The 57,671-nt window shown below is 66.4% G+C and carries 54 protein-coding genes (2 of these 54 cut by a window edge); 27 read left to right on the forward strand and 27 right to left on the reverse strand.

The features are described 5' to 3' along the window. The 3 genes from BVC93_RS06375 to mscL all read left to right on the forward strand — a co-directional run. Nucleotides 1-243 carry the 3' portion of an FmdB family zinc ribbon protein gene (locus tag BVC93_RS06375; RefSeq protein ID WP_083736427.1) on the forward strand. Its footprint begins 78 nt before the window's first position, so only the last 243 of its 321 coding nucleotides appear in the window; the start codon falls outside the window, past its left edge; the stop codon is at nt 241-243. A gap of 73 nt (nt 244-316) precedes the next feature. After that, nucleotides 317-976, forward strand: a complete 660-nt coding sequence (locus BVC93_RS06380) for an SAF domain-containing protein (protein ID WP_083736428.1) — start codon at nt 317-319, stop codon at nt 974-976. A 73-nt stretch (nt 977-1,049) separates the two neighbouring features. Further along, nucleotides 1,050-1,520 (forward strand): large-conductance mechanosensitive channel protein MscL, encoded by a 471-nt coding sequence (gene mscL, locus BVC93_RS06385; RefSeq protein ID WP_083740852.1) that lies wholly within the window; start codon nt 1,050-1,052, stop codon nt 1,518-1,520. A gap of 66 nt (nt 1,521-1,586) precedes the next feature. Here the strand turns inward: mscL and BVC93_RS06390 are convergent, their stop codons facing one another. From BVC93_RS06390 to rpmF, 7 genes are all read right to left on the reverse strand, one after another. Beyond that, complete coding sequence (locus BVC93_RS06390) at nt 1,587-1,955, reverse strand: hypothetical protein (protein ID WP_083736429.1); 369 nt, start codon at nt 1,953-1,955, stop codon at nt 1,587-1,589. Between the two features lie 383 nt (nt 1,956-2,338). After that, nucleotides 2,339-2,995 carry an MspA family porin gene (locus tag BVC93_RS06395; RefSeq protein WP_083736430.1) on the reverse strand — a complete coding sequence of 219 codons (657 nt, stop codon included), beginning with the start codon at nt 2,993-2,995 and terminating at the stop codon, nt 2,339-2,341. A gap of 722 nt (nt 2,996-3,717) precedes the next feature. Continuing rightward, on the reverse strand, nt 3,718-4,245 hold the full coding sequence (locus BVC93_RS06400) for a MogA/MoaB family molybdenum cofactor biosynthesis protein (RefSeq protein WP_157516795.1): 528 nt from the start codon (nt 4,243-4,245) through the stop codon (nt 3,718-3,720). 38 nt (nt 4,246-4,283) lie between these two features. Then, on the reverse strand, nt 4,284-5,678 hold the full coding sequence (locus BVC93_RS06405; protein WP_083736432.1) for a S1C family serine protease: 1,395 nt from the start codon (nt 5,676-5,678) through the stop codon (nt 4,284-4,286). A 77-nt stretch (nt 5,679-5,755) separates the two neighbouring features. Then, nucleotides 5,756-7,291, reverse strand: a complete 1,536-nt coding sequence (locus BVC93_RS06410) for a HAMP domain-containing sensor histidine kinase (protein WP_083736433.1) — start codon at nt 7,289-7,291, stop codon at nt 5,756-5,758. A gap of 16 nt (nt 7,292-7,307) precedes the next feature. After that, nucleotides 7,308-7,994, reverse strand: coding sequence for a response regulator transcription factor (locus tag BVC93_RS06415; protein WP_083740853.1), 687 nt, complete (start codon nt 7,992-7,994; stop codon nt 7,308-7,310). Nucleotides 7,995-8,096: 102 nt separating this feature from the next. Then, nucleotides 8,097-8,270, reverse strand: a complete 174-nt coding sequence (gene rpmF / locus BVC93_RS06420) for a 50S ribosomal protein L32 (RefSeq protein ID WP_083740854.1) — start codon at nt 8,268-8,270, stop codon at nt 8,097-8,099. Nucleotides 8,271-8,551: 281 nt separating this feature from the next. On the opposite strand from rpmF, the gene BVC93_RS06425 reads away from it, so the two are divergent. From BVC93_RS06425 to BVC93_RS06455, 7 genes are read left to right on the forward strand one after another with little or no spacing between them, the layout of a single operon-like run. Next, complete coding sequence (locus BVC93_RS06425; RefSeq protein ID WP_236950411.1) at nt 8,552-10,189, forward strand: acyclic terpene utilization AtuA family protein; 1,638 nt, start codon at nt 8,552-8,554, stop codon at nt 10,187-10,189. 4 nt (nt 10,190-10,193) lie between these two features. Next, a complete protein-coding gene (locus tag BVC93_RS06430; protein WP_236950412.1) occupies nt 10,194-11,333 on the forward strand; it encodes an acyl-CoA dehydrogenase family protein in 1,140 nt (379 codons plus the stop codon). 55 nt (nt 11,334-11,388) lie between these two features. After that, nucleotides 11,389-12,984, forward strand: a complete 1,596-nt coding sequence (locus BVC93_RS06435; protein ID WP_083736435.1) for an acyl-CoA carboxylase subunit beta — start codon at nt 11,389-11,391, stop codon at nt 12,982-12,984. Between the two features lie 5 nt (nt 12,985-12,989). After that, on the forward strand, nt 12,990-14,912 hold the full coding sequence (locus BVC93_RS06440; RefSeq protein ID WP_083740855.1) for an ATP-binding protein: 1,923 nt from the start codon (nt 12,990-12,992) through the stop codon (nt 14,910-14,912). After that, nucleotides 14,909-16,066, forward strand: a complete 1,158-nt coding sequence (locus BVC93_RS06445; RefSeq protein ID WP_083736436.1) for an acyl-CoA dehydrogenase family protein — start codon at nt 14,909-14,911, stop codon at nt 16,064-16,066. Before BVC93_RS06440 ends, BVC93_RS06445 begins: the two co-directional genes overlap by 4 nt. After that, entirely contained in the window at nt 16,066-16,839 is a 774-nt protein-coding gene (locus BVC93_RS06450; RefSeq protein WP_083736437.1) for an enoyl-CoA hydratase family protein, read from the forward strand. The genes BVC93_RS06445 and BVC93_RS06450 overlap by 1 nt, the downstream gene beginning before the upstream one ends. Nucleotides 16,840-16,890: 51 nt before the next feature. Further along, a complete protein-coding gene (locus tag BVC93_RS06455; protein ID WP_083736438.1) occupies nt 16,891-17,499 on the forward strand; it encodes a DUF1707 SHOCT-like domain-containing protein in 609 nt (202 codons plus the stop codon). A gap of 29 nt (nt 17,500-17,528) precedes the next feature. On the opposite strand, the gene BVC93_RS06460 is transcribed toward BVC93_RS06455, so the two are convergent. The 5 genes from BVC93_RS06460 to BVC93_RS06480 all read right to left on the reverse strand — a co-directional run bounded on the left by BVC93_RS06460 (nt 17,529) and on the right by BVC93_RS06480 (nt 22,337). Then, nucleotides 17,529-17,828, reverse strand: coding sequence for a DUF4193 domain-containing protein (locus BVC93_RS06460; protein WP_083736439.1), 300 nt, complete (start codon nt 17,826-17,828; stop codon nt 17,529-17,531). 294 nt (nt 17,829-18,122) lie between these two features. Next, a complete protein-coding gene (locus BVC93_RS06465) occupies nt 18,123-18,374 on the reverse strand; it encodes a hypothetical protein (protein ID WP_083736440.1) in 252 nt (83 codons plus the stop codon). A 2-nt stretch (nt 18,375-18,376) separates the two neighbouring features. Continuing rightward, entirely contained in the window at nt 18,377-18,784 is a 408-nt protein-coding gene (locus BVC93_RS06470) for an STAS domain-containing protein (RefSeq protein WP_157516796.1), read from the reverse strand. A gap of 135 nt (nt 18,785-18,919) precedes the next feature. After that, nucleotides 18,920-20,905: a vWA domain-containing protein gene (locus BVC93_RS06475; protein ID WP_083736442.1), complete on the reverse strand. Its 1,986-nt coding sequence runs from the start codon at nt 20,903-20,905 to the stop codon at nt 18,920-18,922. Further along, nucleotides 20,898-22,337: a sigma 54-interacting transcriptional regulator gene (locus BVC93_RS06480; RefSeq protein ID WP_157516797.1), complete on the reverse strand. Its 1,440-nt coding sequence runs from the start codon at nt 22,335-22,337 to the stop codon at nt 20,898-20,900. Before BVC93_RS06480 ends, BVC93_RS06475 begins: the two co-directional genes overlap by 8 nt. A gap of 118 nt (nt 22,338-22,455) precedes the next feature. On the opposite strand from BVC93_RS06480, the gene BVC93_RS06485 reads away from it, so the two are divergent. From BVC93_RS06485 to BVC93_RS06495, 3 genes are read left to right on the forward strand one after another with little or no spacing between them, the layout of a single operon-like run. Next, complete coding sequence (locus BVC93_RS06485) at nt 22,456-22,776, forward strand: WXG100 family type VII secretion target (RefSeq protein ID WP_157516798.1); 321 nt, start codon at nt 22,456-22,458, stop codon at nt 22,774-22,776. Then, entirely contained in the window at nt 22,773-24,476 is a 1,704-nt protein-coding gene (locus BVC93_RS06490; RefSeq protein WP_083736444.1) for an alpha/beta hydrolase, read from the forward strand. The genes BVC93_RS06485 and BVC93_RS06490 overlap by 4 nt, the downstream gene beginning before the upstream one ends. A 5-nt stretch (nt 24,477-24,481) precedes the next feature. After that, a complete protein-coding gene (locus BVC93_RS06495) occupies nt 24,482-25,168 on the forward strand; it encodes an LppA family lipoprotein (protein ID WP_083736445.1) in 687 nt (228 codons plus the stop codon). 8 nt (nt 25,169-25,176) lie between these two features. On the opposite strand, the gene BVC93_RS06500 is transcribed toward BVC93_RS06495, so the two are convergent. Continuing rightward, nucleotides 25,177-25,818 carry an LpqN/LpqT family lipoprotein gene (locus BVC93_RS06500; RefSeq protein ID WP_236950270.1) on the reverse strand — a complete coding sequence of 214 codons (642 nt, stop codon included), beginning with the start codon at nt 25,816-25,818 and terminating at the stop codon, nt 25,177-25,179. 421 nt (nt 25,819-26,239) lie between these two features. Between BVC93_RS06500 and BVC93_RS06505 the strand changes: the two genes are divergently transcribed. Beyond that, entirely contained in the window at nt 26,240-26,902 is a 663-nt protein-coding gene (locus tag BVC93_RS06505) for a FadR/GntR family transcriptional regulator (protein ID WP_083736447.1), read from the forward strand. Continuing rightward, nucleotides 26,902-27,570 carry a FadR/GntR family transcriptional regulator gene (locus BVC93_RS06510; RefSeq protein WP_083736448.1) on the forward strand — a complete coding sequence of 223 codons (669 nt, stop codon included), beginning with the start codon at nt 26,902-26,904 and terminating at the stop codon, nt 27,568-27,570. The genes BVC93_RS06505 and BVC93_RS06510 overlap by 1 nt, the downstream gene beginning before the upstream one ends. Here BVC93_RS06510 and purH read toward each other — a convergent pair. The 5 genes from purH to sfnG form a co-directional block, all read right to left on the reverse strand. Further along, the gene (gene purH / locus BVC93_RS06515) at nt 27,567-29,138 is read right to left on the reverse strand and encodes a bifunctional phosphoribosylaminoimidazolecarboxamide formyltransferase/IMP cyclohydrolase (protein WP_083736449.1); all 1,572 of its coding nucleotides are present in this window, start codon (nt 29,136-29,138) and stop codon (nt 27,567-27,569) included. The two genes, BVC93_RS06510 and purH, sit on opposite strands and share 4 nt — an antisense overlap. Further along, nucleotides 29,135-29,767, reverse strand: a complete 633-nt coding sequence (purN, locus tag BVC93_RS06520) for a phosphoribosylglycinamide formyltransferase (protein WP_083736450.1) — start codon at nt 29,765-29,767, stop codon at nt 29,135-29,137. The genes purH and purN overlap by 4 nt, the downstream gene beginning before the upstream one ends. Before the next feature lie 10 nt (nt 29,768-29,777). Continuing rightward, a complete protein-coding gene (locus tag BVC93_RS06525) occupies nt 29,778-31,223 on the reverse strand; it encodes a cell division protein PerM (protein WP_083736451.1) in 1,446 nt (481 codons plus the stop codon). Nucleotides 31,224-31,273: 50 nt separating this feature from the next. Next, nucleotides 31,274-32,113: a DUF5336 domain-containing protein gene (locus BVC93_RS06530; protein ID WP_083740857.1), complete on the reverse strand. Its 840-nt coding sequence runs from the start codon at nt 32,111-32,113 to the stop codon at nt 31,274-31,276. A gap of 150 nt (nt 32,114-32,263) precedes the next feature. Beyond that, on the reverse strand, nt 32,264-33,367 hold the full coding sequence (sfnG, locus tag BVC93_RS06535) for a dimethylsulfone monooxygenase SfnG (RefSeq protein ID WP_083736452.1): 1,104 nt from the start codon (nt 33,365-33,367) through the stop codon (nt 32,264-32,266). 112 nt (nt 33,368-33,479) lie between these two features. Between sfnG and BVC93_RS06540 the strand changes: the two genes are divergently transcribed. Both BVC93_RS06540 and BVC93_RS06545 read left to right on the forward strand, forming a co-directional pair. Then, complete coding sequence (locus BVC93_RS06540; RefSeq protein WP_083736453.1) at nt 33,480-34,328, forward strand: LLM class F420-dependent oxidoreductase; 849 nt, start codon at nt 33,480-33,482, stop codon at nt 34,326-34,328. Between the two features lie 336 nt (nt 34,329-34,664). Further along, nucleotides 34,665-35,546: a hypothetical protein gene (locus BVC93_RS06545; protein ID WP_083736454.1), complete on the forward strand. Its 882-nt coding sequence runs from the start codon at nt 34,665-34,667 to the stop codon at nt 35,544-35,546. Here the strand turns inward: BVC93_RS06545 and BVC93_RS06550 are convergent. Further along, nucleotides 35,543-37,072, reverse strand: a complete 1,530-nt coding sequence (locus tag BVC93_RS06550) for an acetyl-CoA acetyltransferase (RefSeq protein ID WP_083736455.1) — start codon at nt 37,070-37,072, stop codon at nt 35,543-35,545. The two genes, BVC93_RS06545 and BVC93_RS06550, sit on opposite strands and share 4 nt — an antisense overlap. 137 nt (nt 37,073-37,209) lie before the next feature. On the opposite strand from BVC93_RS06550, the gene BVC93_RS06555 reads away from it, so the two are divergent. From BVC93_RS06555 to BVC93_RS06565, 3 genes are all read left to right on the forward strand, one after another. Beyond that, nucleotides 37,210-38,361: an AAA family ATPase gene (locus BVC93_RS06555; RefSeq protein WP_335583121.1), complete on the forward strand. Its 1,152-nt coding sequence runs from the start codon at nt 37,210-37,212 to the stop codon at nt 38,359-38,361. After that, complete coding sequence (locus tag BVC93_RS06560) at nt 38,358-39,440, forward strand: MarR family transcriptional regulator (protein ID WP_083736456.1); 1,083 nt, start codon at nt 38,358-38,360, stop codon at nt 39,438-39,440. The genes BVC93_RS06555 and BVC93_RS06560 overlap by 4 nt, the downstream gene beginning before the upstream one ends. A 93-nt stretch (nt 39,441-39,533) precedes the next feature. Then, nucleotides 39,534-41,390 carry a S9 family peptidase gene (locus BVC93_RS06565; RefSeq protein WP_083736457.1) on the forward strand — a complete coding sequence of 619 codons (1,857 nt, stop codon included), beginning with the start codon at nt 39,534-39,536 and terminating at the stop codon, nt 41,388-41,390. Between the two features lie 52 nt (nt 41,391-41,442). Here the strand turns inward: BVC93_RS06565 and sucD are convergent, their stop codons facing one another. Further along, the gene (sucD, locus tag BVC93_RS06570; RefSeq protein ID WP_083736458.1) at nt 41,443-42,345 is read right to left on the reverse strand and encodes a succinate--CoA ligase subunit alpha; all 903 of its coding nucleotides are present in this window, start codon (nt 42,343-42,345) and stop codon (nt 41,443-41,445) included. 15 nt (nt 42,346-42,360) lie between these two features. Next, the gene (sucC, locus tag BVC93_RS06575; protein ID WP_083736459.1) at nt 42,361-43,524 is read right to left on the reverse strand and encodes an ADP-forming succinate--CoA ligase subunit beta; all 1,164 of its coding nucleotides are present in this window, start codon (nt 43,522-43,524) and stop codon (nt 42,361-42,363) included. 272 nt (nt 43,525-43,796) lie between these two features. Here sucC and BVC93_RS06580 point away from each other — a divergent pair, with 272 nt between their 5' ends. Continuing rightward, nucleotides 43,797-44,813, forward strand: a complete 1,017-nt coding sequence (locus BVC93_RS06580) for a M23 family metallopeptidase (protein ID WP_083736460.1) — start codon at nt 43,797-43,799, stop codon at nt 44,811-44,813. 4 nt (nt 44,814-44,817) lie between these two features. Beyond that, complete coding sequence (locus BVC93_RS06585; protein WP_192860215.1) at nt 44,818-45,387, forward strand: hypothetical protein; 570 nt, start codon at nt 44,818-44,820, stop codon at nt 45,385-45,387. On the opposite strand, the gene BVC93_RS06590 is transcribed toward BVC93_RS06585, so the two are convergent. Both BVC93_RS06590 and pcrA read right to left on the reverse strand, forming a co-directional pair. Continuing rightward, nucleotides 45,384-45,926, reverse strand: a complete 543-nt coding sequence (locus tag BVC93_RS06590) for a cysteine hydrolase family protein (RefSeq protein ID WP_236950273.1) — start codon at nt 45,924-45,926, stop codon at nt 45,384-45,386. The two genes, BVC93_RS06585 and BVC93_RS06590, sit on opposite strands and share 4 nt — an antisense overlap. A 3-nt stretch (nt 45,927-45,929) precedes the next feature. Continuing rightward, on the reverse strand, nt 45,930-48,239 hold the full coding sequence (gene pcrA, locus BVC93_RS06595) for a DNA helicase PcrA (RefSeq protein ID WP_083740860.1): 2,310 nt from the start codon (nt 48,237-48,239) through the stop codon (nt 45,930-45,932). Nucleotides 48,240-48,438: 199 nt separating this feature from the next. On the opposite strand from pcrA, the gene BVC93_RS06600 reads away from it, so the two are divergent. Continuing rightward, nucleotides 48,439-48,768, forward strand: coding sequence for a chorismate mutase (locus BVC93_RS06600; protein ID WP_083736462.1), 330 nt, complete (start codon nt 48,439-48,441; stop codon nt 48,766-48,768). An 83-nt stretch (nt 48,769-48,851) separates the two neighbouring features. Here the strand turns inward: BVC93_RS06600 and BVC93_RS06605 are convergent, their stop codons facing one another. The 3 genes from BVC93_RS06605 to BVC93_RS06615 all read right to left on the reverse strand — a co-directional run bounded on the left by BVC93_RS06605 (nt 48,852) and on the right by BVC93_RS06615 (nt 52,900). Continuing rightward, on the reverse strand, nt 48,852-49,388 hold the full coding sequence (locus tag BVC93_RS06605; protein WP_236950274.1) for an NUDIX hydrolase: 537 nt from the start codon (nt 49,386-49,388) through the stop codon (nt 48,852-48,854). Next, on the reverse strand, nt 49,316-51,388 hold the full coding sequence (locus BVC93_RS06610) for an acyltransferase family protein (RefSeq protein WP_157516801.1): 2,073 nt from the start codon (nt 51,386-51,388) through the stop codon (nt 49,316-49,318). The genes BVC93_RS06605 and BVC93_RS06610 overlap by 73 nt, the downstream gene beginning before the upstream one ends. A 63-nt stretch (nt 51,389-51,451) precedes the next feature. Next, a complete protein-coding gene (locus BVC93_RS06615; RefSeq protein ID WP_083736464.1) occupies nt 51,452-52,900 on the reverse strand; it encodes an NAD-dependent succinate-semialdehyde dehydrogenase in 1,449 nt (482 codons plus the stop codon). Between the two features lie 49 nt (nt 52,901-52,949). Here BVC93_RS06615 and pgi point away from each other — a divergent pair, with 49 nt between their 5' ends. After that, nucleotides 52,950-54,605 (forward strand): glucose-6-phosphate isomerase, encoded by a 1,656-nt coding sequence (gene pgi, locus BVC93_RS06620; RefSeq protein ID WP_083736465.1) that lies wholly within the window; start codon nt 52,950-52,952, stop codon nt 54,603-54,605. 78 nt (nt 54,606-54,683) lie between these two features. On the opposite strand, the gene BVC93_RS06625 is transcribed toward pgi, so the two are convergent. Then, nucleotides 54,684-55,079 carry a hypothetical protein gene (locus tag BVC93_RS06625; RefSeq protein ID WP_083740862.1) on the reverse strand — a complete coding sequence of 132 codons (396 nt, stop codon included), beginning with the start codon at nt 55,077-55,079 and terminating at the stop codon, nt 54,684-54,686. A 217-nt stretch (nt 55,080-55,296) separates the two neighbouring features. Between BVC93_RS06625 and BVC93_RS06630 the strand changes: the two genes are divergently transcribed. The 3 genes in view from BVC93_RS06630 to BVC93_RS06640 are tightly spaced (each overlapping or abutting the next) and all read left to right on the forward strand, a layout consistent with a single transcriptional unit that may run on beyond the window. Continuing rightward, a complete protein-coding gene (locus BVC93_RS06630; RefSeq protein ID WP_197687531.1) occupies nt 55,297-55,923 on the forward strand; it encodes a flavin reductase family protein in 627 nt (208 codons plus the stop codon). Continuing rightward, nucleotides 55,916-56,752 carry a carbon-nitrogen hydrolase family protein gene (locus BVC93_RS06635; RefSeq protein ID WP_083736466.1) on the forward strand — a complete coding sequence of 279 codons (837 nt, stop codon included), beginning with the start codon at nt 55,916-55,918 and terminating at the stop codon, nt 56,750-56,752. The genes BVC93_RS06630 and BVC93_RS06635 overlap by 8 nt, the downstream gene beginning before the upstream one ends. Further along, nucleotides 56,731-57,671 carry the 5' portion of an FAD-dependent monooxygenase gene (locus BVC93_RS06640; protein ID WP_083736467.1) on the forward strand. It continues 301 nt past the right edge of the window, so 941 of the gene's 1,242 nt are visible here — the first part of the coding sequence; the start codon lies at nt 56,731-56,733; the stop codon falls past the right edge of the window. Before BVC93_RS06635 ends, BVC93_RS06640 begins: the two co-directional genes overlap by 22 nt.

Genomic DNA, 57,671 nt, shown 5'->3' on the forward strand with positions numbered 1-57,671 from the left:
ACCACGTGCACCAAGTGTGAGGGCCGGTTGCGCAAACTGTTCAACTCGGTGGGCGTGGTCTTCAAGGGCAGCGGTTTCTACCGCACCGACAGCCGTGAAGGCGGCAAGAGTTCGTCGACGTCGTCGAGCTCCAGTTCCGAGTCGAGCTCGAGTTCCAGCGACAAATCGTCCAGCTCGAGCGAGAAGAGCTCCAGCAGCGACAAGTCCTCGTCGTCACCGGCCCCTGCCGCCGCATCCAGCTAGCGCTCCCCCGGTTATCCACAGACAGCCCGCCGCGTGAACGCGGGCTGTCTGTTCTGGTTTCTAGGGTGCGTGGATGCCCCACAGTCTCGACCCCACCGCGTTCAACCGCCTTCGCCAAGCGTTGCAGCCTGATTGGGTGCATTCGGTGCGCGCCCGCCGGGGCGCCGCGGCCGCACTCGTCATCCTGGCAGGCGTCGCGGCGCTACGTTCCGAACCCGGTGGAGCCCACCGGGACGCGGTGATAGCCGGACGTGATCTGAGCCCCGGAGTCACGATGACCGCAGAGGATCTCGTGGTGGTGAGCCGCCCGGTCGACACCCTCCCCGAGGGTGCACTCAGCGACGCCGGCACCGCGGTCGGAGCGACGCCCGCCGGCCCGGTGCGATCAGGAGAGGTACTCACCGACGTCCGGGTGCTGGGGCCTCGCCTCACCGAATCGGCCGCGGGCCCGGGTGCCCGGGTGGTGCCAGTGCAGTTGGCGCAGAGCGCGATCCTCGATGTGGTCCGCGAAGGCGACGTGGTGGACATCGTCGCCGCACCGCAGGACGGACCGCTTACTGACGTCACGCCGCGGGTCATCGCCGTCGATGCCGTGGTGGTGCTCATCTCACCCGACGCCGAAGGTCTGGGCGCTCGAGCCGACCGGGTGATTCTCGTGGCGCTGCCCGCCGCCGCGGCCGTCGCGGTGGCAGCAGCCACCCTCGGCGAAGTCGTGACACTGACGCTGCATTGACATTCCCGCCATGCCCACCGCACCGACTACCCTTCAAATCCTGCACACTGTCCGACAGCAGGAGGGTTCGAAGATGTTGAAGGGGTTCAAAGAGTTCATCGCGCGAGGCAACATCGTCGACCTGTCGGTCGCGGTGGTCATCGGTACCGCGTTCACCGGTCTGGTCACCGCGTTCACTCAGAACGTGGTGCAACCACTGATCGACCGGATCGGCGCGGGCCCCGACAGGGAGTACGGAATCCTGCGGATACCCCTCGGAGGTGACCAGTTTGTCGACCTCAACGCCGTGCTGTCAGCGGGGATCAACTTCGTCCTGGTGGCGGCGGTCGTGTACTTCCTCATCGTGCTGCCGTACAAGAAGCTCCGCGAGCGTGGTGAGGTGGAGCAGGCCCAGGACACCGAGTTGAGCATCCTCACCGAGATCCGCGACCTCCTGCATGCCCAGAGCCCTACTGCAGGTACCGCCTCCCATGAGCATGTGACCGGCCCCGGGACCGGCCCGAGCCCTGACACCGCCAAACACACCAGCGCCGACAAGGAGTGAAACCCACCGAACAGAAATCGCCCCCGACCTGAGGTCGGGGGCGATTTCTGTTTCAGGGCCTTCAGATCACCAGTCACCCATGGGGGCGCCGAAGGAGAAGGAGCCGTTCTGCTCCAGGTTGAACGGAGCGGCGGTGGTCCCGGGGACGGCCATGATGCTGTCCTTGACCTCGCCGACGGCATGCACGATGCCGGAATCAGCGGAGCGGGTGCTCAGGAAGCCACGAGCCTCACCGATGGCGGTGGAGCGCAGTGCGTTGTCGTCGATGATGAGGGCCTGGCGGCTGGTCACCTGCGGGGAGGGTGCCACCTCCTCGACGGCGCTGGCGGTTCCGCTGCCGAGGCTCATGAACGCTGCGGCTACGGCGAACGAACCGAGACCAAGAGCACCCAGCTTCTTGGAACTGCGGATGAGGCCACTGGCGTTGTCGGCCATCGGCGCTTCCCTTCATTAGAGAGGGCCCAGAGCGGCCCTATTGCTGTAAGTCGTAAAGCTTCCTGAACAATACCAGTGAATGTCCCTGTGCGGGAGCTGAGCCCGGAATTTTTGAGGACGTCGAGCGAGAAATTGTTCAAGCGCCGCCAGAGGTTCTTCATCGAAGCATTCGATCGACGAAAACTGCTGTACATCAAGGGATTTCACCCACACTCCGGACGTGGCAGGCGATTCTCCGAGCACCTCCGAAGTCATCGAATGGCGGCAGCCGTGCACGCCAATTCAGCGGGTTCCCAGAAATGACAGCTCGGGGCATACAAAACGACCCCCGGCCGTAGCCGGGGGTCGTTTTGTTTACGAACTGTTTGGTACTGAGCCGAAACTCAGTTCATGTTCCAAGGCTCGCCGTAGGTGGTCACGCTGTCACCGGCCGAGGAGATCAGCCGAGCGTAGGGGCGCAGCAGCACGCCACCGGCAGCACCGGTCACGGTGCCGTGAGCGTTGGAGACCGCAACTGCACCGTTGGCGCCGGCGACGTCCACGGAGAAGGTGGCGACTTCCTGGATGCCGGGGCCGTTGCCCAGGTCAGCGGAGATCGACACGCCGGGGAACAGCGGCGGGGTGACGATGGCGGGGATCAGGTCGATACCGGTGTCGACACCCGGGCCGAACGAGCCGTAGTCCTGGCCGTCGAACGCGATGTTCGGGGTGGTGTAGCTGAAGTTGATGCCAACGCCCAGCGACCACGGGAAGCCGACCTGGTAGCCGAGCTCCAGGACGCCCTCGAAGTCGTCAGCGCCTTCGCCGGTCACGGCGTAGACAGCCTTGCCGGAGTGGAACCACTCACGGGTGAGGCGGTTGCGGTCCAGCGGGAAGACACCGTTGAGGAACGTGTCCCACTGCTGGATGGTCAGGGTGCGACCCTGGCCGTCCACAAGGCTCAGCTCATTGTCCAAGCCCGCGTGCGAAGTGCCCGTGCTCGCGAACAGCGCCGCGATGGAGGCGATCAACGCCACCAGCACCCGACTGATTACCTTCATGTTCTCCCCAGCTGTGTTGGCGGTGATCCCGGGGCGGTTTCACCGATTTGGTGGTTTTCGTGAGTGGCATGTTCACACCGCTCCCGAAGTAAGACTTCGCAAATGAGAGGTCTCACATGCTGTTCTTACGTTTCGCTCATCGTTGATGACGGGAGAAACATAACGGGGCGACATACAGGCGGCAACGCGGGGGGTTTCCGTGTCTTATCTGTGGCTCAGCTGGCAGAAGTTTGCTGAGGTTCAGTGATCAAGAAGTTGGCCAGAACCACGGCCTGATCACCGTGACGGCACGCCGGCCGCAACAACGGTAGGCACAAAAATCACGCCGGGTCGAAATAAATGCAGATCACGGACGTTTCCGGCGTCTTCCCAGCTCAGCCGTGATGCGGCGGAACGTTGTCCCGGAGCCAGCGATCACGGTCCGGGTCGTCGCGTCCAGACCCGGGATCACGCTCATCGGAGGATTCCTGGGGAATTTCCTTACCGAAGACTTTGTTAACTGCATCTCGGTCTCGCGGCGATAACGGCGTCACAATTCCACCTTTGTGTGACTAAGATCACATCTTGCACGTTTGTTCTGTTCACCTTCGCGAAACATTGCGGCAGGATTAGAGAACGGTTGGAGACCGGTGTTGAGGGACATGGCGCAAAAATTAAAAAAGGCCGCCTGGGTGCCATCCGGGGTCGGATGAGCACTCAGGCGGCACATGTTCGGTCTCAGGTCAGATTTCCAGGCTGGAGAGCTGGCCGATGATCTGGGTCGCCAGCGGACTCAGCGTGGCCATCCCGTCGCGCACCGCCGGACGTGAACCGGACAGGTTCACCACCAGGGTGCTGCCGGATATCCCCGCCAGACCACGGGACATCCCTGCGTCGATGATGCCCGCGGACAGCCCGGACGCCCGAAGCGCCTCGGATATCCCCAGCAATTCCCGGTCCAGGATGTCGACCGTGGCTTCCGGAGTGACGTCACGGGGGGTCACCCCGGTGCCACCCACCGATACCACCAGGTCGACGCCGCCGATCACCGCTGTATTGAGCGCGTTGCGGATCTCCACCTCGTCGGACGCCACCACCACTACTCCGTCGACGACGAAGCCTGCCTCGTTCAGCAGCTCGGTGACCAGCGGACCGCTGTGGTCTTCTTCGTCTCCGTGCGCGGTCCGATCATCGACAACGACGACGAGAGCTCTACCCACCAGCTCATGCGGCTGTTCCATGGAAGCAACCGTATATGTGGGGATGGACATCGTGCTCACCGCCTGTGGGGGTGCAGTCCTGATGATCGTCACTGCGCAGCCTTACCCAGCGTCACCTGCAGTGTCTGCGGATTACTGTCCTCGGACTCGACGAAGGTCAACGTCACCTTCTCTCCTGGCGCCTTGGAGCGCACCGCAGCCACCAAGGCCCCGGCTCCCGAGATGGGCCGGTCGTCGACCTTCGTGACCACCACGCCGTTGGGCAACCCCGCGGTGGCAGCGGCTCCACCTCGGGTGATCTCGACGATCTTCGCGCCGTTGATGGCGGTGTCGTTACTCACCTGGACCCCGAGTGAGGCGTGTGATGCCGAGCCGGTGCTGATCAGTTCGTCGGCAATCCGCTTGGCCTGGTCGACGGGGATGGCAAAACCGAGTCCGATCGAACCCGACTGCGGCGCGTCCTGCCCTCCACCCATGGTCGCGATGGCGGAGTTGACCCCCACCAGCTCGCCATTCATGTTCACCAGCGCCCCACCGGAGTTACCGGGGTTGATCGCGGCGTCGGTCTGGATGGCATCCAGCACGGTGTTCTGGTTCTTGGCGTCGCCCGCGGTGGACACCGGCCGGTTCAACGCGCTGACGATTCCGGTGGTGACGGTGCTCTCCAGGCCCAACGGCGAACCAATGGCCACCACATCCTGACCCACCCGCAGATCCGCCGAGGATCCCAGAGTGATCGGCGTCAGCCCGGACACCCCCTTGGCCTGGACCACGGCGACATCGCTGGCGGGGTCGGCGCCCACCACCGTGAACGGTGCGGTGGTGCCGTCGGAGAAGCTGACCGTGGTTTCGGGATTGGCGTCGCGCAGCTCGGGACCAGACGGGATGCCGGGCAGCGCGTCGGGCGCCGCCGACGCTGCGCCCGCGGCAGAGACCACGTGCGCATTGGTCAGGATGAGACCGGTGGGCGACAAAATGATGCCCGAGCCCTCTTCGTGGGCACGACCGAGTTTGATCTCCAGCTTGACCACGCTGGGTACCACCTTGGCGGCCACCTGTTCCACCGAGCCGGCGGGAACGTTGGCCGCGGGCATTCCGGGGGCTGGGTCGCTGGCCGTGGTGAAGGTGTTGACCGGACGCTCATCGGGGTGCGCCATCACCGCGACGCCACCACCGATTCCGGCCGATACCACGGCAATCGCCATGGCACCCGCGAAAAGCTTGGTACGCGAGCGCGTCTGGTTCGGCAACGGCGCGGTGTGCGGTGACCGATACGCCGGATAAGCGGCGGACTGCCGGGGATCGGTCTGCTGGGTGGCGTACCGCCAGTCGTACGGCTGCTGCTGCCCCTGCTGCGGCCCTCGCGCATAGTGTCCGTGCTGCGCCGGATGCGAATAGTGGTGTTGTCCCGACTGTTGCGGCGCGGGCGGGTACCTGCCAGGTGTGGGCCCAGGGTTGTTGTTCGGCCCTGGATAGCTCGTCATGTGCTCGAGTCACCGATCCTTCGACAGTCAACCGTGACCGGGGCGGGTCACGACGGGAGAACGTTGCCAATCAGCAACTACCTTGCCCCCGTCGACTGAGAATCGACTGAGATAACGCCCGGTTGTGATCGTGTCGTTGCCTGATTTGTATCCATGGGCGCCGAATCACCGTCGTTGACGGTGCCGTCAGCGTTGTCGGCGGTCGGGAAGGGTGCCGGCGCTGCGGGCCGCCCCGGCAGCAGAACAAAGATGGAGGTGCCCGGCGGCTGTCCTCCCGGCACTGTCTCCTCGACCCGCAGCGCTCCGCCGTGCTTGAGCACCACCTGTTTGACGATCGCCAGTCCCAGACCGGATCCGGGCATGGACCGGCTCGCGGTGGCACGGTAGAAGCGCTCGAACACCAGTCGCCGCTCCTGCAGCGGGATACCGGGACCAAGATCGGAGACCACGAGCTCGGCGTGCGACGGGTCCACCTGTTTGAGGGTCAACCGCACCCGCCCCTCCGACGGGCTCCACTTGGCGGCGTTGTCCAGCAGATTGAGCACGGCCCGCGACAATCCGGCGGCGTCCCCGTAGACCTGCCAGGGCGTGACGTCGACGTCGAACTCGATGTCGTTGCGGCGCCGCCGAACTCGTTCGAGGCTGCGATCGACGACCTCGGTCATGTCGACGGGCTCGTGGATCACCCCGCCGGCCTCGTCCCGAGTGAGATCCACCAGATCGCCCACCAGCGTGGACAATTCCTCGATCTGCCCGATGACGTCGGCACGCAGGTCGTCCATCTCCGCTTCGGGGATGTCGGCCGCGCCCGGTCGACTGGATGCCATCAGCAGCTCCACGTTGGTCCGCAGCGATGTCAGAGGAGTGCGCAGTTCGTGCCCGGCGTCGGTCACCAGGCGCGCCTGGCGCTCCCGGGATTCCGCCAGTGCCCGCAGCATCATGTTGAACGCCTCGGTCAGACGGGCCAGCTCATCGCTACCGAACACCGGGATGGGCCGAAGGTCATCGGTGCGCGCCACCCGTTCGGCGGCTTCGGTCAACTTGGCGACCGGGCGCAAGCCGGTTCTGGTGACGGCGGCACCCGCGATGGCAGCAACGGCCACCCCGACCCCGCCGACGATCAACAGCACCCAGCGCAGTTTCATCATCACCGCGTCGGTGGGCGCCAGGCTCTTCGAGATCAGCAGTGTGCTGCCATTGGGCAGGTGCACCGCCAGCACCCGCTGATCAGCGGCGGTGCGGCGGGACATGAACAGCTCACCGGCGATGACGGACTTCTCGGTGGCGCCGATCGGCAGTGTCTGCCCCTCCTGGTTGGCGGTGTAGATGGACCGCCCGGGGTTGATCAGCATGGCGTTGACATCGGAGTAGGCGGTGCCCTCGATGGCCTTGCCCGGATCAGAGGCCAGCGATCCGCTGGCGATCAGCAGCTGCGCCCGGCTCTGCAACTGGTTGTCGATGTCGTCGTACAGCGCGGCCGAAACCACGGCGTAGACCGCGAACGAGATCAGCACCACCACCATGGCCACCATCGACATGGCAAGCAACATGACCCGCCACCGCAGTGACAACGATGTGGTTGTTCGAGATTCGCGCCGGTTGGGCCGTGCCATCGTTACGCCCGGCACCTCACGGTGGCGTCTCCCGCAGCACGTAACCCACTCCGCGAACGGTGTGGATCAGCCGCGGCTCGCCCTCCGCTTCCGTCTTGCGACGCAGATATCCGACATACACCTCGAGTGCGTTGCCCGAGGTGGGGAAATCGAAACCCCATACCTCTTCGAGAATGCGGCTGCGCGTCAGGACGCGCCTCGGGTTGGCGATCAGCATCTCCAACAGCGCGAATTCAGTGCGAGTGAGACTGATCTGACGCTGGCCGCGGGTGACCTCGCGGGTCACCGGGTCCAGGGTGAGGTCGCCGAAGCTCAGCGCGACGGCCTCCACCTTGTCCTCCGGGCCGGTGCGGCGGAGCAGTGCGCGCATCCGGGCCAGCAGCTCCTCCAGGGCGAACGGCTTCGGCAGGTAATCGTCGGCGCCGGCGTCCAGGCCCGCCACCCGCTCGGACACCGAGTCGCGGGCGGTTAGCACCAGGATCGGCAGATCGTCGCCGGTGCTGCGGAGCTGGCGACACACCTCCAGACCGTCCAGTCGCGGCATCATCACATCGAGGACCACGGCGTCCGGCCGGTCGCTGGAGATCGCGTTGAGCGCCTCGACACCGTCCTCGGCCAGGGATACCGAGTAGCCGTTGAAGGAAAGGGAACGACGCAGCGATTCGCGCACCGCGCGATCGTCATCAACGACAAGAATGCGCACGGCCACCAGTGTTATCCCAATGTCTGAGAGCGGCCTGAGAGGCGCGCGGAAGAAAATGCACGGAAGTTCCGTGCATCGTCATCTGTGATCGAACGAACGAGTTCAGCGCTTGTCGAGGTCGACCAAGCCGAGGCGGGCAGCCTTGAGCAGGCGCCGCGGCACCTTGTGCTGGGTGCCGGCAACGGTGACGTTCACCAGCCCGGTGGCTTCGGTCTTCCACTGCGCGCGACGGCTACGGGTGTTCGCACGCGACATCCTGCGCTTGGGCACAGCCATGACGAGCATCTCCTTGCTTGTGGTGTCCGCCGCACGAGGAAAACGCCACTACGGGCGGCGACGATTGCCACTCAGGATAGCCGGTGAGCGGCGTCGGCTCCAAAACGGCGCCTGAACTGCCTTTCCGCCCACCGAACGCGCTCACACACCGGCGGCAGCAAGTCGCACTTGACGCGGTACCGCGAGTTCTAGGTAACCTACCGGTTGGTTGAGTGACGGGAGTGCAGGTGTCGGTCCGCATCGGGAACTGTTCGGGCTTCTACGGCGATCGGCTCGCTGCCATGCACGAGATGCTGACCGGCGGCGAACTGGATTACCTCACCGGCGACTACCTGGCCGAGCTGACCATGCTGATCCTCGGCCGCGATCGAATGAAAAACCCCGAGCGCGGTTATGCCAAGACGTTCCTCACCCAGCTCGAGACCTGCCTCGGGCTGGCCGTCGACAACGGTGTCCGCATCGTCACCAACGCCGGCGGGCTCAATCCGGCAGGTCTGGCCGATGCGGTGCGTGCGCTGGCGACGCGGTTGGGGCTCGCGGTGAGCGTCGCTCACGTCGAGGGTGACGATCTGCTCGCCCGGGCCGACGAACTGGGCCTGGGGACGCCGTTGACCGCCAATGCCTACCTGGGCGCCTGGGGCATCGTCGAATGCCTGAACGGCGGAGCCGATGTCGTGGTCACCGGCCGAGTCACCGACGCCTCCGTGGTGGTGGGACCCGCCGCCGCGCACTTCGGCTGGACCCGCACCGACTACGACCGCCTGGCAGGCGCCATGGTGGCCGGTCACGTCATCGAGTGCGGCACGCAGGCCACCGGAGGCAACTACGCGTTCTTCGGCGAGGTACCCGATCTCGCCCATCCGGGGTTTCCGGTGGCCGAGATCCACTCCGACGGCTCGTCGGTGATCACCAAACACCCCGGCACCGGCGGACTGGTCAGCACCGGCACCGTCACTGCACAACTGCTCTACGAGGTAGCCGGCGCCCGGTACGCCAATCCGGACGTCACCGCCCGGCTTGACACCGCCCGGCTCATCGACGACGGGCCGGACCGCGTCCGCATCGAAGGGGTGGTCGGTGAAGCCCCTCCCCCGACGCTGAAGGTCTCGCTCAACAGCATCGGCGGATTCCGCAATGCCATGACCTTCGTGCTCACCGGCCTGGACATCGCGGCCAAGGCACAACTGGTACAGCGGCAACTCGAGTCGGCTCTGACAGCCAAGCCGGCCGAGCTGGAGTGGACTCTGGCCCGCACGGACCGTCCCGACGCCGACACCGAGGAAACCGCCAGCGCGCTGCTGCACTGTGTGGCACGAGACCCCGATGCCACCGTGGTGGGACGCCGATTCTCCGGCGCGGCAGTCGAACTCGCGTTGGCCAGCTACCCCGGCTTCCATGCGCTGACGCCGCCGGGCGACGGGCAGGTGTACGGCGTGTTCACCCCGGGCTACGTCGATGCCGCCGAGGTGCCACACACCGCGGTGCACGCCGACGGCACGCGGGTGGCCATCACCTGCGCGCCCGAGGCCCAGGTACTGGCGGACGTCGCCCAGCCCGAACTCCCGGCTCCCCTGCCGGACAGTCCGACGCGACGGGTTGCGTTGGGAGTCGTCGCCGGCGCCCGCAGCGGCGACAAGGGAGGAGCAGCCAACGTCGGGGTATGGGTGCGCAGCGACGAGCAGTGGCGCTGGCTGGCTCACTTCCTGACCATCGACGTCCTGCGCCAATTGCTGCCCGAGGCTGCCGATCTGCCGATCCACCGGCACCTGCTGCCCAACCTGCGTGCCGTCAACTTCGTGATCGACAACCTGTTGGGGCAGGGCGTGGCCTACCAGGCCCGCTTCGACCCACAGGCCAAAGGCCTCGGCGAGTGGCTGCGAGGCCGCGTCGTCGACATCCCGGAAAGGTTGCTGGCGTGACGATCTGGAATTCCCCGAGCGTGATCAACTCCGCAAGACAGTGCGCAGTTTCGTCGACCGCGAGATCATGCCGAACATCGACGAGTGGGAGCGGGCCGGCGAACTGCCTCGGGATCTGCACCACAAAGCAGCTGCGGCGGGCCTGTTGGGCGCATCCTTCCCGGTGGAGGTCGGTGGTGGTGGCGGTGACGCCGCGGACTCTTTGGTGATCTGTGAGGAGATGCACCAATCCGGCTGCCCCGGAGGCGTCTTCGCCTCACTGTTCACATGCGGAATCGCCGTGCCGCACATGGCCGCCAGCGGTGACCGCAGGCTGATCGACGAGTTCGTGGCACCCACCCTGGCCGGCACCAAGATCGGGGCGCTCGCCATCACCGAACCCGGCGGCGGCTCCGACGTCGGACACCTGACCACCCGCGCCACCCGCGATGGCGACACCTACATCGTCAACGGCGCCAAGACCTACATCACCTCCGGGGTGCGTGCCGACTATGTGGTCACCGCGGTGCGCACGGGCGGCCCCGGCGCAGCGGGTGTCTCACTGTTGGTGGTCGAGAAGGGCACACCGGGTTTCGAGGTCAGCCGCAAGTTGGACAAGATGGGCTGGCGCTCGTCGGACACCGCCGAGCTGTCCTACACCGACGCCCGCGTCCCCGCGCACAATCTGGTGGGACCAGAGAATTCCGGCTTCCTGCAGATTGCCGGTGCATTCGTATCCGAGCGTATCGGCCTTGCCGCCCAGGCATATTCGAGCGCTGCCCGCTGCCTGGAGCTGACCGCGCAGTGGTGCCGTGACCGCGAGACCTTCGGCCGTCCGTTGATCTCCCGCCAATCCGTGCAGAACACACTGACCGAGATGGCCCGCCGCATCGATGTGGCGCGGGTGTACTCCCGCCACGTGGTGGAGCAGCAGCTGGCCGGGGAAACCAACCTGATCGCCGAGGTCTGCTTCGCCAAGAACACCGCCGTCGAGGCCGGCGAATGGGTGGCCCACCAGGCCGTGCAACTGTTCGGCGGCATGGGCTACATGGCCGAATCGGAGGTCGAACGGCAGTACCGCGACATGCGGATTCTGGGGATCGGCGGCGGAACCTCCGAAATCCTCACCGGGCTGGCCGCAAAAACACTTGGATACCAGTCATGATCGCACCGTCTTCTCCTCATCGCTCGTGCCTCGCTCTGCATCGGCGACGGTGGTCATGACAGCACTCACTTCAGTTCTCGACCCCACCTCGGCCGCGTACACCGAGGCCGCCGAGGCCATGGCAGCCAAGCTGGCCGAGGTGGACACCGAACTGGCCAAGGCACTGGCAGGCGGCGGCGAGAAGTACGTGCAGCGCCATCACGGCCGCGGCAAGCTGACCCCGCGCGAACGCATCGAGCTGCTGGTCGACGAGGACTCGCCGTTCCTGGAGTTGTGCCCGTTGGCCGGGTACGGCAGTCAGTACCAGGTGGGAGCTAGCCTGGTCACCGGCATCGGCGTGGTCGAGGGTGTCGAGACCATGATCGTGGCCAACGACCCCACCGTGAAGGGCGGCACCAGCAATCCGTGGACCATCCGGAAGTCGTTCCGGGCCAACCAGATCGCGTTGGAGAACCGACTGCCGCTGATCTCGCTGGTGGAGTCCGGCGGCGCCGACCTCACCACCCAGAAGGACATCTTCATCCCCGGCGGGCGGCAGTTCCGCGACCTGACCCGACTGTCCGCCGCCGGCATTCCCACCATCGCGCTGGTGTTCGGCAACTCCACCGCCGGCGGGGCCTACATCCCCGGCATGTCCGATCACGTGGTGATGATCGCCGACCGTTCCAAGGTGTTCCTGGCCGGGCCTCCGCTGGTGAAGATGGCCACCGGCGAGGAGTCCGATGACGAAGCCCTTGGCGGAGCCCAGATGCACGCCCGCACATCGGGTCTGGCCGACTACTTCGCCGTCGACGAGGCCGATGCCCTGCGCATCGGACGACGCATCGTGGCACGGTTGAACTGGCGCAAGCGCGGGCCTGCGCCGGGCCCGGTGACCGAGCCGCATTTCGACGCCGAGGAACTGGTCGGCATCGTGCCCGCTGATCTGCGCATCCCCTTCGACCCCCGCGAGATCATCGCCCGCATCGTGGACGGTTCGGACTTCGACGAGTTCAAGCCGATGTACGGGGGCTCACTGGTCACCGGCTGGGCCACGGTGCACGGCTACCCGCTGGGGATCCTGGCCAATGCCCGCGGTGTGCTGTTCAGCGAGGAATCCCAGAAGGCCACCCAGTTCATCCAGCTGGCCAACCGCAGTTCCACTCCACTGTTGTTCCTGCACAACACCACCGGATACATGGTCGGCAAGGCCTATGAGGAAGGCGGAATGATCAAACACGGGTCGATGATGATCAACGCCGTCTCCAATTCGACGGTCCCGCACATCTCGCTGCTGATCGGCGCCTCCTACGGCGCCGGACACTATGGCATGTGCGGCCGTGCCTATGATCCGCGCTTCCTGTTCGCCTGGCCGAGTGCCAAATCCGCGGTGATGGGCGGTCCCCAGTTGGCGGGGGTGCTGTCGATCGTCAACCGGGCCGCCACCGAGGCCCGCGGCCAGCAGTTCGACGAGGCCGCCGACGCTGCCATGCGGGCGGCGGTCGAGGGGCAGATCGAGGCCGAGTCATTGCCGCTGGTGCTGTCCGGGATGCTCTACGACGACGGTGTGATCGATCCGCGGGATACCCGCACCGTGCTGGGAATGTCGTTGTCCGCCATCGCCAGCGGCCCGGTCGAGGGGACGTCGAACTTCGGCGTCTTCAGGATGTGAGCACCATGGTGGACAGAGTCCTGGTGGCCAACCGCGGTGAGATCGCACGTCGGGTGTTCACCACCTGCCGCCGTCTGGGCATCGACACCGTAGCCGTCTACACCGACCCCGACGAGGACTCACCCCATGTGGCCGAGGCCGATGTCCGGGTACACATCAACAGCTATCTCGACGGTGCGGCGATCATCGCCGCTGCCGTCGCGGCGGGAGCCGACGCCATCCATCCCGGTTACGGCTTCCTCTCCGAGAACGCCGATTTCGCGGACGCGGTGATCACGGCGGGGCTGACGTGGATCGGCCCGCCGCCGGCCGCGGTACGCGCGATGGGATCCAAGATCGAGTCGAAGAAGATCATGGCCGCCGCAGGCGTCCCGGTGCTCGACGAGCTGGACCCGCAGACCATCACCGAGGCGCAGCTGCCGGTACTGGTGAAGGCCTCGGCCGGCGGCGGCGGCCGCGGCATGAGGGTGGTGACCACACTGGCCGAGCTGCCCGAGCAGGTGGAAGCGGCCGGCCGGGAAGCAACATCGGCGTTCGGCGACGGCACGGTCTTCTGTGAACGCTATCTCGCCAGCGGCCACCACATCGAGGTTCAGGTGATGGCCGATGCGCACGGCACCGTGTGGTCGGTGGGCGAACGCGAGTGTTCCATTCAGCGCCGCCACCAGAAGATCATCGAGGAAGCGCCGTCACCGTTGGTGCAGCGCGTACCGGGGATGCGACAGAAGCTCTTCGACGCGGCCCGCACCGCTGCGGAGGCCATCGGCTACAACGGGGCCGGCACCGTGGAATTCATGGCCGACGACAGCGGCGACTTCTTCTTCCTGGAGATGAACACCCGCCTCCAGGTGGAGCATCCCGTCACCGAGGAGACCACCGGACTGGACCTGGTGGCGCTGCAACTGGATGTCGCGTCCGGGGCGCGGCTCGATCCCGAACCACCACCGGCTCAGGGTCATTCGATCGAGGCCCGGCTGTACGCCGAGGACCCGGCCAGGGACTGGTTGCCGCAGTCGGGTGTCGTCCACCGGTTCGACGTCCCCGACGGCGTGCGGGTGGATTCCGGAATCGTGGACGGCTCGGTGGTGTCCATCCACTACGACCCGATGCTGGCGAAGGTCATCTCCCACGCCCCCACCCGCGGCCAAGCCGCCCGGGTGCTGGCCACCGCGTTGGCGCGCACCCGCCTGCACGGCATCCGGACCAACCGGGATCTGCTGGTGAATGTGCTGCGACACCCGGCCTTTCGCGACGGAGCCACCGACACCGCGTTCTTCGACACCCACGACCTCGCGGTACTGGCCACCCCGCTACCCGATCGGAGTGCGCGGCGACTGTCCGCGGTGGCCGCCGCACTGGCCGCCGCCGCACACAATCGCGCGACCGCCACCACGTGCGCGACCGTGCCCGGCGGCTGGCGCAACCTGCCCTCTGCGAATCAGCTGAAAACCTACGACATCGACGGCGAGGAGTACCGGGTCGCCTACCGGGCCACCCGCACGGGCATCCGACTGCCTGACGACGCCGACGTGACGGTGCGCAGCACGTCCCCACAGTCGGTGGTGCTGGTCGACGGCCGCGCAGTGGAGATCGAGTTCGACGTGCACACCTACGGCGCCGACGTTTTCGTCGACTCGGCACTGGGTGCGGTGCATCTGGTGGCGGTGCCGCGCTTTGTCGAGCCGGGGACGACGAACACATCCGGCTCACTGCTGGCCCCGATGCCCGGAGTGGTGGTCCGGGTGGGCGCCGAACCGGGCGCGCACGTCAGCGAAGGCCAGCCACTGCTGTGGCTGGAGGCCATGAAGATGGAGCACACCGTCAACGCCCCCGCCGACGGTGTGCTCACCGAACTGCGCGTCGGTCCCGGCGTCCAGGTGGAGGTCGGCCAAGTGCTCGCAATCGTCAACAGCGAAGGGAAGTCATGAGTTTCGTCGAGAGCCCGGAACGCCAGGCGCTGCGCAAGTCGGTGGCAGCGTTCGCATCCGACTACGGCCAGGACTACTACCTGCAGAAGGCCAGGGCCGGTCAGCACACAGACGAATTATGGAGTGAAGCAGGCAAACTCGGCTTCATCGGCGTCAACCTCCCAGAGCAGTACGGCGGCGGGGGCGCCGGCATGTACGAGCTCTCACTGGTGATGGAGGAGATGTCCGCCGCGGGTTCGGCACTGCTGATGATGGTCGTCTCGCCTGCCATCAACGGCACCATCATCTCCAAGTTCGGCACCGAGGAGCAGAAGCAGCGGTGGCTGCCCGGCATCGCCGACGGCACCCTGACCATGGCCTTCGCGATCACCGAACCCGACGCGGGTTCCAACTCGCACAAGATCACCACCACGGCCCGCCGTGACGGCGGCGACTGGATCCTCAGCGGACAGAAGGTGTACATCTCCGGCGTCGACCAGGCGCAGGCGGTGCTCGTCGTCGGCCGTACCGAAGATCACAAGACCGGCAACCTGAAGCCGGCGCTGTTCGTCGTCCCCACCGACGTCCCGGGGCTGACCTACACGAAGATCCCGATGGAGATCGTCAGCCCCGAATTCCAGTTCCAGGTGTTCCTCGACGAGGTACGACTGCCCGCCGACGCACTCGTCGGTTCCGAGGATGCCGCCATCGCGCAACTGTTCGCCGGGCTGAACCCCGAACGCATCATGGGAGCGGCCAGCGCGGTCGGGATGGGCCGCTTCGCCATCGGCAAGGCCACGGAGTACGTCAAGACCCGCCAGGTCTGGAAGACCCCGATCGGCGCGCACCAAGGCATCGCACATCCATTGGCGGCCAACCACATCGAGATCGAACTGGCCAAGCTGATGATGCAGAAGGCGGCGTCGCTGTACGACGACGGTGACGACTTCGGCGCCGCGGAGGCGGCCAACATGGCCAAGTACGCCGCCGGTGAGGCGTCGGTGCGCGCAGTCGACCAGGCGGTGCAGTCCCTCGGCGGGAACGGTCTGACCAAGGAGTACGGCATCGCGTCGGTACTCACCGCCTCCCGGCTGGCGCGCATCGCCCCGGTGAGCCGCGAGATGATCCTGAACTTCGTGGCGCAGACGTCACTCGGCCTGCCCCGCTCCTACTGATGGCGCAACTCGTCGACTACCGCGTCGAAGGCGGCGCTGCGCACCTGACACTGAATTCGCCGCACAACCGCAACGCGCTGTCCACGGCGCTGGTATCCCAACTACACCACGGACTGACCGAGGCCACCGCCGATCCCGCTGTGCGGGTGGTGGTCCTCGGCCACACCGGCGGCACGTTCTGCGCGGGTGCCGATCTGAGCGAGGGCGCCGCCGGTGACCCCTACGAGATGGCGCTGGCCCGAGCTGTCGAGATGGCCACCCTGCTGCGTGCTCTGGTGTCCTGCCCGATGCCGGTGGTGGGCGCGGTCAACGGCCACGTCCGTGCCGGTGGTCTCGGGCTGGTGGGCGCCTGTGACATCGTGGCGGCGGGGCCCGCGAGCACCTTCGCACTGACCGAAGCCCGCATCGGCGTGGCCCCGGCCATCATCTCTATGACGCTGCTCCCTAAGCTGGCCCCGCGCGCCGCGGGTCGCTACTACCTCACCGGTGAGACGTTCACCGCAACAGAGGCCGCCGGGATAGGCCTGGTCACCACCGCCACCGACGACGTCGACGCGACCGTTTCCGCGGTGGTGGCGGACTTGACCAAGGCCTCACCACAGGGCCTGGCCGCGTCAAAAGCGCTGACCACCGCCGCAGTACTGGCCGGATTCGACGCCGATGCCGACCGCCTGGCCCGCGAGTCCGCGGCGCTGTTCGTCTCCGAGGAAGCCCACGAAGGAATGCACGCTTTCCTGGAGAAGCGCCGGCCGCGATGGGCACAGCCCGGCTGATTTGTTCGCCGACCTTTGCGGTTGACAACGTTCGTCGTAGGCTCGGTGCTGATGAGCAATTCAGCGCCGCGGGACTCATCGTTGCGAGCCGCAGACACGGGTCCGATCCAGGATGACCGAATTCAGGTTGCGCAACTGCTTTCCGAGGCCGCTGCACAGGGCAGGCTGGATCTTGCCGAGTACGAGAGCCGGTTGGCCAAGGCCTACGCTGCCAGAAACTACGCCGAACTCGATCAGCTCTCGGCCGATCTGCCCGGTGTCACCGCCGCCCGCCGCGGCGCCAGCAAGCCCGCGCCGTCGACGGTGCTGCTGGCGATCATGAGCGGATTCGAACGACGGGGCCGCTGGAACATCCCCAGGAAGCTGACCACGTTCACACTGTGGGGCAGCGGCGTGGTCGATCTGCGTTATGCCGACTTCACCTCGGCGGAGGTGAACATCCACGCGTACTCGATCATGGGGGGCCAGACCATCCTGCTGCCGCCCGAGGTCAACGTCGCCGTGCACGGCACCGGGGTGATGGGCGCCTTCGCCCACGACGTCACCGGAGCAGGCGCCCCCGGCGCGCCGCAGGTCACCATCACCGGGTTCTCACTGTGGGGCAGCGTCGGTATCAAGCGCAAGAAACGGCGCGACCAGAACAAGCAGTCGCCCGCCTGAGTCAGCTGAATCTACTGTGCGACAGAGCTTTATGCGCAGTCGGCACACATCTGCGAAGTCACCGATGCCATCCGGCTGCGGTGGTACACCAGAAAGCAACTGGTGCAGGTGAACTCGTCAGCGCGCTTCGGGATGATCTTGACCACCAACTCTTCACCGGAGAGATCCGCTCCCGGCAGCTCGAACAGCTCGGCGAGATCGCTCGGGTCCTCGTCCACCATGGCATCGCCGTGCAGGGTGAGACCGGACGCCACCTCGCGAATCGGATCTGCCGGAGTGTCCTCGATATCGCGGCGTCGTGGTGCGTCGTAGTCGGTAACGGTGGCCATGGTGCTCCTTTTCAGTCGTGAGCGGGTCGTTGACGCACCGCAGCAGTGTCAACGTGGATCGGTGTTACCCGTCCTGAGGCAAATCCACACCTGGAATTCGAGGAAAGTTCCCCCCGGGCAGAACCGCCACGTGACCGCATGCCCACCAACGCTTTCCGCGGCATGTTCGTGAGCGTGGCGGAGATGATCTGTGCCGCCGCGGACACGTCACGCAGCGGCACAGTCACCGTCTGCGTACCCGCGCCTGCGTCTCGGCCAACACCGGGAACCGACGTTTAACCGGGCCGAAACAGCTCAGTTGAACAGGGCGCTGAATTCGTTGTGCAGGGAGTAGAACCCGACCCACGCTTCGACCTTGCCGGCGTGTTCCGCCGACAGCGATTGCCGCTCGCGCAGCACCGCGCCCAGGACATCGCGGATGACGATGGTGTATTCGCCGACCCCGAGGTTGACGAAGGCCATGTCCCGTTCAGCCTGGGTGAGGGCGTCTCGGTGATCGTCTACCAGGTCCCATGCGAGATCAGCTTCGTTCGGTCGCTTCTTCATCGTCAGTCTGCGAGCTCAATTCCCAAATTCTGCACGGCCGCATCCAGGGTGGGCCACATGTTCAGCGCCTCGCCGAGCCCGATCAGGGTCATGGGTCTGCTGGTTGCCGGTCCGTCGGCAATCACAGCGAACTTGACGTCAGCATCGAGTTCGCGGCGCACCAGTGCCAGTACGTTCATCCCGTGCGAGGCCAGGAAGTCCACGGCCAGCAGGTCGATGATGAGTGCGGACGGTTCCTTCTTGACCACCTCGGCCAGCCGCTGCTCCACGTGCGGGGCGCTCACCATGTCGATGACACCCGCGCACGACACGATCACCGTTGATTCCCGCCACTGCTCGGTCACCACGCATTCCGGCAGGTCTGCGCGGCCATCGAAACCACCGACAGGCGGGCCACCAAAACTGTTCACACGGTCCCTCGCGGTTCATCCTCGTTACTCTGTCACCGCGTCGACTCGCGGGCGCGGGGCTGAGCCAGGCAAGTAATGCGCGATCGGCCCCCACAGCCTAGCCGTCCGCCGAACTTCCCGATAGCCAGCGTCCCCTCAGCGGCGTTTGCGCGCTTTCAGGTAGTCCCCCACCACCGCAGCGCCCAGGCCGTCCAGATCGGGAACCACCACCCGGCCCTGCACGCGGCGTGCCACCTGATCGATGAACCGCGCCAACCCGGGGTCGTTGCCCAGCCGGAAGATGGTCACCTGAGCACCCAGCCGGGCCACCTCGTCGAGTCCCTTCACGGTGTGGGCGATGGTCCGCGGATGCGGCGGGTAGTCGAAGAACACCGCGGAAGCCCCTGCTCCCCCACCTTCGGAGGCCGGGTAGCTCTCCAGGTGCGCCGTGGGTTCACCGTCGGTGACGATCAGCACCACCGGCTGCGCATTCGGGTGGCGACGCAGGTGCCGGGTGGCCAGGGCCAGCGCGTGGTGCAGGTTGGTGCCCTGTTCGTAGACGCCCTCGAGCCCGGTGAGTTCGGCGGCCGTGACCGTGCGCGCGTAACGGCCGAACGCGATGATCTGCAGGGCATCGGAGCGAAACCGGGTGCTCACCAGATGGTTGAGCGCCAGTGCGGTGCGCTTCATGGGTAGCCACCGGTTCTCCATCACCATGGAGAACGAGGTGTCCACCAGCAATGCCACCGCCGCCTGGGTGCGGGTCTCGGTTTCGGAGATCTCGACGTCGTCGACGGTGATGTCGATCTGTCCCTGTGCACCGGTGCCCGCTCGGCGCAACACCGCGTTGGTCAACGTCCTGGTGACGTTCCACGGTTCGGTGTCACCGAACGCCCACGGCCTGGTGGCTCCGGTGAGTTCACCGGCCGCCCCGGCCCGCCGGGTCTCCCGCTCCCCGTGGCGACCCGAAAGTTGTTGGGCCACGTCGCGGAGGGCCGCCTGACCCAGTTGTCGCATCGCCTTGGGCGACAGCCGCCAGCTGCCGTCCGAACTGCGGTCCAGAAAGCCCTGGCTCATCAGGGCCTTCTCCAACTCGGCGAGGGTGCGCGCGTCCACGGCGGCGTCCTCGCCCAGCTGACGTGCCAGCATGTCGAGATCCACGTCGTCCATGGTGGCCCCGGCGTAGCTCTGCGACAGCTGCTCGGCCAGCTGCTCCAGCTCGGCGATGTCGGCCAGTGCCTGCGCACCGTCAGCCATGCCAAGGGGTTGGTCACCGGAGAAGTTCTCCGAGCCGTTCCAGTCCTCACCGGGCCGCGCCGCCTGCAGATGCGAATCCAGCCGGTTCAGCGCGTTCGTCAGCGACGGAGAGCCGAATGCCTGCTGCGCCAAGGCATCCAGTTCGGCGCGCTGGTCGGCGGACAAGCTGTTGCGGAAGCGCTGGGCGGCGGCCGACCGCTTGGCCAGCGAGTCCAGCAGTTCGTCGATGTTGCGCGGGTTCTCCGGGAAGAATTCGCCGTGCTTGTCCATGAACTGGTCGAAATCCGCACTCGTGGCCTCACCCCTGGCGTTTTTGTCCAGCAGGTCGTTGAGGTCGTCGAGCATGTCGTTGACACGCTGACGGTCCTCGTCGGTGGCGTTCTCCAACGCCTGTTTCATACCGGCGAAGCGCTGGTCCAGCATCTCGCGACCCATCAGATCGCGGATCTGCTCGTACTTCTGGCGCCCTTCCGGCGAGCGCCATTGATAGTCCGCCAGCTCTTCGACGGCCTTTGCGGGCGAGGGTGACAGCGCTTGGAGTTGCAGTTCGCCGAACCGGGCGTCGTCGTCGAGTGCGCGGGCCAGCTCCTTGCGTTCTGCCAGCACCGCCTCGTCGAGCAGCTTCTTGATCTCCTGCAGCGTGCCGTCGAGGTTGTTGCGCTGCAACAGTTGTCGCCGTTTGCGGTTCGCTTCGGCGGCCAATTTGTCGGCTCCGGTCATGTTCGGCGTGCCACGACGCAGCAGCTCCGAGAGCGCCCGCCGGGGCGACGTGCCGTCCATCACGTCCTCGCCCAACTGCTCCAAGGCCTCCCGCAGGTCGACGGGCGGCGCCAGCGGGTCAGGCCCGCCGGTGTATCGCGAGTAGCGCGAAAGCCGTTTAGCCATAAATTGTTTCGCCTTCGCCCGATACCTTGTCGATGCGCTTGGCCAGATACAGCGCCTCCAGTGCCAACTCCACCGCCGCGGCGCGCTCACCGTCTGATTCAGCACCAAGGCGACCTGCGATCTCGTCGATCACCGGCAGGTCCGGCAGAGCCGCCAGTACGTCCTTGGCCGACACCCGTTCCCCGGTGGTCACGGGCTGGTCGGCCTCCACCGCGGCCACCAGCGGGCCGACGTCGAGACCGCCGAGCACCCGCTGGGCAGTGTCGGCGGTGGCGCGGCGCAGCAGGTGTTCCAGCACCGCCTGCTCACGGCCCTCCTCACCGGACTCGAATTCGAGCTTGCCGCGCAGCACGTCGACGATGGTGGACAGGTCCACCACCCGAGCCACCGGATCCTGCTCACCGAGGATGGCGCTGCGGTGCCGCGCCGAGGCCGCCACCGTCTCGGCGGCGGCGATGGCGAAGCGCGCCGACACACCCGAACGCTGATCCACCGACGTCGACTCACGCAGCAACCGGGCGAAGCGGCCGATGACCTGCAACAGGTGGTCGGGCACCTGCGCAGACAGGTGCGCTTCCTGGGCGATGACGCCCACCTCGGCGTCCAGCTCGATGGGGTAGTGCGTGCGGATCTCGGCGCCGAACCGGTCCTTGAGCGGGGTGATGATCCGGCCGCGGTTGGTGTAGTCCTCGGGGTTGGCGCTGGCCACCACCAGGACGTCGAGGGGTAGGCGCAGCGTGTAGCCGCGGACCTGGATATCCCGCTCCTCCATCACGTTGAGCATCGACACCTGGATCCGTTCGGCCAGGTCGGGTAGTTCGTTGATGGCCACCACACCGCGATGCGCCCGCGGGATCAGCCCGTAGGCGATGGTCTCGGGGTCACCCAGAGAACGTCCTTCGGCCACCTTGATCGGGTCGATGTCACCCACCAAGTCGGCGACGCTGGTGTCAGGAGTGGCCAGCTTCTCCGTGTAGCGCTCGCTGCGATGCTTCCAGGTGATCGGGGTGTCCGCACCGGATTCGGCGACCCGCCGGATCGATTCCGGGGTGATGGGTGAGTACGGATGTTCACCCAGTTCGGAGCCCGCGATCACGGGCGTCCACTCGTCGAGCAACCCGATCAGCGATCGCAGCAGGCGGGTCTTGCCCTGCCCGCGTTCGCCCAGCAACACGAAGTCGTGACCGGCGATCAGGGCTCGTTCCACCTGCGGCAACACCGTGTCCTCGAAACCCACGATGCCCGGCCACACCGTCTCGGCGGTATCACCGTCGGCCAACCGTGTCAGCAGGTTCTCCCGGATCTCCTCCTTGACGCCGCGCTCGGTGTGGCCGGAGGCACGCAGCTCGCCGAGGGTGCGGGGAAGGTCGTCAGGCAGATTGTTGGGTGACGTCACAACCTCCACGCTACGACTGACCACTGCAACAGGCATGGCCTCCGCCGACTTTTCGGGCGCCGATACGCGTCGGGCTGAACCGGGAAGAAACCGGGATGTGAGGTGGACGGGCTGCACTAGACTGCGGCTGAGAGTTTGCTGCGAGGGGGTGGTGATGCCGAAGAACCTGCGGGTGGACATCTCAGGTCTACAGACCGCCAGCAACGGGGTCAGCGACGAACAGTCCGCCTTGTCCGCTCATCACAGCCAGGCCGTCAGCGGCGTCACCTCCGCGGCATCCGGATGGATCGGTTCCTCCGCCGCCGCCCTGGGTGAGCTGACCAGCAGCTGGGAACGCACCACCACCAGACAGTCCACCAGCATCGAGGGCCACGCCGGTGACATGGGCACCGCGGCGCAGCTGTTCGCCTACCTGGAGGACCGCAACGCCGCGAGACTGCGGGCGGTGCACCAGGGCTCGCCGCCCAGCCCGTGAGCGGACTGAGCCTCGACGACATCGACCGCTGGGATGCCGGGGCTGTTGATCAGGTCTTCGGCGAGGCGCTGCGACGTGCCAGGCAGACCCGACAGGCCGGCGTCCACATCGGCCAGTTGACCACGTTCGTCGACTGGGACGGTGACGCCGCAGACGCCGCCCATGACTCCGCCCGGCGCATCGTGCTGGACCTGTCGGCCCACGCCGAGGCCTGTGAGGCGGTGGCCGCCGCCGCCGAATCCGCAGTGGGAAAGGTCGAGGCGGTGAAGGCCAGACTGGCACAGATCAGAGCCGAGGTGCAGTTCGGCATCACCATCGACAATGCCACCAACGACGTGTCACCACCGCCGGATGTGGCGTCGCGACCGAACGCCCGGGTGATCCAACTGCTGGTTGACGATCTGCAGCGAATGGTCAACCAGTTGGTGGCCGACGCCGACGCCGCCGATGACGATCTGGCTGCGGCGATCCGCGCCGCCGACGGCTCCCTGTCGCCGGAGCAGGTCACCGATCAGCTCGACGGCGGTCAGGTGTCGGTACCGTTCCCGCCCGCCTCCGGAGATCCCCGGGACGTCAACAAGTGGTGGGATTCGATGACTCCGCAGCAACAGGGGGTGGCAGTGCAGAGGTTCGGCTCGCTGCTGGGCAATGTCGACGGCATACCCGCCGCGGTCCGCTCCGACATCAACATCGGCAGGCTGGATAGTGAGATCGCCAGACAGGAAGCCTTGGCAGCGGCCCGCAAGTTCGCCCCCAGCGGCCTGCCCGACGCCCAGACTGCGCTGCAGGTGCAGCGTGCCCGCGGCAAGCTCGAAGATCTCAAGGCCATCAGGCAGACACTCGACGACTACCCGGAGGCCGGGCTGTTGCTGCTGGACACCACCTCGAATGACGAACGGGTGCTGGCCGCGACGTTTCTGGGGGACGTCGACAATGCCGCACACGTCAGCGTCACCACGCCGGGGATGAACTCCACGGTGCGCGGGTCGATCGACGGCATGACCGACGAGGCAGCGGCCCTGCGCGGCCAGGCGATGGACCTCAACGGCGGTCAGGAGGTTGCCACCATCGCCTGGGTCGGTTACCAGACACCGGGATTGAACCTCGACGTCGCCGACGACGCACTCGCACAGGCCGGCGCGGTGGACCTCAACCAGTTCTATCGCGGCCTGAGTGCCACCACCAATGTCGGGGACCAGCATCTGACCGCCCTCGGGCACTCCTACGGTTCGCTGACCACCAGTCTTGCTCTGCAGCAGGGCGGAACCGGTGTCGACGACGTGGTGCTCTACGGCTCCCCCGGCGGGTTCCTGGACAACGCAAGCGATTTGGGTGTCGGTCCCGGTCACGCGTACTACATGGTGGCCGAAGATGATGTGGTTGCCATCGAGATAGCCGGCCTCGGCCGGTTCGGCGGGCAGCTGCAGGACGTGCCTGGCATGGTCCCGCTGTCCACGGCGGGCGCCAGCGAGACGGTGCTGGACCCGGTCACCGGTTTCACCCGTGAGGTCTGGCATGACGGCGCTACCGGACATTCGGAGTACCCACGCTTCGGCGGCAACAACGAGTTACGCACCCCGGGCCACAACATGGCCGCGGTGGCGGGCGGTACGCCGGCCGCAGCAATTGGGCCTCCGCCCGAACCACAGACCATCCAAGGGCCACGTGGCCCCGTCTACAATCCCGACTACCACTCGTGAGACGCATGCCTGGACTACGAAGAACCCTGCTGACCGCCGCGTTGGCTCTCGGATTGGCACTCGGATCGGTCGGCTGTATCAACGCTCGCGATGTCGATCCGGCCGCCAAACCCGATGAAACGGAACTGAACCGGCTGCAGGAGACTGTCAACGCCCGCCCCGACATGGAAGTGGTGCAAGGCCAGCTCCGCGATCTGCAGGCGCAGGTGCAGCAGGCCATCACCCGCATCGTCCCGGGGGCGGTGCTGCCGGAGTCACCCAGCGCGGATCCCGGGCAGCCGCAACCGGGGCGGCTGGAGGCGTGTGTGGAACCGTTCAACCACACCGTCGGGCGCCGTTACCGATCGGGTGAGTTCGTCAGTACCGGTGGGGGTTTCACCCTCCAACAATGGCAGCAGCTGGTCGACGCCATGACGCCGATCTTCGATGCCGCCGGATTCTCCTATGACTCAGCCAGATACGGGCCGCCGGGTCCGGACCACCGCAACAACTCGCAGGCGCGAGACGATGGCGTCCGGATCGAGTTCCTCGGCTCGGTGCACGACGACGGGCCGGTGCTGTTCGGCTACGAGATATCGTGCAACCTGCCTGCGGCGTGGCGAACGGGGCCGCTGCCGGCAGACCAGTTCGCGACCATTGCTCCGGGTGCGCACTATCCGTACTTGTACGGCGACGGCCGGGCCGACAGTTGAGCCCTCCGCTAACCCGCTTCCGGCGGCAGGATCTGGAAGCCGCCGATGATCTGGTCGGTGTCGCTCTCGTACTGCGGATTGCGCGGATCGTCGGTCTGGCTGGTGACCGTCACTGCATAGGTGCGGTCATCGGTGTGCATCACCGCGATCAGCACCCGGGCCGGCAGCGCACCGACGGCACCGATAGGCGGGGTGGTGTACTCGATCAGTTCTGCGGGCAGTCCGCAGTGCAGTTGTTCGGTGACCACCAGATCGGTGGCACCGAAGCCGATCTCGAGTGACTCGCGCTGGGACTCGAAGACCACCGTCGGGTCCTCTTTGCCCGATTTGCTCTCCAGCGTCACCACCACCGTCGGGGCGAAGTTGTCACTGGCCAGGTCGATACTTGTCATCGTGAAGCGGAAGAGGTCGCTGTCCATCTCGGTGTAGCGGTCCCATCCGTCGGGCTGCGGGATGCGCAGGATGGGTTCACCGTCGTCCACCGGTTCGATATCGGTCAGTGGAGCGTCCACCGGGGTGCAGTCCGCTTCGCTGGTGAACGCGCCGGCAGTCAACAGCTCTTGAGAGGCGACGGGCACGGCATCGACGTAGCGGGTGCAAGAGACGGTGAGCGCCGACGCTGTCAGCAGGAGTGCCACGCGGGCCGCCATCAACACGGGTCAACCTTAGCTGAGGGCTCCCGCGTAACTGTCGGTCACTCCGCTGCCGCACCGCTGCTTTCGGAGTCAGCGCCGATCTCGTCTGATTTGCGGGCAGGAGATCCTGCTGGACGACAACGGCGTCAGGCCAGATCCTCACCGACTTCGGCACAGCGCTCGCCACGGTAAGCCGTTCGACCAATCTGCAACCAATATCGGCCCAATAGGGCCTGAAAGGTATGTACTGAACTGTCGCCCGTCACTCGCCTCATAACGGGCCGTACCTCCAATCTGCAGACTCCGTATGTCACCTCACCACATCGGTTGCAATTGGTTGTAGACGGTCAATTTTGAGTGCCGGCGCGCCCAATAGGCGGCAATTGGTTACATTGACGGGCGAACATTTCGATCGTGTTCTTCAAGGGGCCGTCCGTTGCGCGCAGGATCCACGCAGCCCGTCGTCGACCGGGATCTGCGTCGAATCATCGAGGGGCACCTTCTGGTGGCTGCATCTCAGGACGGCGGCCGCGTTCCCGCGGAACGGCACATCGCCGAACAGGTCGGATGTTCGCGTACCCAGGTGCGCCGCATCATGGCCCAACTGGAGCGCGAGGGCCGCGTCACCCGAGAAGTCGGCCGCGGGACATTCGTCACGCCGGCCAACCGATTCGGAGCGTCGTTCACCCCGGCTGCCATCATGACCGCATCCATGGTGTTCGAGCCCGAGGTGGTCTCACTGGCGGCACTGGCCGCCACCGAAGAGGATTTCGCCGAGTTGCACCGCTGCCTCGAACGTGGCGAGGTCGCTTCTGATTACCAGTCCTTCGAGCAGTGGGACATCTCGTTGCATCGTGCTTTCGCTGTCGCCACCCACAACAACCAGATCTTGGCGATGGTCGACGTGCTGAACTCCACCCGCAACAACCCGGTGTGGGGGCGGCTCAAGGAGGACGGATTCACACCGGAGAACCGGGAGATCATCCAGCGCCAACATCACGAGATCGTCGCCGCGCTCGTCGACCGAGATCGCCGTCGGGCCGCCATCGCCATGACCGAGCACTTGCGTTTTGTTCGCAAGGTTGTGACGGGACAGTGATGATCACAGTCGAGAAGTACCTCGAGGACCTGATCCAAACCGGTGAGCTGGCGCCGGGCAGCCGGGTGCCGACCGAACGCGCATTGGCCGCCCTTCTCGGGTGCAGCCGCCATGACGTGCGCAAGCAATTGGACACCCTGCAGAGTCAGGGCCGGGTCACCAGAGAGGTGGGCCGCGGCACCTTCCTCACCGGATCTGCGGCCGCACCGTCGGGTGAGTCCATCCACACCCCGGTCAACCTCAGCCCACTGGACCTCATCGACGCCCGCGCCGCCTGGGAACCGAATCTGATGACCCTCGTGGCAGTTGCCGCCAACGCCGACGATTTCGTCGAAATCCGCCGCTGCCTGGAAGCCGGCGGGGCCGCTTGCACTCCCGAGGAATTCCTGCTCTGGGACATCGCATTTCACCGCGCGCTGGCACTGGCCTCACACAACACTGTGGTCGCCGCGCTCAACGACATGGTCGAAAGCGGGCGACGCCAGCTTGCGGGCAGCGGCCTGGACAAGCGCCGCTACACCATCGAGAACTGCGCCGCATGCCAGGGTGAGCACCGCGAGATCGCCGACGCCATCTTCGACCGCGACCCGCTGCGCAGCCAGGCCGCCATGCGCACACATCTGCAGACGGCGCGCAGGCAGCTACTGTCTGAACTGCCTTGGCCCTAGTGCGCGAAATGCCTTGCGCCGGTGAGGTACAGCGTGACACCAGCCTTCGCCGCGGCTTCGGTCACCAGGTCATCGCGCACCGAGCCACCCGGATGCACAATCGCACGCACACCGGCATTGGTCAGAACCTCGAGACCGTCGGGGAACGGGAAGAACGCATCCGAAGACGCCACCGCACCAGATACGCGGTCGCCGCCACGCTCCACAGCCAGTCGCGCCGCATCCACCCGATTGACCTGTCCCATACCGACTCCCACTGTGGCGCCGTCCTTGACCACCACGATGGCATTGGACTTCACCGCCCGGCACGCCCGCCAGGCGAAAACCAGTTCGGTCAGCGTCGCGGCGTCCGCGGGCTCTCCGGTGGCCAGCACCCAGTTGGCCGGGTCGTCGCCGGCAGCGTCCAGTGCGTCGCGCTGCTGGACCAGTAGCCCACCGCTGACCTGTCGGAACTCGGTGCCTCCGGGCTGCGGCTCCGAGGCCACCAGCACCCGGATGTTCTTCTTGCGGGCCAACACCTCGACCGCACCGGGCTCGTAGGCGGGGGCGACCACCACCTCGGTGAAGATGTCAGCCACCGTCTCGGCCATCTCGACGCTGACGGTGCTGTTGGTGGCGATCACGCCGCCGAAGGCGCTCAGCGGATCACACTCGTGGGCCTTGCGATGGGCGTCGGCCACCGACACCGAGGAGATCGCGATACCGCACGGGTTGGCGTGCTTGATGATCGCGACGCAGGTTTCCTCGTGGTCGAAAGCCGCCCGCCAGGCCGCATCGGCGTCGGTGAAGTTGTTGTAGGACATCTCTTTACCGTGCAGCTGCTCGGCCTGCGCCAGACCGGGCCAGTTGGCGTCATCGGTGTAGAGGGCAGCCTGCTGGTGCGGGTTCTCGCCGTAGCGCAGCACCGTCTTGCGCCGCCAAGTACCTCCGAACCACGCGGGCAGAAGCGCAGGCGAGGTGTCGTCTCGTGAAGGCGCCAGCACCTCACCCATCCACGACGCCACCGCCACGTCGTACTCCGCAGTGTGCCGGAAGGCCAACGACGCCAGAATCTTCCGCTCGGCGAGGGTGAAGCCACCCGAGCGCACCGCGGCCAGCACCCCGTCGTAGCCCAGCGGGTCCACCACCACAGCGACGCTGGGATGGTTCTTCGCGGCGGCCCGCACCATCGAGGGTCCGCCGATGTCGATCTGTTCCACACATTCGTCTTCGCCGGCGCCGGAGGCCACCGTCTCGGTGAACGGGTACAGGTTCACCACCACGAGTTCGAACGCCTCGACCCCCAGTTCCTCCAGGGCCGCAGCATGTTCGGGTTTGCGCAAATCAGCCAGCAGTCCAGCGTGCACCCGTGGATGCAGTGTCTTCACCCGGCCGTCGAGCACCTCGGGAAAACCGGTGACGTCTTCCACGGGTGTCACCGGAATACCGCTGGCGGCAATGGTTTTGGCGGTGGAGCCAGTGGAGACTATGCTCACGCCGGCCTCGTGCAGGCCGCGTGCCAGATCCACCAGGCCCGTCTTGTCGTACACGCTGATCAACGCCCGCCGGATCGGCTTACGCTCACTCATTTTGCGAAGACTGCCTTTCGTCCACTCCACGTCACGCCACGGGTAGCCACCGCGGCCAGCACGTCCACAAGCAACCGTCGTTCGACGACCTTGATACGTTCGTGCAGAGTCTCTTCGTTGTCGTCGTCCAGAACGGCGACGGCCTCCTGCGCCAGCACCGGACCGGTGTCCATCCCGGCGTCCACCAGGTGGACGGTGCAACCTGTCACGCGTACGCCGTACTCCAGCGCGGCGAGCACGGCGTGCGCGCCGGGGAATGCCGGCAGCAGCGCGGGATGGGTGTTGACCACGCGGCCGGGGAACTTGGTCAGGAACTGGTTGCCCAGGATCTTCATGAATCCGGCGGTCACCACCAGGTCCGGGGAGTACGCCGCAGTCGCCGCGGTGATGGCGGCATCCCAGGTGGCGCGGTCCGGATAGTCGCGCAGCGGGACCTGGTACGTAGGGACACCTGCGTCGGCGGCAATCTGCCCGGCGTCGCACTGCCGGTCCAGGCCGACAGCGACCACCCGGGCAGGGTAGTCGTCCACGGCAGCGTCGAGCAGCGACTTCAACAACGACCCGGTGCCGGACGCCAGGACGACCACGCGGGCCGGGGCGCTCGGCGGCACATGGAAGGGTTGTTGCACTCCGAGAAGCTTAGTCGGTGCGAGGCGGGTGCCGATCGGCGGTGGATTCGCCGGTTGTCGAATCGTTGTCGGCGTCCAGGAAGTCCTCGGCGTCGGGCAGATCCGCCAGCGCTTCGTAGTCGACGTCTGGGTAGTCCGACTGCGGCAGCGGCTCGGGTTCGGGTTCCGGCTCGGGTTCGGGTTCCGGCTCCCGCGCGGGTGGGGCAGGCAGAATCAGGGGTGCGGTCTGCTGCTCGGTCAGCACCACGTCGTCGGGCTCCCCCAACGGGGTCTCGGGCTCGTCGACAGGTTCCTGTGCCACAGCCACCGGCTTTTTCACCCGCTTGGGGAACAGCAGCCCGCCGGACATCACCACCGTCACCGCGCCCACCACGACAAACCACAGGAACACCGCAGGTCCGTAGGTCGCCTGGTCCACGCCCACAGCACCGAAATTGCCCAGTTGCCCGCCTCCGGCGTATCCGAGCAGCGCCATCGACACGGCCGCTATCAGCGCCGCCACCAGCAGTTTGACCAGTGCCGGCCCCGGTGGCAACGGCTTGCGGGCGCACTGCTGCCCCACGGCGACACCGGCGGCGGCACCGATGATCAACAACGCCACCCAGATCGGCCCCAACGGCGGGGTGGGCGCGGCGGCCAGGATGGGGACCGCCGGGATGTCGCCACCGAACACCGTGAAGGAGCTGAACGTCGCAAACCCGACGTGCGCGCTGGAACCCACGGCCATGGCGGTGGCTCCGAGAATGACGTTCGGGGCGTACAGCACCGACAGCACGGTCAGGCTGAACTGGCCGAACATCGATTCTGTGATGCCGAACAACTCGTGCATGGTCCCCCAGTGCACGATCAATGCCGCTGCCGTCACACCCGCGGAGAGACCGAACAAGGCCAGCATCCCGGCGGTGGCCGCCCGCACCGAACCCGACAGCCAGTTCGGCAGCGGCGACGCAGCCAGCACCCGGGGTCCGATCTTGTTGCCGACACCGATCAGCGCTCCGACGGCGTGCACCACGAACACGTTCAAGAACGCATGACCGGCGCTGGGTGTCTGCAGTTCGGTCAGCACCGATGCCGCATCGTGCAGCACTGCCAGCAGCAGAGCTGCGATCAGCAGCGGTCCCCCGACCGCTGACGCGACGATCCAGCGGACGACGAACCACGAGGCGCGATTCGACGTGGCTTGGGCGGTGGTGCGCGCGGTCCCCCACACCATCAGCAGCGCAGGGAGCAACGGCATGACGCCGAGTTCTTGCCCGCTGATGAAGATGGGTACCTGGTGTACCCCTAGCCACATGCTTGCGATGGCGCCGAATGCACCGGTCATGTCGCTGTTGGCGACCACCAGCTGCACCAGCACCACCGCCGCGATGATGACCAATGCAACCAGTGCTGGTCCGAATGCGACCCGGATCAGGTCACGTGCCTGGCGCGCCCCCGCCGTGCGGTTGTCCTGCATTCACGTCAGAATCCGCCGCGCCCGGATGGCCGGGCGCGACGGTATCGGACTTAGGACGGAGTCTGACCGGGCGACGGCGCAGACTGCTGGGTCTGCGGCTGTTGCGGCGGCGCAGCAGTGTGCTGCCCGGACCCCACCGCAGGCGGCGGGCTGAAGCTGGGGTATCCGGTGGGCGGGGTCGGGGGGCTGTTGTCCTGGCTGTCCTGCGGAACGTATCCGCTGGTGGGCCCGGGGTTGTAGGTGCCGTACGGAGTGGGGTAGCCCGGCCGCGCGCCCTGCTGCGGCGGCTGCGGCTGGCCTTGAGGCTGCCCGTAGTAGCCCCCGGGCGGACCGTACTGTCCGTACTGAGGCTGCTCGTACTTGGGCTTCGGCGCGGGCGCGGTGATCACACCGGCCTCCAGCAGCAGCGCAGCGATGGCGACGATGGCCTGCAGGAGGCTGAACGCCAGTACCAGCCACGCGGCCCAGCCGGTGGTCACGTACGTGGAGGTGTTGAACAGCTGGCTGACGACCACCATCACACCGAGCACCGACAGGATGGTCACCACGGCCAGATAGCTCTTGACCTTGGGCAACAGACCGACCGCGGCCAGCAGCGCCGCCAACAGGGTGGCCAGCGTCAGGACGACGCCGCCACCACTGGTGGCTTCGACGCTGATCGGGCCCAGTTCCGCGCTCGAGGTGAACACGGGGCCGAAGCTCGACAGGTACGCGGCAATGCCGAGCACCACAACGGCCGCCGACAGGTAGAGCGGGAGCTTGCTCGGGCCCGGCTCGGCGGCCGGCGCGAACGACTGCGTCGGCGCTGCGTAGGAACCCGACGAGTAGGAGCCTGGCGGTTGTGCCGGCGGGAACCCGCCGCCTGGTGGATTACCGGGTGAGTAGGTCATGACCTCTCCTGTGTCGTTGGGCGCCACGGTGGTGACGCTGACGAACACCTGCGTCGGCATTCGAGACGGTGATTCGGATATCCACGCTAGCGCACCAAGCTGACGGTGCGATGCGCCGTTCCGCGTGTCACCCGCAGCAACGACACCGGGTCAGACCAAGAGCAGTTCCCTGGCCGTGTCCGAGGCTTCGATCTCGCGCACCAGAGGAAGGACTTTGGCCCCGAAGTACTCGATCTCCTCCTGGAAATGCAGGAAACCGCCGAGGATCAGGTCGACACCGCGCCTTCGGTAGGCCGCGATGCGCTCGGCGATCTGCTCCGGGGTGCCGATCAGCCGAGTCCGGAAACCGTCGTTGTACTGCACCAAGTCCTCGAACGAGGAGTCCGCCCACATGCCTTTCCTGTCGCCGGTCGCTGCGCCGGCCTGCTGGACGGCGTCGCGGAACCCCTCGACCGCGGGACGGTTGGCCTTGGCGATGATTTCTCGCAGTACTTCCTTTGCTTCTTTTTCGGTATCTCTGGCGATGATGAAGCCGTTGAGTCCGACGCTGACCTCCCGGTGCACTTCCCTGGCGTGGTCGCGCACGTCCACTATCTGCTCGGTGATGCCGTCGAAATCCTTGCCGTTGGAGAAGTACCAGTCGGCGTAGTAACCACCGTTGCGCCGAGCCGCGGTCGAGTTGCCGCCCTGGAACAGCTCGGGGGTGTGCACCGGCTTCGGCTTCAAGGTGAAGTCGTGGATGCGATAGAAATCACCGCGGAAGTCCACGTCGTCCTCGGTCCAGATCTTGCGCAGCACCTGCAGGAACTCCGCACTGCGGCGATAGCGTTCGTCATGCTCGAGCCAGGGCTCACCCAGGTGGGTGAACTCGTCCTTGAACCAGCCGGAGACGACGTTGACGGCGAAGCGGCCATTGCTCAGGTGGTCAGCGGTGGCGCCGAGCTTGGCCAACACCGCAGGTTGCCACAGCCCGGGGTGGACCGCCGCGATTACCTTCAGCCTCTCGGTGGCCAGCAGGAGGGCAAGCGAGAAGCTGGTTGACTCGTGCTGGAATTCGGCGCCATAGCTGGCTTCATATCGGACCTGGCTCAGTGCGTACTCGAAGCCGTTGTTCTCCGCGGTTTGGGCCAGTTTCTTGTTGTACTCGTAGTTCCAGTCGGTGCGTTGCTCGATATCGCTGGTCACCAGGCCGCCACTGACGTTGGGCACCCAATAGGCGAACTTGATGTTGTTCGCGATCCGTTCGGTCGTCATAGCGCGATCACACCGCGGTTGCGGCCCCTCGTCACCCCTTTAACTCGCCGAGAGTCTTTGGTCGGATGCCCCTCCCTTGCCCTTCCGACTAGAACACGTTCTAATTCTGGGCATGGACTACGGGCTCGTTCTCTTCACCAGTGACCGCGGCATCACCCCGGCAGCAGCAGCCAAGCTCGCCGATGACCACGGCTTCACCACCTTCTACGTGCCCGAACACACGCACATCCCGATCAAGCGCCAGGCCGCTCACCCCACCACCGGTGACGAGTCCCTGCCCGACGATCGCTACATGCGCACACTCGATCCCTGGGTGTCACTGGGCGGGGCAGCCGCGGTGACATCGCAGGTGCGGTTGTCCACCGCCGTGGCCCTGCCCGTCGAACACGACCCCATCACCTTGGCGAAATCCATCGCGACACTGGACCATCTGTCCGGCGGACGTGTCAGCCTGGGCGTCGGATTCGGTTGGAACACCGACGAGCTCACCGACCACAACGTTCCGCCGGGACGCCGCCGCACGATGCTGCGCGAGTACCTGGAAGCCATGCGGGCGCTGTGGACACAGGAAGAGGCCGAATATGACGGCGAATTCGTGAAGTTCGGACCTTCGTGGGCCTGGCCCAAGCCCGTACAACCTCACATTCCCGTGCTCGTCGGTGCGGCAGGCACCGAGAAGAACTTCAAGTGGATCGCTCGCAGCGCCGACGGTTGGATCACCACGCCCCGCGATTTCGACATCGATGAACCGGTGAAGCTGCTGCAGGACACCTGGGCCGCCGCCGGCCGCGACGGCGCCCCGCAGATCGTCGCCTTGGACTTCAAGCCCGTGCCCGAAAAGCTGGCCCACTGGCAGGATCTCGGTGTCACCGAAGTGTTGTTCGGTCTGCCGGACAAGTCCGAGGCCGACGTGGCCGCGTATGTGGAGCGGTTGGCCGGAAAGCTCAGCGCTCTGGTCTGATCTCCGCCGAGCGGGCGCGTTCGTACGTTGACACACCGATGGATTCACGTAGTTTGCGCACACTCGTCCAAGAGTGAATTCTCATCTGCACTTCTGTTTTCGGCGTAGGTTATCTGTCGTACCCCGTCGATAACGTGGTGGCATGTTCGCAGGGTTGCCCGATTCCGCAGCGCGGTCACACATGACCGACGTGGACCTCGACGACGCCATCGCCAGCTACAGCCGCGGAATGTCCACCATGGCAGGACACCGGTTCCTGTTCATCGCCGAAAAAGCGCGCCGCAACTACAACGACGATCTCGCACCGACGAAGACACCCAAGCCTCCTGGAACTCGGTGGCCGCGGAGATCGCACTGGCCTCCGGCATCTCGCACGGCCGAGGATCCGGGGACATGGACGTGGGGATGGCGTTGGCCACCAAAGTCCCCCGCGTTGCAGACCTGCTGGTGGCGGGAACGATGAACGTCACCCTCGTCTACCCCGACGGCACCCGCGAGCCAGCCCGCAGCGAACAACAATCACCCGCCGTCGCCGAGCCTCCCGAGGACACCCCGGCCGCGGCGGCCCACACCGATGACCCACCTGCCAAACCGGTTTCACCTATACCGTCAGCCTTCCGCCGTCCCCCGGCGGGCATCCTGATCGGCATCGGCTCCATCCCCGCACCGCTGATCGCGGCACTCATCACCCGCGGCGCCATAGTCCGCAACGTCACACCCCCGGGCGTCGACCCCGAACCCCGCTACAGCCCGTCAACGGCCCTCGAGGAGTGGTGCAAGGCGCGGGACCTGACGTGCCGATGGGGCACGTGCGACCGGCCGGCGCATTTCGCAGATTGGGATCACACGACGCCGTGGCCGGCCGGCAAAACCCATGCCTCCGGCGGCAAGATGTTCTGCCGTCTCCACCATTTCGGTAAGACGTTCTGGCCGGGCTGGTCCGACGAACAACTGCCCGACGGCACCATCATCTTCACCACGCCCACCGGCCAGACCTACCGGTCAAAGCCGGGCTCCCGCCTGTTCTTTCCGACGATCAGCACCACCAGCGCGCACATCGACACCCCACCGCCGAAGCCGAATCCACCGGACAAGATCGGCAAAATCCCCAACCACCGAAGACGCAACCACGCCCGAGAACGCGCCTACCGCATCAAGGCAGAGCGCGCACTCAACAACGCCCTCGTCACCGAATGGACTGAACCACCGCCATTTTAGGCAAGCGTGGCCCGGTTGCCGTTCTCAGTGGACCGTATGGCGACACGCGCACCCAACGGGTCTCCGTCGCTCATCAACGCCACCAGCTCGTCGTCCTCGGTGGTGGCCATGAACCGCGATCCGTCGGATTCCAGCCGGCCGACGATGATCCCGGTACGCACGGGCCAGTCGTAACGCACGGAGTAGGTCTCGATGGTGCCAACGCCGTCGACGACCTTGGTCACGGGCACGGTGGCCAGCGCGGCAACCTCCTGATTCAGGGCGGCACTGCGACTGGTTCTCCAGTCGACGGGCAGGGTGGAGTAGATGCCAACGGAGTACTTGCTCATGATGCCGCCGTTGGCGCCGATGAAGCCGTACTGGCCTGGCTTGTCCCGCATCTCGGCCACCGTCTCGGCAATGCCGTGCAGTGAGTAGCTGTTTCCCGGACCACCGAAGTAGGGCAGCCCGCCGGTGAGTGTCAGGCCACGCGGATCGTCTCCGGATATTCCTAGCGCCTCACAGGCCACGAACACCGGGAACGGGAAACAGCTGTACAGGTCGAAGGTGGAGATGTCGTCGACGCCGATGCCCGCCACCCGCAGGCCCTCCTGCACCGCCAGCACGGCGGCAGGGCTGGCCCCGAGATCGGGCCGCGACAGCAACGCCTGTTCCACCAGGTCGGCGTGTCCATGTAGGTACACCCACTTCTCCTCGGGCACACCCAGCCTGCGGGCCGCACCCACCGACATCAGTACCGTGGCGGCGCCCTGGTTGACAGTGTCACGGGCAACCAGCAGCCGCGGGTACGGGTCGCAGATCATCCGATTCTCGGGCGTCACCGTCTCGACCTCGGAAACGGAACGCTCCACCGGTGACGACGAGAACGGGTTCTTGGCAGCAACTTTCGACATCGGCGCAAACAGTTCGGCCATCTGGTGCCGGTAGTCGGCGACACCGAGGCCCAGCCGCGCGCGGCGGGCATTGTCCAGCAGCCCGTACTGCACCGGCGCCCCGGTCAGTCCGTGCGTCACGGTGTATTCGTCGATGTAGCTGTAGATCTGATGCCCGCGGTCCTCGAGTTGGCCGCCGATGTGCTCGGTGAAGTCGGGCTTGTCGTCACGCCCGGCGAAATACCGTGCGGTGGATCCCGGTTCGGAGCCCATCACCATGGCGACCTCGATCTCGCCGGCGGCGATGGCCGCGGCGAACTCGGTGACCACCTTCTGCGATCCCTGGCCACCCACGGGCTCGAGAACCACGCGGGCCGGGTCCGCGCCGAGCCGGCGCATCACCGAGCGCGGGTAGTTGTCGGACTTGCCCAGTAGGGCAGGCATGGGCCCGGATATCTCGAACTGCCGAAGCCCCACCACCACGTCCACCGTCCGCGCGACGTCGCCGACGGACGCCCCGGTATCGGCCAGGGCGGCTCGCGCCGCCTCGGTCGCCAGGTCCACCGCGGACATTCCCCGGTATCCGGGGTCGTCGATGCGCTCGGTGAACTGGCCGACGCCGACGATGACGGGGGTGCGCTGATCAAGCGGCATGCGGTCCTCCTGGAGTAACTACTTTGCGAGGCTAATAGAACGTGTTCTCGTTTGGCCAACCGAACCGCTCCTTGGCGTACACCCAACCTGATGTACATCAATATTGACGTACATCAGATTCGGCGTACGGTTGGGACGTGTCCTGGCAGGTACGACCCATGTCCCTGGTGGTGGGCGGCATCGTCAAACCCGATGACGTCGTCGGGCGTTATCGCGATGCAGCAGCCGTGTTGGCGGCGCTGCCCCACAGTGGCGCAGTCCTGGTCGGCGATCGTCGTCACGGCAAGACGTCCCTGGCCCGCATGGTGGCGCACCAGGTGCGCGCCACCGGCGCACTGGTGGGCGCTGCCAGCGCCGAACGCGGCACGTATGCGGACTTCGTGTCGGCACTGGCGGCCGAACTGGCCCGGTTCGAGCCGTCCTGGAGCCAGGAACTGGCCAAACTCCGCGTCTCGCTCAATGCGGGCCCGGTGACCATCGAACGGGAAGCCCGCGCCGCCACCGCCCTGGACGAGTTGCTCCGCCAGGCCGTGGACCGCGCCGACGGACGTCAGGTCGTCTTGTTCATCGACGAGGTGACCGTCCTGGCCCGCCGGCTGGAACGGGCACACAGCGGCGCCGGTGACGACTTCCTGCGCACACTGCGCCGATTCCGCCAGGAGTACGGCGGAGGAGTTGCCACGGTGTTGTCCGGGTCGATCGGCTTCCATCACGTATCCGTCGACGCACCCAGCACCGTCAACGACATCCGGAAGATCACCGTCGGCCCCATCCGCGCCGATCACGCCGCATTCCTCGCCGAATGCCTGCTGCTGGGAATCGGCGTCTACCCGCCGGAGGCGCACCGGGTGGCGCCGGCTGTCGCCGAAGCCGCCGAAGGCGTTCCCTACTACATCCAGCACCTGGTACTCGCCCTACAAGACCACTACCTGCGTGACGGCCGCCTACCACCTGCCGACCAGATCCCCGATCTGGTGACCACCGCCGTCGAAAACCTCAACGATCCCTGGGATCTCCGGCACTACCGGGACCGGCTACCCAACTACTACGGATCGGTCGCCGACGTCATCGCAGGCGTGCTCGACATCTATGCCCACGCCGGCGCCCCGTTGACCGTCGACGACACCCTGATGTTGCTGCGTGGCGAAGGCAGTCCGGTCCGCGACCGACATCAGTTGGTCAGCCTGATCGAACGCCTGGAACTCGACCACTATCTGGTGCGCGTCGGTGACTCCGACCGGTTCGCCTCCCCGCTGATCCAACGCGCCTGGCGAGCGATGCGGCGATGACGACGCCGGTGTTCACCCCCTCGGCATTGCCCCCGGCAGAACTCGACGCCCTGACGGTCGGGCGCGCGGCTCTGTTCACCAAGCTGGTGCGCCGCATCGTCGGCGCTGCCCGTGACGGCTCCCGGCCGCACACACTTCTGGTGGCCCCCAGAGGCATGGGCAAGACGCACACGCTGCATGTCGCGGTGAACCGCGCACTTGCCGACCCCGCAACCGCCAAAAATGTTCTGCCGGTGTTCATTCCCGAAGACGCCCTGGCAATCGGCTCTTATCTCGACATCCTGGTGGAGATCGCCAGGGTCGTCGGCATCGCGCAGTCCGCGCGGTCCATGCGCCGCGACAAAGACGCCGTCGGCATCGAGCAGGCCATCCTGGCCGCCGCGGCCGACCGTATGGTGCTGCTGGTGATCGAGAACCTGGACCGGGTTTTCGACAGCCTGGGCTCCGACGGCCAGGGAAACCTGCGGGCCTGGGTCGAAACATCAACGGCAATAACACTTTTGGCCAGCAGTCCGGCCCTGTTCCCAGGAGTGTCGTCGCGGTCGCACCCCTGGTACGGGTCGTTCATGGTGGAGACGCTGCCCGACCTCGAGCTGCCGGATGTGATGGCCATCATCGCTGGAACCGCGCGCAGGCGCGGCGCTGACGATCTCGTTGCCTTCGTCGAATCACCCGAGGGAACAAGATCTTTGGCTGACATCTACGCGCTCGTGGGCGGTGCACCACGCCCTTGGCATCAGCTCGCACAGGTCGCCGGCGTCGCCACGCTCGAGGCCGTCACACCGGCGGTGGCAGCGCTACTGGACAGCCTGGTTCCCAACTACCAGCGGCAGCTTGCAGAGCTCTCGCCCGGAGAGCTACGCCTGGTCGCAGAGCTGGCCCGCGCGGACCAACCCCGCACCGTCAGCGACCTGGCCGCCGCCGTCGGGGTGTCGAATCAGTCGGCCGCAACGGCACTGGGCAGACTCTCCGCCTCACGATGGGTGACGTCGGCCAAAAAGAGCGAAGACCGTCGCGCCACCTGGTACAGCCTCACCGATCCGCTTTTGCGGCAGGTGCTGCGGTTCCGCGATCGCTGATCGTCGCTTGACGCATTTGTCACTTAGTGACACAGTGTGGGTGTCACTAAGTGACAGAGCCGTCTGCACGGGCCCCGATTCCGAAAGGACACCGTGTCCACATCCACACGCATTTCCGTCGAAGAGTTCTTCAACCCGCCCGAGCGCGCCGGCGCCACCATCTCGCCGGACGGTACGCAGATCGCGTACCTGGCGCCGTGGCGAAACCGCCTCAACATCTGGATTCAGGATGTCGACGGGACCACCGAACCGCGGTGCGTCACCGCGGACGGCACCCGCAGCGTCTACCTCTTCAGCTGGACCCACGACTCCCGTCACCTGCTCTACATGCAGGACACCGGCGGCGACGAGAACTTCCACGTCTACCGCGTCGACCTCGATGACCCGGACGCGGCCGCCGTCGACCTGACGCCGTTCCCGAACACCCGCTGCTCCTACGAGCTGCTGCGGGCCCGGCCCGGCAAAGCCGTGGTGCAGCACAACGCCCGCAACCCCGAGCTGGTGGACGCCTTCGAACTCGACATCGCCAGCGGCGAACTGACATTGCTCGCCGAAAATCCGGGCAATGTCATCGGTTGGATTGCCGGTCCCGGCGGGCACCTGTTCACCAACACGCTGACCGCGGACGGCGACGTCGAGATCTCCCAGTGGGATCCGGCCACCACGTCCGTACGGCCCATCAAGGTGTACGACGGGCGTGATTACCCACTGGGTATCCATCCGATCGTGCCCACGCCCGACGGCACCGGGATCTGGCTGGGTTCCTACGACGGCAGCGACCGCATGCGCCCCGTGCGCCTCGATGTGGCCGCCGGGACCGAGACCGAGGTGGACAGTCATCCCACCTTCGATCTGGCCGCACAGATCATGCTGCCCTCGCCGTTCATCGTCAGCGAGCAGACCGGTGACCTCATCGGCGTCCGCTACTACGGTGAGCGCCAGGTGATCCACCCCCTGGACCCCGACTTCGCAGCCGTGCTGGACAAGCTCTCCGCACTGTCCGACGGCGATCTGTCCAAGATCTCGACCGATGACACCGGGCAGCGATGGGTGGTCAGTTTCAACCACGACCGCGAACCCGGCGTCACCTACTTCTACGACAACACCACAGGGCAGAGCCGGTTGTTGTTCCGGCCGTACCCGAACCTGGATCCGGACTCGCTGGCGCCCATGACTCCCGTCACCGTCACTGCGCGCGACGGACTGGATCTGCACGGCTACCTGACCCTGCCCATCGGGCAGGAGCCCGCCAACCTGCCCATGGTGCTGCTGGTGCACGGCGGGCCGTGGGCCCGCGACTGCTGGAGCTACCAACCCGAGGTGCAGCTGCTGGCCAACCGCGGATACGCGGTGCTGCAGGTCAACTTCCGTGGCTCTACCGGCTATGGAAAGGCCTTCACCCAAGCCGCGATCGGCGAGTTCGCCGGCAAGATGCACGACGACCTGATCGACTCGGTGGACTGGGCCGTCAAGCAGGGCTACGCCGACCGGGACCGGGTGGCCATCTTCGGCGGTTCGTACGGCGGGTACGCGACGCTGGTCGGCGTCACGTTCACCCCGGACGTCTTTGCCGCCGCCATCGACTACGTCGGGATCTCCAGCCTGCCCAACTTCATGCGCACCCTGCCCAATGTGGGCCGACGGTTCCTGGCCACCAACTGGCACCTCTACGTCGGTGACCCGGAGGATCCGGCGCAGGAGGCCGACATGCTGGCCCGCTCGCCCATCACCAAAGTGGATCGGATCCGCACCCCGTTGCTGGTGGTCCAGGGCGCCAACGACTCTCGGGTGGTGCAGGCCGAATCCGACAACATGGTCGCGGCGCTACGGGCCCGTGGTGTCGAGGTCGAGTACATGGTCAAAGAGGACGAGGGGCACGGGTTCGTCAACCCGGACAACAGCATCGACATGTATCACGCGGTCGAGCGGTTCCTCGCTCAGCATCTGTAGACAACAACAAAGCCCCCCGTCTCGCGACGGGGGGCTTTGTTGTTGTCGAATCTCAGAGCTTGTTGAACAGCTCGCGTGCCTTGGCAGCGGTCTCCGACGGCGTTTTGCCGACGGCCACACCGGCAGCCTCGAGCGCCTCCTGCTTGCCTGCGGCGGTGCCCGCACCGTCGGAGACGATGGCACCGGCGTGGCCCATGGTCTTGCCCTCGGGAGCGGTGAAGCCCGCCACGTAGCCGACGACCGGCTTGGTGACGTTGGCCTTGATGTAGGCGGCGGCCTTTTCCTCGGCGTCGCCGCCGATCTCACCGATCATCACGATCAGCTTGGTCTCGGGATCCTTCTCGAACGCCTCGATGGCGTCGATGTGGGTGGTGCCGATGACCGGGTCGCCGCCGATGCCGATGGCGGTGGAGAAGCCGAGATCACGCAGCTCGTACATCATCTGGTAGGTCAGCGTGCCGGACTTCGACACCAGGCCGATCGGCCCCTTGCCGGTGATGTTGTTCGGCGTGATGCCCACCAGCGATTCACCCGGGGTGATGATGCCGGGGCAGTTGGGGCCGATGATCCGGGTCTTGTTGCCCTTCTCGACGTTGTAGGCCCACGCATAGGCGCTGTCCTGCACCGGGATTCCCTCGGTGATGACCACCAGCAGCGGGATCTCGGCGTCGATGGCCTCGATGATGGCGTCCTTGGAGAACGCCGGCGGAACGAAGGCGATCGACACGTCGGCGCCGGTCTCTTTCATGGCCTCGGCGACCGAACCGAACACCGGCAGCTCGATGTCGTTGCCATCCTTGTCCTTGTGGGACACGGTGGTTCCGGCCTTGCGCGCATTCACGCCGCCCACAATCTGGGTGCCGGCCTTGAGCATCAGCGCGGTGTGCTTGGTGCCCTCGCCGCCGGTGATGCCCTGGACGATGACCTTGCTGTCCTTGTTCAGGAAGATAGACATGTTTTGTTGGCTCCCTTACTTGTTGGCCAGCTCGGCGGCTTTGTCGGCCCCGGCGTCCATGGTCTCGGCCTGTACGACCAGCGGATGGTTGGCCTCGGCGAGGATGCGCCGGCCTTCTTCGACGTTGTTGCCGTCGAGACGGACCACCAGCGGCTTGTTGGCCTCGTCACCGAGGATCTGCAGCGCCTTGACAATGCCGTTGGCCACCGCGTCACACGAGGTGATGCCGCCGAACACGTTGACGAACACGCTCTTGACCTGGCTGTCGCCCAGGATCACGTCCAAGCCGGCCGCCATGACCTCGGCCGAGGCGCCGCCGCCGATGTCGAGGAAGTTGGCGGGCTTCACACCGCCGTGCTTCTCGCCGGCGTAGGCAACAACGTCCAGCGTCGACATGACCAGACCGGCGCCGTTACCGATGATGCCGACCTCGCCGTCGAGCTTGACGTAGTTGAGGTCGTTCTCCTTGGCCTTGAGCTCCAGAGGATCGGTGGCGTCCTTGTCCTCGAACTCCTTGTGGCCGGGCTGACGGAAGTCGGCGTTGGCGTCCAGGGTGACCTTGCCGTCCAGCGCCAGGATCTGGTCATCGGGGGTACGTACCAGTGGGTTGACCTCCACCAGGGTGGCGTCCTCGCCGATGAACACCTCCCACAGCTTCTGGATGGTGACGGCCGCGGCGTCCAGCACCTCGGCGGGCAGGTGGCCCTTCTCGGCGATCTCGCGGGCGAAGGCCAGATCGACACCCTTGACGGCATCAACGGGCACCTTGGCCAGGCGGTCGGGCTTGGTGGCGGCCACCTCTTCGATCTCCATGCCACCCTCGACCGAGCACATGGCCAGGTAGGTGCGGTTGGAGCGGTCCAGCAGGAAGGAGATGTAGTACTCCTCGGCGATGTCGCTGGCTTCGGCGACCAAGAGCTTCTTGACGATGTGGCCCTTGATGTCCAGGCCCAGAATGTTCTGCGCGTGCGTGAAGGCGTCGTCGGGGGTGGCCGCGTACTTCACGCCGCCGGCCTTGCCGCGCCCGCCGACCTTCACCTGCGCCTTGACCATGACAGGCTTGCCGATCTCCTCGGCGATGGCTTTGGCGTCCTCGGCGGAGTCGGTCACCCGGCCCGGAGTGGTGGGAACGTTGTGCTTGGCGAACAGCTCTTTCGCCTGATACTCGAAAAGATCCATTGGGCTCACTGTCTATCTGCCGGAGTGGCGGGCTTTGTCGGTTCTCTAGGACGGCCGGTTTCTCGGGTTCGCGCCGGGGGGAACTTTATCGACACGAGTGGTCGCCGATACCACCGCCTCCTGTCTTGTGGCACATGTCACCGACCCCGGCAGAGTGATACAACTCACAATCCTCGGTCGGGACTTCGCTTGGGTTGCCACTTGTATTGGAATTTGGTTAACGTCTCTGAGTCCAGATAACGCTTTGGTCACGACTAGAGGGACGTTTCAGGTTGGCGCAACACCACTCGGCACCATCTCCCACCAGGGAAGAGCCGATCAGCGCCCGTGAAATCTCACGCTTGGAAGACGGTTACATTGGACTCCCAGTGGACACCGCAGAAATCACCGACGTCATCTCGCTCGAGGAGATCGAGTCCGAAGTGCTCAACGCACCCGAACTCGACGACCTCCACGACGTCGACGACATCGCCCCCGTAATCCTGCTTCGTCGCCGAGATCTCAGCGACGACGTGTTCGTCGACGACTCCGACGACGGGGATGAGGACGGCTACGACCCGGATCTCACCGAGGTCATCCCGCGTGCGGGCGCGCACCGCAAGCCCGCCGCCAGCGCCCTCAAGGGCCGGGTCATGATCGCCGCCATGGCCGCAGGTGCCGCTGCGGCCGCCGCACACTCCGCCATCAACCCCTCCGACACCGCCACCGCCGAAGCCGTGCTCGCCGCCGACCAGCAGTCGATGAACGGCGCGCTGAACACCGCTTCGCAAGGCATGCAGTTGGTCACCGTGGCGCCCAGCGCCATGACGCCCATGCACTCCGAGGAACTGGCCAAGGGAACCGCCTTTGCGCAGGAGCGCGCCGAGCGTGAAGCCCGATTGCAGCGCCCGCTGTTCGTCAAGCCCACCCAGGGCATCTTCACCTCCGGCTTCGGCTACCGCTGGGGCGCCCTGCACGGTGGTGTCGACATCGCCAACTCCATCGGTACCCCGATCTACGCCGTGTCCGACGGCGTGGTCGTCGACGTGGGCCCGACGGCCGGGTACGGCGCACTGGTCAAACTGCGTCACTCCGACGGCACCGTCACGCTCTACGGCCACATCAACAGCTGGAACGTCACGCTCGGCGAGCGGGTGTTCGCCGGCGACCAGATCGCCACCATCGGCAACCGCGGCAACTCCACCGGGCCTCATCTGCACCTCGAGGTCCTGCTCAACGGCACCGACCGGATCGACCCGGTGCCGTGGCTGGCCAAGCGCGGCATCAGCGTCGGCGCGTACGCCGGCTGACCCGGTGCCTGACCCGGACCCTGATCACACCCGCATCCTCCGGCGTGCGCCGCAGTCCCCACCGCAGGACGCCCGTACCGGCATCATCCGCCGCGCCCCGACGGGACCTGTTCCCACACAACATGATCCGCGCACCACACACATCCCTGAGGCGCCCACCGGCCTGATTCCGCCGGCTCCGGCGCCACTGGCTCCCCCGGCTTTGGCCACCCCCTCGCCGCGCGGGGCCATCGCCACCTCCGTCGTCGCGATGCTCAGCGGGTGGGCGGTGTCGGTGGTGGCCACGGACCTGATCACCGGGTGGTGGCAGACCGACCGGCTGTTCTGCCTCGGTGTCGGGTTCCTGGCGTTCGTGTTCGCCGCGTCGACGGTCGCGGGACTGATCACCGTGCTACTGCGCCGCGCGGTGGGCCGCTACCTGATCGCCACCGGAGCCGTGGTGGCCCTGCTGACGTTCGGGGCGGTGTTCGTCGCCGGCGCCAAGATCCCCTGGCCGGTGTACCTGATCCCGACACTGCCGGTGCTCAGCGTGGCATTGGCATTCCTGCCCGCTACACGCCGCTGGGCACGCTAGAAGGTCACCTCGGCGGTGGGGACGACGCCGGCCTCACGCCCCGGCGCCCGCTGGAACGACCAGTACAGGTTGGTATGGGCAATCACTTGATCCGGCGGCGGCGCACCGTACTGCGACAGGTCTTCGGTGGTGTGCGCGTCGCCCACCAGAGTCACGTCATACCCCCGCACGAAGGCGCCGTGAATAGTGGAACGCACGCAGGCGTCGGTCTGCGCTCCGGTGACCACCAGCCGCCCCACCTGTAGTGCGGCCAGCACGTCCTCCAGTGAGGTGCCCTCGAAGGAGTCGCCGAAGTTCTTCTCCACCAACGGTTCACCATCGACGGGCACCAACTCGGGGACTATACGCCAACCCTCGCTGCCGTGCACCAGATCGTCGTCGGCGTGTTGCACCCAGACCACCGGAAACTGTCCATCACGGGCCTGCTGTACCAGGTGCGCGATGTTCGCAACCACGGCGTCCCTCCGATGGGCGCGTGCCACGACGTCGTTCTGCACATCCACCACCAGAAGTGCACTGCCACCGCGGTTCTGCAGCACGATCTACAGCTTGCTGATCGGGGCGTGGTTGTGCATCAGTTTGACACGACCGGCGCTGCCGAAGTCGATCAGCGACATTGCCGACTCACCGACACCCGACACTTCTTCCACGCGGCCGAGGCCGTACTTGTCATGGGTGACGCGGTCCCCCGGGGTCAACGTGATGATCTCCCGGTTACGGGTCGCGGCCCGGCCCGGCGCCGGCCGCGGCGTGCCGTACCGTCCGGCATTGCCCACCGGCGCGCTGCGCGACGACGGGGTGACCTCCGTGCGACGCCAGTCGATCAGCTCTTGCGGAATCTCACGCAGGAAGCGCGATTCCGGGTTCAACATGGGCTGACCCCAGGACGAACGGACCTTGGCTCGGCTGAGGTACAGGCGTTGCCGGGCACGGGTGATACCCACGTAAGCCAGTCGGCGTTCCTCGGACAGTTCCTGCGGATCACCCAGGGCGCGCATGTGCGGGAACATGCCGTCCTCCCAGCCGGTCACGAACACCACCGGGAACTCCAGCCCCTTGGCGGTGTGCAGGGTCATCATGGTGACCACACCGGCGCCGTGCTCGGGGATCTGATCGGTGTCGGCCACCAGCGACACCCGCTCCAGGAATTCGGCCAGCAGACCGGTGTCCGGGACGTCTTCGTCGAGGGGTTCGTCCTCGTCGCGCAGGGCCAGAGCATTGGCCCGGTCTGTGCTGAATTCGTGTGCGACGCTGACCAATTCGTTGAGGTTGTCCAGCCGCGCCTGGTCCTGCGGATCGGTGGAGGCTTCCAGTTCACGCCGGTAGCCGGTGCGGTCCAGCACGTCCTCCACCAGGTCGCCCAGCTCTTCGTCGAGCTTGGCCCGCATCTGGTCGAGCATCTGTATGAACCCGGCAATGGCTTTCTCCGAGCGGCTGTTGAGCATCGGGACCTTGCCCTGTGCCGCGGCCAGCAGCGCGTCGTTGAAGCTGCCGCCGGTGTTCTCGGCGTACACCGCGACACAAGCCTCGGCCCGGTCGCCGATGCCGCGGCGTGGGGTGTTCAAGATGCGCCGCATGCTCACCGTGTCGCCGGGGTTGTCGAGCACCCGCAGGTAGGCCACGATGTCGCGGATCTCCTTGCGCTCGTAGAAGCGCACTCCCCCGACGACCTTGTAGGGAATGCCGGCGCGGATGAAGACCTCTTCGAGCGCACGTGAGGAGTTGTTGGTGCGGTAGAACACCGCCACGTCGTTGTAGGAGATGTCGCCCTTGTCGGCCAGGCTGTCGATCTCCTGTGCGACGAACCGGGCCTCGTCGTGCTCGTTGTCGGCGACGTAGCCGACGATCAGCTCACCCTCCCCCGAGTCGGTCCACAGCCGCTTCTCACGGCGCCCGGCGTTGCGGGCAATCACGGAGTTGGCGGCATTCAGGATGGTCTGGGTGGAGCGGTAGTTCTGCTCCAGCAGGATCGTGGTGGCGTTCGGGTAGTCGCGCTCGAAGTCCTCGATGTTGCGGATGGTGGCGCCACGGAACGCGTAGATGGACTGATCCGCGTCACCCACCACACACAACTCGCCGGGGGCCACGCCGTCGTCGGGCGGCAGATCGTGGCCCACCAGTTCACGCACCAGCATGTACTGGGCGTGGTTGGTGTCCTGGTACTCGTCGACCAGGATGTGCCGGAACCGGCGGCGGTAGTACTGGGCTATCTGCGGGAAGGCCTGCAGCACCGCCACGGTCTCACCGATCAGGTCGTCGAAGTCCAGGGCGTTGGCCGCCCGCAGCCGTCGCTGGTACTCGCCGTACACCGAGGCCACGGTGCGGGCCAGGTCATCGGAGGCGTCGGTGAGGTCCGAGACTGCTCGATCGGGTTCGATCAGCTCGTTTTTCAGGTTGGAGATGGCGGTGGCCAGCAGTCGCGGGGTGTACCGCTTGGTGTCCAGCCCCATGTCCTTGCCGATCATCAGCAGCAGGCGGCGGGAGTCGTCGGAGTCGTAGATGGAGAAGTTGGAGTTCAGGCCCGGCAGCAGCGAGGCCTGGTTGCGCAGGATCCGCACACACGACGAGTGGAAGGTGGAAATCCACATGTTCCTGGCCCGGGGACCGACGATGTCGACCACCCGCTCCCGCATCTCGGCGGCGGCCTTGTTGGTGAACGTGATGGCCAGCACCTGACCGACGCCGACGTCGCGTGCGGCCAGCAGGTAGGCGATCCGGCGGGTCAGCACGGCCGTCTTGCCCGAACCTGCGCCGGCGACGATCAGCAGCGGTGTGCCCTCGTGCAGCACGGCCTGGCGCTGCTGGGGATTGAGGCCGTCCAACAGCTGATCGGTTTCGGTAGTGACACTCATGTTGGGATCGAACTTACCGCTGGACACAGACACTTTGCGCGGACGCGGCCATTGGTGGCACACTCGGTTGGTGCTCAACACGAAGCGTCGATTTCTTTACGGGTACCGGATTCCGGTGCCCGGCGCTTAGTGACTTCCCTGAGCCCCGCGGTCCGAATCCGGATCCGGGGCTCTTCTGTTGTGTGAGGCCCGAAACCGGATGAGACCCGAACCATCACAAGTGCCGCCCACCAACAGCGAGAATTCGGAGCAGGACATGAGTATCGAAGCCGAACCGCAGGCCTCCGCCGAGGACATCGACGTCCTGCGCCTCGAGATCGACCGGTTGGACGCCGAGATCCTGGCCGCCATCGCCCGTCGCACCGAGGTTTCCAAGATCATCGGCAAGGCCCGGATGGCCTCCGGCGGCACCCGTCTGGTGCACAGCCGCGAGATGAAGGTGATCGAGCGCTACAGCAGCCTCGGACCCGAGGGCAAAGACCTGGCCATGCTGCTACTGCGCATGGGCCGCGGCCGTCTCGGCTACTGAAGCCAGCTCCTCGGCGCCCAGACGTAAACCTCTGCGCCGGTGCGCGGCGTGTCGTCGCGACTGGTTACGTGTCACGGGCCCGTTCAGCGCAGCAACTGCGGAATCAACACCCGAGTGTCAGGTACAAACGGCCAGCCCGGGTCGCCCAGATGCCGGCGTAGTTCGGCGTCGGTCCACCACCAGCCGTCGACGATCTCCGACGGCTGATGCCGGAGCGGGCCGTCGTAGCGGATGCCATACGCGAACAGGTGAACGCGCATCGGGCGGCCGGCCCACTGTCCGTCCCATGCCGCGGACGCCAGGAACTCCGGCGCCGTCCCCGAGACACCGAGTTCCTCGGAGAGCTCACGCGTCGCCGTGTCCAGCGGCGTCTCCCCAGGATCGATGACCCCGCCGGCCAGACAGTCGTGCATCCCCGCGAAGACAGCCTTGGTATCGGTGCGGCGGTGCACGTAGATTCGCCGGCCGTCGCCCGAGCGCACCAGCACCCCGGCGCTGCCGTGCCACAGCCCGTCGGCATACACCTGCGACCGTGGGGCCGCGCCGATCACGGTCCCGTCGGCGTCGTAGACGGCGACGGTTTCTTCGGTGCTGCCTCTTCCAGAGCGTCGATCAACCACGGCGCCAACCATTCCACGGCCTCGGGTGTGGGGTGCAGGCCGTCGCCGCGCAGCCGTATCCCGTCGATCCGGTTCTGGTAGTAGCCGCCGGGGCCCATCTTTTTGTTCAGGTCCAGCACCGAGACGTTCGGCCGGTCCTTGGCGACCTCACGCACCAGGGCATTCCATTCGTCGGTGCGGGCCGGCCGGTCCTCCGGGTACAGGCTGCCGTCGGAGCGTTCGGCGCGACGGCTGTAGGGCGCGGTGGTGACCACAACTCTTGCTCCGGTGGCACTCACGACGTCGAGTGCGCGATTCAATTCGCCGCGGAGGTAGTCGTCGTAGTCGTCCTCGCCGACGTGCGCCCACTCCCCGTCGTGCATGCGGTCGACGATCTCCCACCGGCCGATCATCAGCAGCACGGTGTCGGGCCGGGAATGCTCGATGCGCTGGGCCCACCGGCTCGGCCAGGTGTCACACTCGGGCTTCTGCGTCAGCTCCTGGCCCGTCATCCGGTAGGGCCCGCCGCGCGCGATACCGCAGCCGATGGTCGTGTAGTCGGCCAGATGCAGTTCAGGTGTGGGCGGGAAGTACCGCATCAGCGTCCAGGCCACCGAATCGCCGAACACCGCGACGGTGTGGGTAGCGGGGTCGTTGGTGCCGGGCCCCACCAGCACCGGCACTTCGGGCATCACCATGGCGGCCGAGGAGATGTCCAGCGGCTCCTCAACCGCGGGCGTGACGTCCACCTTGACGAACGTCACGGTCGCCACCGCGGCCGTCGCAGCGATGGCGGTTCCCAGCCGCAGCATGGGCACCGATGAGGGCCGCCACTTCTGCACCGGCTGTTCGATGGCCCACCAGGACAGCGCTGCCAGGGCCAGCGTCACCACGCATCGCAGGCCGAACAGGGGCCAACCCGTCCAGCCGGTGCGCTCGCCGTTGAGCAACAGGAACACCGGCCAGTGCCACAGGTACACGCCGTAGGAGATGGCGCCCAGCCACACCAGTGGCGGCAGCGCCAAAACCCGGGCGAGGGGGCCGCGTTGGTCCAGCGCCACCGGCACCACCACCAGCAGGGCTCCGGCAGCCACCACGATCAGCAGGCCGGACCGGAAGTCGTCGACGGAACCGGTGGCGCGGTGCGCGACGAGCGCCAGGACGGCGACGCCCACTACCGACATCAGCCGTGCCGCCCACCGCACCCAGCGGTTCCGCAGCACCGCCCCGCCTGCCGTCACCGCCGACCAGTCACGCACCAGCAGGGCCGCGGCCGCCGCGCCGATCAGCAGGGCCTGCACCCGGGTGTCGGTGCCGAAGTAGACCCGGTTCAGGTTCTCCTCGGACACCCACCGGATCGCCAGTGTCGCCGAGGCTGCCGCACCGGCCAGCGCGAGCCCGAAGACCGTCCACCGGACCACGTTCAGCCCCGGCGCCGTCTTGCGCACCGACAGCAGCACCAGTGCCACCGCCACGATCAGCAGCGGCCACACCAGATAGAACTGCTCTTCGACGCCCAGGGACCACATGTGCTGCAGCGGTGACGGTGGGCTGCCCTCGGAGAAGTAGTCGGTGCCCTGAGCCACGAACGCCCAGTTGGCCGCCCACAGGAAGGCGGCCACGGCGTCGTCGCGCAGGCCGGTGATGGCGTCGGGCGGGAACAGCGAGCGGACAGCCAGTACCGCGGCCACCACGACCAGCAGGGCCGGTAGCAGACGCTTGAAACGGCGAATCCAGAAGTCGCGCAAGCTGACCCGGCCCGTCCGGCCCAGCTCGTCGAGCAGCAGCGAGGTAATCAGGAAGCCGCTGAGCACGAAGAACACGTCCACACCCAGGAATCCGCCCGGCACTCCGGGCAGCCCGCCGTGTTCGGCGAGCACCAGCAGTACCGCGATGGCCCGGATGCCGTCCAGGGCTGCGATGTTGCGCCCTTGGCGCCGACTCTTCGGGGTGGGCTCAGCAACCCATCGACGACGCCCGCCGACGCGGACGGGCCCCGCAGTCACGTCCAGACCTCCCATGTGGTTGCCGGGGAGTCTAGAAGCGTCGCGGGGCCCGATCCGTTAGGCGCTCCGAGCCGTCGATCAGAGAGTCAGCGCGATGTACTTCGTGTCGAGGTACTCCTCGATGCCCTCGGTACCGCCTTCACGTCCGAAGCCGGATTCCTTGATGCCGCCGAACGGCGCAGCGGCATCGGAGATGACACCGCGGTTGACGCCCACCATCCCGGACTCGATGTTCTCGGCCACCCGCAGCGCCCGGTCCAATGATGTGGTGTAGACGTAAGCGGCCAACCCGTATTCGGTGTTGTTGGCGGCGGCCACCCCCTCGTCCTCGGTGTCGAAACCGGTGATCGGGGCGACGGGTCCGAACACCTCCTCTTTGAGGATGCGGGCGTCGGCCGGGACGTCGGTGAGCACCGTGGCCGGGTAGAAGTGGCCGGGGCCGCCGGGCGCCTGCCCACCCACCGCCACCGAGGCTCCACGGTCGATGGCGTCGGTGACCAGTTCGGTGACCTTGGACAGCTGCTTGGTGCTGATCAGCGGGCCCAGTTTGGACGACTCGTCGAGGCCGTTGCCCAGGGTGAACTCGCTCATCCGCTTCACCAGTTTCTCGGTGAACTCCTCGCGGACGGCGTTGGCGACGTGGAAGCGGTTGGCTGCCGTGCAGGCCTCGCCGCCGTTGCGCATCTTGGCCAGGATGGCGCCGTCCACCGCGGCGTCCACGTCGGCGTCATCGAACACGATGAAGGGGGCGTTGCCGCCGAGTTCCATCGAGGTGCGCAGCAGCTTGTCGGCGGACTGCTTGACCAGGGCCTTGCCCACGCCGGTGGAGCCGGTGAAGGTCAGCTTGCGCAGCCGTCCGTCGTCGATGAGCGCGGTGGTGACCCCGCCCGGATCACTGGTCGGCAGCACCGACAGCACGCCCTTGGGCAGGCCCGCGTCGTCCATCAACTTGGCCAGCAGCAGCATGGTCAGCGGCGTCTCCTGCGCGGGCTTGACGACCATGGTGCAGCCGGCGGCGAATGCGGGCCCCATCTTGCGGGTTCCCATGGCCAGCGGGAAGTTCCACGGCGTGATCGCATAACAGGGGCCGACGGGCTGTTGGGTCACCAGGATGCGGCCGGTGCCGGCCGGGCTGTGCTGGTAGCGGCCGCCGATGCGGACGGCTTCCTCGGCGAACCAGCGGAAGAACTCGGCACCGTAGGTCACTTCACCCTTGCTCTCGGCGAACACCTTGCCCATCTCCAGCGTCATCAGGGCGGCGATGTCGTCGGCGTGCGCGGTGATGGTCTCGAACACCGAGCGCAGGATCTCACCGCGTTTGCGGGCCGGGGTGGCGGCCCATTCCGGCTGGGCTGCCGCGGCGGCGTCGAGTGCGGCTATGGCGTCGGCGGGGGTGGCGTCACCGACGGCGGTCAACACCGCGTCATCGGCGGGGTTGTGCACGTCAAAGGTCGACGATCCCGCGCGTTCCTCACCACCGATCCAAAGGCCGGTGGGGACTGACTTCAGAAGGGCGGTGATGTCCATACACCAATCATCTACCCCTGCATCGCATCGAGCGCATTAGGGTTTGGGAATGACCGACATCGTGGATATCTCAGAGACTCCTGCCTGGAATGCACTAGCACGGCACTTCGACGAGATCGGTACCAAACACCTCACCCAGATCTTCGCCGACGACCCGACACGCGGTGGCGAACTCACCCTCACCGTCGGTGATCTCTACATCGACTACAGCAAGCACCGCGTCACCCGCGAGACCCTGAAGCTGCTGGCCGACCTGGCCGAAGCCGCCGGCTTCGAGGCCCGCCGGGCCGCCATGTTCGCCGGTGAACACATCAACACCTCCGAGGATCGCGCCGTCCTGCACACCGCCCTGCGACTGCCGCGTGACGCGGCACTGACGGTCGACGGCCAGGACGTGGTGGCCGACGTGCATTCCGTTCTGGACTCCATGGGCGCGTTCACCGACCGGTTGCGCAGCGGCGAGTGGACGGGTGCCACGGGTGAGCGCATCAAGACCGTGGTGAACATCGGCATCGGCGGTTCGGACCTGGGCCCGGTGATGGTGTACCAGGCGCTGCGGCACTACGCCGACGCCGGTATCTCGGCGCGCTTCGTGTCGAACGTCGACCCTGCCGATCTGGTTGCCACGCTGGCCGATCTGGATCCGGCGTCCACGCTGTTCATCGTCGCGTCCAAGACGTTCTCGACGTTGGAGACCCTGACCAACGCCACTGCGGCACGACGTTGGCTCACCGACGCCCTGGGTGACGCCGCGGTGAGCAAGCACTTCGTGGCGGTGTCCACGAACAAGAAGCTGGTCGACGAGTTCGGCATCGACACCGCCAACATGTTCGGCTTCTGGGACTGGGTGGGGGGACGCTACAGCGTCGACAGCGCCATCGGCCTGAGCGTCATGGCGGTGATCGGCAAGGAGGCGTTCGCCGATTTTCTGTCGGGTTTCCACCTGGTGGACGAGCATTTCCGCACGGCCCCAATCGAATCCAATGCACCGGCGCTGCTCGGCCTGATCGGGCTGTGGTACTCCAACTTCTTCGGCGCGCAGTCTCGCGCGGTGCTGCCGTACTCCAACGACCTGGCTCGTTTCGCCGCCTACCTGCAGCAGCTGACCATGGAATCGAACGGAAAGTCGGTGCGCGCCGACGGTACTGCGGTGACCACCGATACCGGTGAGATCTTCTGGGGCGAGCCGGGAACCAACGGCCAGCATGCCTTCTACCAGTTGCTGCACCAGGGCACCCGGCTGGTGCCGTCGGATTTCATCGGCTTCTCACAGCCGACGGACGACCTGCCCACCGCCGACGGCACGGGGAGCATGCATGACCTGTTGATGAGCAACTTCTTTGCCCAGACTCAGGTGCTGGCGTTCGGCAAGACCGCGGAAGCCATTGCCGCAGAGGGCACCCCGGCTGATGTGGTGCCGCACAAGGTGATGCCGGGCAACCGCCCGTCGACGTCCATCCTCGCCACCAAGCTCACGCCGTCGGTGGTCGGACAGCTGATCGCACTCTACGAGCACCAGGTGTTCACCGAAGGCGTGATCTGGGGTATCGACTCGTTCGACCAGTGGGGCGTGGAGCTGGGCAAGACGCAGGCAAAAGCCTTGTTACCCATCATCACTGCCGATTCGCCGCCCGCCGAGCAGTCGGACAGTTCCACCGATGCACTGGTGCGCCGCTACCGCGTCGAGCGGGGCCGGGCGGGCTGAGTAACCCCAGGAAAGCGCAATGCGGCGCGTGACCGTCATGGTCACGCGCCGCACTGCTGTGTCGGTCAGCCCGTCGGATCAGGGGGCCGGGATGGTGGCACAGCCGACGTTCGGGATACATCCCGTTGCTCCGCCGGGGCCAGCAGTTCCGCTGGGGCCGAAGGGGATTGAGCCGCTGGCTCCGTCGGGACCCGCCGTTCCGCCCGGTCCACCGGGGATCACTCCGCTGGCTCCGCCGGGACCGGCTTCACCTGCCGGCCCGAACGGAATGCTGCCGGCTGCGCCGCCGGGACCGGCCTGCCCGTCGGGGCCGTAGGGGATGTCGACGTTCGCGCCACCGGGGCCTGCGGTGCCGATATCGGCACACGGAGTGCCGTCGGCGTTCACACACGGCGGGGGTGCCGGCTCGGCCATTGCGGCGGGAGCGAAGGCGAACGCCGCGGCTGCGGCACCTGCGAACAATGCGGGAGTCATTTTCGAGAGTTTCACCATCATGTGAGTTGGGCTACCACGGTCCTGCGATCCTTAAACCAGCTTGGTATCCGTCCGGCACGGTGACGCCGATCACCTCCTGTTAACAGCAGGTTAAGCAGCCTTCCAGCGATTGACGCGCGCTTGCCCCTGGTCGAACATAGTCGTGCAACCGCTTGCGCAAAGCATTGCACGAGCGATTTCCGACGGGAGGAACAACGTGCCGGCCAGGCAGATCGACATCACCGCGCTGGACCCCGCGCTGGCATACAAAGTGCTGGTGGGAGCGGTGCAGCCGCGACCGATCGCGTGGGTGTCCACGGCCGCCCCCGACGGCACCGCCAATCTGGCCCCCTTCAGTTTTTTCACCGTCGCATCCCGGGAACCGGCCACTGTGCTGGTGTCCATCGGCCCCAAGGCAGACGGCGGGGTGAAGGACACCCTGGCCAACGTGCGCGCCACCGGTGACTTCGTGGTGAACATCGCGTCCTTCGACCATCACCTCGCGGTGAGTACGTCAGCAGCCACGGTGGCCCCCGAGATCGACGAGTTCGAACTGGCCGAACTGACCCGGGTGGACTCCGACGTGGTGCGGGCGCCGCGGGTGGCCGAAGCACGCCTGAGCATCGAGTGCCGCCTGTTCGAGGAGCATCAAATCGGCACGGACACAGTCGTTTACGGGACCGTATTACGAGTTCACGCCGCTGAGGGCGTACTCGATGACACATTGCGGGTGGACAACGACGTACTCAATCCGTTGGGCCGTCTCGCCGGTCCGTGGTTCGCCGGCCCCCTGACCGCCATCCCCGAAGGCTGGCAGGCCGAGTCGACGGTGACCCGTGGCTGAACACCTGCGTGTCGGCGTCGTACAACTGGAGGCGGTGCCGGGCCGCGCTGATCTGAACCTGGCTGCAGCCGAGCGTCAGGTCACTCAGTTGGCCGGCCAGGGAGCCGGCGTGGTGGTCCTGCCGGAGTTGTTCGCCACCGGCTACGACCTCGACATGGACCTCGACGGCGCCAGCCACGACGCCGACGAGCACACCGAGACGGTGACGGGTTGGGCGCGCGAGCACGACCTGGTGATCGCCACCGCGCTGCTGACCCGCTCGACTGCGGGAGAGTTGATCGACCTGGCCGTCGTCATCGGCGCCGAAGGCGTGCTGGCCTCGGCGTCCAAGCGGTTCCTCTGGGGCGGCGAGCGCCGCAAATTCGGCCGCCGCGTGGAACCCGGCGCACTGGTCAAAACACCTTTCGGCACAATCGGTGTCGCCATCTGTTATGAAGCGGGATTCCCCGAGGTGGTGCGCGATCTGGCGCTGCGCGGGGCGGACATCATCGCCATTCCTGCCGCTTTCGGCCGCCAGCGGCTCTACGCCTGGGAACTGCTCACCCGCTCACGCGCACTGGAGAACGGCTGCTTCGTAGCAGCCGCCGGCCTCACCGGCACCAATCCCCGCGGAGTGTCGTTCGCCGGGCACAGCCGCATCATCTCGCCCACCGGAGACATTCTCGCCGGTATGGCCATGTCCCCCGGCTCCGCCGTGGCCGCCGTGGACCTCGCTGACATCGATCGCTCCCGGGCCGAAATCCCCTACCTGTCAGACCTCATCGCCGATCGCGTGGAGGCCGCCGCTGAAGACGAAGGAGAACAAACATGGCTGACGTCGACGTCGTGATCTGCGGAGCGGGTATCGGTGGCCTGGCCGCCGCTGCCGCGCTGCGCGCACAGGGAATCGCGACCACCGTGCTGGAGCAGGCTCCGGCGCTCGGTGAGATCGGCGCAGGTCTGCAACTGGGCCCCAATGCCACCCGCGTGCTGATGCACCTGGGCCTCGAAGAGGCCATGGACCGCATCTCCCTCGAGGTTCAGGAGACCGTCAACCGACGTTGGTCCGACGGCTCGATCATTGCCAAGACCACGCTGGGAGCAAGTGCCACAGCACATTACGGATCGCCCTACCTCCAGGTGCACCGTGCCGACCTGCACGGCGCGCTACTGCAGGCCGCCGTGGGCGAGGAGTTCTCCGGCCCACCCGCCAAGATCCTGACCAACAGCACCGCCGTCGGCGTCGACGAGAGCGACCCGCTGCGGCCGCGCGTGCTGCTCGCCGACGGCACCGCCGTCGACGGCAACGTGGTGATCGGCGCCGACGGCGTGCGCTCCACCATCCGCGAGTACATCGGGGCACCCAACGATGTACTCGACAGCGGCGACATGGCGTTCCGCACGCTGATCGACGGTGACGCGGTGCGCAAGGACCCCACCACCCGCTTCATCGTCGACTGGCAGGCCGGCAATGTCTGGTTCGGGCCCGGCGGTCACCTGGTGGTCTACCCGGTGCGTAGGCAGAAACTGATCAACATCGTGGGTATCTTCCCGGTCAGCGACGAGGTGTCCCGCGACTGGAGCAGGCCCGCCACCCATGAGGAGCTGCTCGCCGCCTACACGGGCTGGGATGAACGCGTCATCGCACTGCTCAGCAAGGCCACCGGCCCGATCGTGCTGTGGGCGCTGAAGTGCCAGGAACCGTTCTCGCAGTGGAACCGTGGCAACATCGCCCTGCTGGGTGACGCCGCCCATTCGATGGTTCCCTA

It is taken from the genome of Mycobacterium sp. MS1601, from assembly GCF_001984215.1.
Taxonomy (GTDB): Bacteria; Actinomycetota; Actinomycetes; order Mycobacteriales; family Mycobacteriaceae; genus Mycobacterium.

Coding starts and splice junctions, on each gene's coding strand:
- BVC93_RS06380 (WP_083736428.1), top strand. CDS start 317: ATGCCCCACAGTCTCGACCCCACCGCGTTCAACCGCCTTCGCCAAGCG.
- mscL (WP_083740852.1), top strand. CDS start 1,050: ATGTTGAAGGGGTTCAAAGAGTTCATCGCGCGAGGCAACATCGTCGAC.
- BVC93_RS06390 (WP_083736429.1), bottom strand. CDS start 1,955: ATGGCCGACAACGCCAGTGGCCTCATCCGCAGTTCCAAGAAGCTGGGT.
- BVC93_RS06395 (WP_083736430.1), bottom strand. CDS start 2,995: ATGAAGGTAATCAGTCGGGTGCTGGTGGCGTTGATCGCCTCCATCGCG.
- BVC93_RS06400 (WP_157516795.1), bottom strand. CDS start 4,245: ATGTCCATCCCCACATATACGGTTGCTTCCATGGAACAGCCGCATGAG.
- BVC93_RS06405 (WP_083736432.1), bottom strand. CDS start 5,678: ATGACGAGCTATCCAGGGCCGAACAACAACCCTGGGCCCACACCTGGC.
- BVC93_RS06410 (WP_083736433.1), bottom strand. CDS start 7,291: ATGGCACGGCCCAACCGGCGCGAATCTCGAACAACCACATCGTTGTCA.
- rpmF (WP_083740854.1), bottom strand. CDS start 8,270: ATGGCTGTGCCCAAGCGCAGGATGTCGCGTGCGAACACCCGTAGCCGT.
- BVC93_RS06425 (WP_236950411.1), top strand. CDS start 8,552: ATGCACGAGATGCTGACCGGCGGCGAACTGGATTACCTCACCGGCGAC.
- BVC93_RS06435 (WP_083736435.1), top strand. CDS start 11,389: ATGACAGCACTCACTTCAGTTCTCGACCCCACCTCGGCCGCGTACACC.
- BVC93_RS06440 (WP_083740855.1), top strand. CDS start 12,990: ATGGTGGACAGAGTCCTGGTGGCCAACCGCGGTGAGATCGCACGTCGG.
- BVC93_RS06445 (WP_083736436.1), top strand. CDS start 14,909: ATGAGTTTCGTCGAGAGCCCGGAACGCCAGGCGCTGCGCAAGTCGGTG.
- BVC93_RS06450 (WP_083736437.1), top strand. CDS start 16,066: ATGGCGCAACTCGTCGACTACCGCGTCGAAGGCGGCGCTGCGCACCTG.
- BVC93_RS06455 (WP_083736438.1), top strand. CDS start 16,891: ATGAGCAATTCAGCGCCGCGGGACTCATCGTTGCGAGCCGCAGACACG.
- BVC93_RS06460 (WP_083736439.1), bottom strand. CDS start 17,828: ATGGCCACCGTTACCGACTACGACGCACCACGACGCCGCGATATCGAG.
- BVC93_RS06465 (WP_083736440.1), bottom strand. CDS start 18,374: ATGAAGAAGCGACCGAACGAAGCTGATCTCGCATGGGACCTGGTAGAC.
- BVC93_RS06475 (WP_083736442.1), bottom strand. CDS start 20,905: ATGGCTAAACGGCTTTCGCGCTACTCGCGATACACCGGCGGGCCTGAC.
- BVC93_RS06480 (WP_157516797.1), bottom strand. CDS start 22,337: ATGCCTGTTGCAGTGGTCAGTCGTAGCGTGGAGGTTGTGACGTCACCC.
- BVC93_RS06485 (WP_157516798.1), top strand. CDS start 22,456: ATGCCGAAGAACCTGCGGGTGGACATCTCAGGTCTACAGACCGCCAGC.
- BVC93_RS06495 (WP_083736445.1), top strand. CDS start 24,482: ATGCCTGGACTACGAAGAACCCTGCTGACCGCCGCGTTGGCTCTCGGA.
- BVC93_RS06500 (WP_236950270.1), bottom strand. CDS start 25,818: ATGGCGGCCCGCGTGGCACTCCTGCTGACAGCGTCGGCGCTCACCGTC.
- BVC93_RS06510 (WP_083736448.1), top strand. CDS start 26,902: ATGATCACAGTCGAGAAGTACCTCGAGGACCTGATCCAAACCGGTGAG.
- purH (WP_083736449.1), bottom strand. CDS start 29,138: ATGAGTGAGCGTAAGCCGATCCGGCGGGCGTTGATCAGCGTGTACGAC.
- BVC93_RS06525 (WP_083736451.1), bottom strand. CDS start 31,223: ATGCAGGACAACCGCACGGCGGGGGCGCGCCAGGCACGTGACCTGATC.
- BVC93_RS06530 (WP_083740857.1), bottom strand. CDS start 32,113: ATGACCTACTCACCCGGTAATCCACCAGGCGGCGGGTTCCCGCCGGCA.
- sfnG (WP_083736452.1), bottom strand. CDS start 33,367: ATGACGACCGAACGGATCGCGAACAACATCAAGTTCGCCTATTGGGTG.
- BVC93_RS06540 (WP_083736453.1), top strand. CDS start 33,480: ATGGACTACGGGCTCGTTCTCTTCACCAGTGACCGCGGCATCACCCCG.
- BVC93_RS06550 (WP_083736455.1), bottom strand. CDS start 37,072: ATGCCGCTTGATCAGCGCACCCCCGTCATCGTCGGCGTCGGCCAGTTC.
- BVC93_RS06560 (WP_083736456.1), top strand. CDS start 38,358: ATGACGACGCCGGTGTTCACCCCCTCGGCATTGCCCCCGGCAGAACTC.
- sucD (WP_083736458.1), bottom strand. CDS start 42,345: ATGTCTATCTTCCTGAACAAGGACAGCAAGGTCATCGTCCAGGGCATC.
- sucC (WP_083736459.1), bottom strand. CDS start 43,524: ATGGATCTTTTCGAGTATCAGGCGAAAGAGCTGTTCGCCAAGCACAAC.
- pcrA (WP_083740860.1), bottom strand. CDS start 48,239: ATGAGTGTCACTACCGAAACCGATCAGCTGTTGGACGGCCTCAATCCC.
- BVC93_RS06600 (WP_083736462.1), top strand. CDS start 48,439: ATGAGACCCGAACCATCACAAGTGCCGCCCACCAACAGCGAGAATTCG.
- BVC93_RS06610 (WP_157516801.1), bottom strand. CDS start 51,388: ATGGGAGGTCTGGACGTGACTGCGGGGCCCGTCCGCGTCGGCGGGCGT.
- BVC93_RS06615 (WP_083736464.1), bottom strand. CDS start 52,900: ATGGACATCACCGCCCTTCTGAAGTCAGTCCCCACCGGCCTTTGGATC.
- pgi (WP_083736465.1), top strand. CDS start 52,950: ATGACCGACATCGTGGATATCTCAGAGACTCCTGCCTGGAATGCACTA.
- BVC93_RS06625 (WP_083740862.1), bottom strand. CDS start 55,079: ATGACTCCCGCATTGTTCGCAGGTGCCGCAGCCGCGGCGTTCGCCTTC.